We start from the raw sequence: 56,274 nt of genomic DNA, 5'->3' as shown, positions 1-56,274 counted from the left end.
CAGACGGCGGCGCTGGCGATCGCCAAGGCGGTGGCGGGGGAGCGGGCCCTCGACGAGGTCGAGGAGACCCTGGTGGACGCCTGCCGCCGGATGGCCGCCGTCCCGCCCGACTTGGCGCCGACCTGCGCGAAGTAGGGTGCACTGCACCACAGCCGGGCAGACATCCGGCGAAGCAGTCGCGACCGGCGAGGAGTTGAGCCGACCATGCAGTGTCCCAAGTGCCACGCACCGATGCACACGTACAACCGCAATGGCGTCCAGATCGAGCAGTGCAGCGGTTGCCGCGGGATATTCCTCGACTACGGCGAGCTCGAGGCGCTGACCCGGCTCGAGAGCCAGTGGAGCGGTCACCAGCCCCCGCAGGCCCCACCGGCGGCCCCGGCGTATCCCGCGGCGCCCGCGCCCGCGTGGGGCGCGCCGCACGGCAGTCACCACGGCCACCACGGTCACAAGCGGCACAAGAGCTTCGGGCACATGCTCTTCTCCTCCTGAGGACCTGCTTCTCCGGAGCGCACACGACGAAGCCCCCGGCCGTGGAGACGGCCGGGGGCTTCGTGGAGCTGGTGCGCGATACTGGGATTGAACCAGTGACCTCTTCCGTGTCAGGGAAGCGCTCTCCCGCTGAGCTAATCGCGCAGGTCAACCTGCAGATGCAGAAGCTGGTGGGGCGTACTGCGTGCGCGATACTGGGATTGAACCAGTGACCTCTTCCGTGTCAGGGAAGCGCTCTCCCGCTGAGCTAATCGCGCGGGGAAACCTCTGCATGATCAAAAGTCCATGATCAGAGATTCCAGTGGACGATACTGGGATTGAACCAGTGACCTCTTCCGTGTCAGGGAAGCGCTCTCCCGCTGAGCTAATCGTCCTTGGAGGTGGAGACGGGATTTGAACCCGTGTAGACGGCTTTGCAGGCCGTTGCCTCGCCTCTCGGCCACTCCACCAGGAGTTACGGGGGTTCGGGAAGATCCCCCGCGGTTCCTGCGAGCGGACGACCAGGTTCGAACTGGCGACCTCAACCTTGGCAAGGTTGCGCTCTACCAACTGAGCTACGTCCGCTTGTCTTTCCCGGTCCGCTTCCGCGTCCCGGCGACGTGTTGAACTCTAGCGGATTCCTGGGCCAGTACAAAAACGCGTTTGCGCAGCGTGCTGCGCTGGTCACCTCCTCGCCGGGGCCCGGGGCGCGCTCGGGACACCGGCCATAGACTCGCAGCCGTGCACGACCTGTCTCCTCTGGCGCGCTTCGGCGGCCTCGTCGCGACCGATCTCCGGGACGTGACCAGCGACCCTTCCGCCCTGGACAGCTCCGGCTTCTGGGCGGTGTCCGCGGACTTCGAGGGCCGTCTGGTGTGCGCGCGCTTCGGGCGGGTGCGCGAAGAACCCGTCCCCGCGCCGGTTCCTGGCGCCTGGCGCGGCCCGGCCGCCGGTGACTGGACGTCGTCGCTCGACCGCACCGCGTACACGGAAGGCGTGCGCCGTGTCCGCGAGCACATCGCGGCCGGGGATGTGTACCAGGCGAACCTCTGCCGCGTGCTGTCCGCGCCGGTCGCCGAGGGCGCCGACGTGGACGCCCTCACGGCGCTGCTCGCGCGCGGGAACCCCGCTCCGTACGCCGGAACGATCCGCCTGCCCGGTCACGGCGTGGAGATCGCGACCGCCTCGCCCGAGCTGTTCCTGCGCCGCGCGGGCCGCGTCGTCGAGTCGGGGCCCATCAAGGGCACCGGGCGCACGGAGGCGGACCTCCTGGAGAAGGACTACGCCGAGAACGTCATGATCGTCGACCTGGTCCGCAACGACCTGGGCCGGGTCTGCGAGACCGGCGCGGTGACCGTCCCGGAGCTGTGCGTCGTCGAGAAGCACCCGGGCCTCGTCCACCTCGTCTCCACTGTCCGCGGCGAACTGCGCCCCGACGTGGGCTGGCCCGGCCTGCTCGCGGCCACCTTCCCGCCCGGCTCCGTCACCGGCGCCCCCAAGTCCAGCGCCCTGCGCATCATCGACGCCCTGGAGACGGCGCCGCGCGGCCCCTACTGCGGCGGCATCGGCTGGGTCGACGCGGACCGGGGCACCGGTGAGCTGGCCGTCGGCATCCGGACGTTCTGGATCGACCGGAGCGAAGGCGTGCTGCGGTTCGGCACGGGGGCGGGGATCACCTGGGGCTCGGACCCCGAGGGCGAGTGGCGCGAGACGGAGCTGAAGGCCGAACGGCTCCTGAAGGTAGCCTCGGGCACGTACGCACTCAGTGACTCGGGCACGTACGCACCCGGTGAAGGGTCCCCCTCGTACTGTGCTTCTCCGGGGGGCGGCCCCCGGACCCCCGGCCGGGCAAGCGGGCAGGACGGGGCACACGGAACGACATCGCAAGGTGAGACGCAGTGAAGATTTGGCTCAACGGCGGCCTGCAGGACCTCGACTCCGCGCGGGTCTCCGTGCTCGACCACGGCCTGACCGTCGGCGACGGCGTCTTCGAGACCGTGAAGGCGGTCGCCGGGCGGCCGTTCGCGCTGACCCGCCACCTGGACCGGCTCGCCCGCTCCGCGCGCGGCCTCGGTCTGCCCGAGCCGGACCTGGACGAGGTGCGCCGCGCCTGCGCCGCCGTCCTCGACGCCAACCCGATGGCCCTCGGGCGGATGCGGATCACGTACACCGGAGGCCTCTCGCCGCTCGGCTCCGACCGCGGCGACCAGGGCCCCACGCTCGTCGTCGCCCTCGGCGAGGCCGCCCGCCGCCCCGACTCCACCGCCGTGATCACCGTCCCCTGGACCCGCAACGAACGCGGCGCCCTGACCGGCCTGAAGACCACCTCGTACGCGGAGAACGTCGTCGCCCTCGCCCGCGCCACCGAACAGGGCGCTACCGAGGCGCTGTTCGCCAACACGGTGGGGCAGCTGTGCGAGGGCACCGGGTCGAACGTCTTCGTCGTGCTCGACGGCGAGATCCACACGCCGCCGGTGTCCTCCGGGTGCCTCGCCGGGATCACGCGCGCGCTGGCCGTGGAGTGGACCGGCGCCCACGAGACCGATCTTCCGCTCGACGTCCTTGACCGCGCCGACGAGGTCTTCCTGACCTCGACGCTGCGCGACGTGCAGGGTGCGCACCGCGTCGACGACCGTCAACTCCCGGGTGCGCCGGGCCCGGTGACGGCCAAGGCGATGCGGGTCTTCGACGAGCGCGCGGGCGACGACCTCGACCCGTAGGGGACGAGTGGTCCCGGGCGGGGGCGGACGGCGCGGAGCGCGCGGGGCGTAAATCCGGATGACGCGGGGGCGCTCAGTGGGTACAACTCCCGTGATGACCACGACCCTGCGGCCGTCCGGGCCGCTCCACGAGAGCTCCGAGGGCGCCAAGTCACGCGACTACGACGTCTGCGTGAACAGCCGCCCCGTCGGCCGGATCAAGCTGGCCACGAGCGCCGCCTTCGGGGCGGACGTCGCCGAGATCCTGGACCTGCGCATCGACGCCCCGGACCGCGGGCGGGGCCGCGCCACGGTGGCGGCGCTCGCCGCCGAGGAGGTCGTGCGGGGCTGGGGCTGCACCCGGATCGAGGCGTCCGTGCCCGCGGGCGCCCACGGGGCCCTCGCCCTGGCGACGGCGCTCGGCTATGTGGAGCGCAGCCGCCAGATGGCCAAGACCCTGCCCCTGAGCCCGCCCGAGCTGCCCGGGGGTACGACGGCCCGCGCGATGACGGAGGAGGAGTACGCGGCCTGGATCGCGCACTCCAAGGAGGCCTACGCGCAGGACTGGATCGACCGGGGCGTACCGGCGGCGCAGGCGCGCGCCAAGGCCGCCGCCGACGTGGACAGCTCCCTGGCCGACGGCCTCGCGACCCCCGGGGCCCGGCTCAGCGTCCTGGTCCACGCGGACGAGGTCGTCGGCACCCTGTGGGTCGCGGAGCGCGGCAGCGAGATCTTCGTGTACGACGTCGAGGTCCGCGGCGAGCACCGCGGCCGGGGGTACGGCCGCGCCCTGATGCTCCTCGCCGAACGGCAGTGCCTTGAGGCCGGCAAGGACCGCGTCGGCCTGAACGTCTTCGCCGGGAACACCTCGGCCCTGCGCCTGTACGAATCGCTGGGTTACGAGGCGACGGCGTACTCCGTGTACAAGCCGTTGCTCTAGGGGGCGTGCGGCTGCTCGGGGACGGGCGGCCGCTATCCGGCGAGGAGGCGGTCGGCGATCTCCTCGACGCGCTCGCGCAGGCCGTCCTGGCTCTTGCCGCCGTCCAGACGCTCCCCGCCCACGACGTACGTCGGCGTCCCCGTGACCCCGATCGCCTTGCCCTCGGCCTGGTCGGCGTCGACGATCAGGATGTGCCGGCCGTCGACCAGCGCGGTGTCGAACTCCTCGGCGTCCAGACCGAGTTCCCGCGCCACCTCGACCAGGAGGGGTTCACCCTTGCGGTCCAGGTCCTCGACCCGGTCCAGGACCGCCTCGACGTACTCCCAGCCCTTGCCCTGCGCCAGGGCCTCCTCGGCGGCCTGCGCGGCGGCGAAGGAGTGCTTGTGCTTCTCCAGGGGGAAGTGGCGAAGCCGCAGCTCGGCACGGTCGCCGTAGCGGGCGCGCAGGGCGCTCACGTCGTCCAGGGCGGTGCGGCAGTCGGGGCACTGAAGCTCGCACCAGATGTCGATGACGAGGGGGCCGGCGGGGGCCGCGGGGGAGGAGTCGCTCATGCGCCCAGTGTCCCAGCCCCGGGGAAGGGGCCCCAACCGGGACCCGGGGCGCCGCCCACCGGCACCTGGGGAGGAGCCGTGACCCGGATATCTCCCTGATGTCCTCGGTGACCATGGCTTCCGGCGCCCCACCAGGTGCAGGATGGAGGGGACACCAGCGACACAGCACCGCGCCCGCACGCCTGGAGGACCGCGATGATTGCCGAGACCATCTGCTCCGCCGTAGCCGCGGCCGGCCTCGGCATCGCGGCCGTCACGGCCTACCGCAAGCGATTCCTCGCCGCCGCCCGCCTGGCCGCGTACTCGCTGGTCCCTCTCGGTCTGGTCATGACCGGGGCCGTGGAGTGGGCCGCCGAGACGGCCTTCAGCCCGGTCGCCTGGGCGGGCTTCGGCGTCCTCGGGGCGGCCTGGCTGCTGTTCCTGGCGACCCGCGCGGCGGAGCGCCGCTCCGGCGGCACCCGCAAGGAGCGCCGGGCGGCGGCGAAGGCCGCCCAGCGCGAGGCCGTCGCCCCCGCCGCGTCCGCGCCCTCCCTGGGCCCGTCCGGGGCGGCCGGACGCCCGCAGGTCGCCCCCGCCGCCAAGCAGAAGCAGAAGAAGGCCGCGGGCGGCGAGGACTTCAGCGACATCGAGGCCATCTTGAAGAAGCACGGCATCTGAGGCGCCGGAGAGGCACGGGGGAGCGCGGAACCAGCACGGCTCGCGGCGCGCTCTCCGCGCCGCGTCCCACATTCCGGGACCTCGTTCGAGCGTATCGACGGACACCGTTCGCAGGTGCGCCACGCCGGGCCCGCGAAGGTCACGGAATGCGGCGAACTCCCCAGCGACCCGCGCGTGTTGGTAAGCGGCACCCCCCGCGCTGCGTCATCATCACGGCGAGATGCTGGACACCACCACACAGAGCGATCCCGCCCCGCCCGACGAGCGGGAAACCGCCGCCGAGCGGCGCGAGGCCGCCGACGAACCGCGAGGATGCCTCTTCGCGCTCTCCCAGCCACCGCTGATGATCTTCCTGGCGGTGATCGGGGTCCTGTTCCTCATGGCCTCACTGCACGACCTGCTCCTGCTCTAGCCGCGACGGCGCCGCGGGCCCCGGGGAATCCTGCCCGTCCTGCGCGTCCTGTTCCAGGCCCGCGGCCTCCCTGCGGCGGGCCCGGTACGCGGCCACGTGCAGCCGGTTCCCGCAGGTGCGGCTGTCGCAGTAGCGGCGCGAACGGTTGCGGGAGAGGTCGATGAAGGCGCGGCGGCAGTCCGGCGCCTCGCACCGGCGAAGCCGCTCCTGCTCGCCCGCGACGACGAAGAAGGCAAGGGCCATCCCGCAGTCGGCCGCCAGGTGGTCGGCGACGGAGGCGCCCGGCGCGAAGTAGTGCACGTGCCAGTCGTAGCCGTCGTGGTCGGTCAGGCGCGGCGTGGTGCCCGCGGCCGCGATCAGCTCGTTGATGAGGGTCGCCGCCACATGCGGCTCGGTGGCCGCGAAGACCTCGGCGAAGCGGCCGCGGATGCGGTGCACGCCCGCGAGGTCCCGCTCCGTGAGCACACCGACGTCGCTGATCGCGTTGCGCTTCACGAACTCGTTCAGAGCCGCGACGTCCGCGAGCCCGTCGGCGGCGGCGCCGCTCCCGGCGCTCGCGGCGCCCTCGTCGTCCGGCGCGGAATTCACCAGATCGACCACGGCGTCGAGCGCGCACCGGGTGTCGTGGGTGATCAGCACGATTCGCTCCCTGGCCTGGGGGTCGGGCTGGGGCCCGCCCGATGCTGGCCGATGCTAGCGGCTCGCGCCGCGCACGCCACGGCGCCGGCGCCGCGGAAATCCGCGACACCGGCGCCGGTGCCTGCTGCCTGCCGATATGTCGTTGTCGTACCCGCGCCGTCGCCCCGAGTCGGACGGCGCCCTGCGCTCCCGGACCGTGGCCGGACTAGCTTTCGGCCAAAATGTGCGAGAGCTCCGTGTCGAGATCGAAGTGACGATGTTCGGTGCCGGGCGGCACGGCCGCGTCGGTACGCTTCAGAAACGATTCCAGGGCCCGCGCCGGGGCCTCGAGCAGAGCCTCACCCTCGGGGGAGCTCAGGGCGATGCAGACGACGCCCTGACCGTGGCTGCGGGACGGCCAGACGCGGACGTCGCCGGTGCCGGTGGGCCGGTGCAGGCCCTCGGCGAGGAGGTCGCGGGCGAACACCCATTCGACAGTCTCCTCGGCTCCGGTGTGGAAGGTGGCGTGCACGGCATAGGGATCGGCCGTGTCATACCGCAGTCCTGCGGGTACAGGCAGTGAGGACTCGCTCGACACAACGAGGCGCAGGTGCAGCTCGCAGCTGACCGTGGTGTTCATAAGCGCCAGGGCCTTTCGCTCAGTGTGCGCTCGGGGATTCGCACGTCGGCGAAATCGACATGCCACCTACGGTGCCGTTGTAAACCCCTCTGGGAGTTTTGGGTGTCTTTAGGTGGCTCGTATGGCGGACTGTCCGATTGGTTCGTACGGCCATTCCGGTGACGGGTTTCTGTCCGGTAAGGTCTGGCGGCATGAATACGGGGAGTGACGAGGCGAAGGTGGCCGAGGCCGTCGACGAGGTGGCCGAGCAGGTCAAGGCTGAGAAGCCCTTCGGGTCCAAGGCGCCTGAGTTCATCAAGGCACGCCGGACCCTGCACCTGAGCTGGCAGGTCGGCGTCTTCATCGTGGGCCTGGCGGTCGTCGTCGCCGGCATCATCATGCTGCCCCTGCCGGGACCGGGCTGGGTCGTGATCTTCGGCGGCATGGCGATCTGGGCGACCGAGTTCGTGTGGGCGCAGCTGGTGCTCCGCTGGACGAAGCGGAAGGTCACCGAGGCCGCGCAGCGCGCCCTCGACCCCCGTGTCCGCCGGCGCAACATCATCCTCACGAGCATCGCCCTGGTGATCGTCGGGGCTCTCGGCGGGATCTATCTGTGGAAGTTCGGCATCCAGATGCCCTGGAAGATCAACGATCAGTGAGGCAGGCTCCGTCGGGGTGCGCGGCGCCCCGGTCGGGGTGGTCGGAGGCACCCTCTGACATGGGGTAATGTTCTCTCTGCGCCCGGGCGATTAGCTCAGTGGGAGAGCGCTTCGTTCACACCGAAGAGGTCACTGGTTCGAACCCAGTATCGCCCACCCGGGATTGTGGCCCGGAGGCTGGAAACAGCCTCCGGGCCACTGTCGTATGCCCGGAAGTCCGCCGGATCGTATACGCGGCCGTATGTGACGGCCTTTCATGGAATTCACACCCCGTGCGGGGCTTCCGGAATAACTCGTTCCTATTTCTGCGAGTTGACGATCCGTCCGCTCTGTCGCGCGGAAATCGACCGGGCCGCAGACTGGTCCCATGGACTGGTGCCATTACCGCTTCCACAGCGTATGGAATCTGCCCGCCGCACCCGAGACGGTGTACGCCGTCCTGGAGCGGGCCGAGGACTACCCGCGCTGGTGGCCACAGGTGCGCGCCGTCACCGCCCTCGACGGGCGCACCGGCACCGCCCGCCTGCGCTCGCTGCTCCCCTACGACCTCGTCGTCACCGCCGAGGAGAGCCGCCGGGACCCCGGCCGCGGGGTCCTGGAGATCACCATGACCGGCGACCTGGACGGCTGGGCGCGCTGGACGCTCACCGCGGCCGACGGCGGCACCAGGGCGCGCTACGACCAGGAGGTCGACGTCCGCAAGGCGCTGATGCGACGCCTCGCCGTACCCGGCCGGCCCCTGTTCCTCGTCAACCACGCCCTGATGATGCGGTCGGGGCGGCGGGGGCTCGTCGCGTACCTGGAAGCGGTTTGAACCAACCGCGCCTGGACCTGTATTGTTCAGTGCGTTCCCGGGCGATTAGCTCAGTGGGAGAGCGCTTCGTTCACACCGAAGAGGTCACTGGTTCGAACCCAGTATCGCCCACCCGGAGAATCCCGGTCCGTCCCCGACGGACCGGTTTTTTCATGCCCGCACACCGGCGGGCGACACCCCGACGCTCAGGCGGCGGCGGGCAGTTCGGGCCGCAGCGGCCATGCGGGATCGACCGCCTCCGGCGTACCACTGCGTGCGAACCACGCCTGCAGCCCGCGCGCCTGAGCCGCGTGCCACACCGCCTGCAGCGTGTGCAGCTCGGCGGGGGACAACCGGTCGAGGCGGGCCGCGAAACGGCGTCCCACCGCGCGGACGACATCCAGCGCGGCCTGCGCGTCGGCCGCCGCGTCATGCGCGCCGGTCAGCTCCACCTCGTAGTGCTCGCACAGGTCCGACAGGGTGCGGCGGCCCTTGCGATAGCGGTCCAGCTGGCGGTCGAGCACCCGCGGATCGAGCACGCACAGCGGCCGGCTCTCCAGATACCGCGCGAGCGACGAGGCGCGATGCCTGCGCAACTCCCGGTCGAACAACGTCAGATCGAACGGAGCGTTCATCACCACGAGCGGCCGGCCCGCCGCGCCCTGCTCCGCCAGCTCGCGCCCTATCTCCTCCATCACCGGAGCCGGCCAGCGGCCGTTGCGCTCCAGATGCTCCTGGGTGAGCCCGTGCACCGCGGTCGCGGCGGCGGGCACCACAACGCCCGGGTTCACCAGCCAGCGGGTGACACGGGGCCGGGCCCCCGCGCCGTTCTGAACGACGACGGCGGCCGACACGATCCGGTCGGTCTCGACGTCGACACCCGTGGTCTCCGTGTCGAATGCGGCCAATGGGCCTTCGTACCAGCACGTCATCCTGACGCAACTCCTCGTTCAGCTCCGGCAGTTGACCTGCGTAACTGCCCACGCTGGTGATACCCGGGCCGTTTGCGCCGAACCCGGCCCGGAGACAACAGAGGTACAGGGCACGGACATCGACCGGCCCGAGCGGGGAAACGTCTGGTTCGGAAGGCTTGTTGAACATGGCGCTCGCGCAGCCCGAACAGGGTGGGCTGCTGCCCGAGCGGATCGCACCGCCGCGCGGCACACTCGCCACCACCGCCTGCATGGAGACCCTTCAGGTGGGCTACCTGCACGCCGTCGCCGCGGCGGCGGGGTGCTCGCTCTCCCAGCCCTTTCCGGACAACGGCATCGACTGGCACGTCAGCCACAGCGCCCCCGGGCACACGGTCGACGACGAGGTCACCATCAAGGTGCAGCTCAAGTGCACGTACCAGATACCGCCCCGACCGGCGGGGCCCGCCTTCTCCTTCACCCTGGACAACGCGCACCTGGAGAAGCTCGCCCGCACCCCCGTGTCGGTGCACAAGATCCTCGTCGTGATGATCGTGCCCCGCTCCCGCGACGACTGGCTGCGTGCCGGGCACGACCGGCTCGACCTGCGGCACTGCTGCTACTGGACCAACCTCGCCGGACACCCGGTGACGGGCAGGCGAAGGACCACCGTCCGCGTCCCGACCTCGCGGATCTTCGACGACCGCGCGCTCTGCGAGATCATGACGCGGGTCGGGACGGGAGGGAGACCCTGATGCACCGCCCGATCGACGACCCCGCGCCGCCACGCGGCCCCCGGCCCCACCCCGTCCACACCTCCGCCCTCTGGTCCGACCCGCCCGCACCCGGTCAGGTCGACCCCGCCGTGCTCGGCGCGCTGCTCGACCGGCACGGCTGGAACCGCCGCGGCGGCGCCGCCGGACGCTACTCCCGCTGGACCCCGCCGGGACCCGGCAACGGCGGCACCAGCCTGCTCGTCCCCGAGAGCCGCTCCTTCCCCGACTGCGAGGACCTGATCGGCGAGGCCCTGACCGCACTCGCCCGCAGCTCCTCGCCGTCCGCCCGCGACGTCCTTGTCTCCCTCACCGTGCCCAGCGACGAGATCCGCTGGTGGCGCGACGTTCCGAGCGGACCGGCGGACACCGCGTCCTGGACCGTCGAGGAACGCCTGCGCGCCGCCGCGCGCCAGATGCTGCTCGCCGGGGCGCTCGCCGCACGGGCCCGGGCCGGGTACTACGGCGCGCGCCACCGCCGCCCCGCGACCGCCCTCCTGGAGGACATCCTCGTCGGACCCGCCCCCGGCGGGCGGCGCCTGACCGCGTTCGTCCCGGTCGCCGCGGGCCGACCGCTCGCCGTGCGGCTGCACCAGGCGCTCTACGCCGCCCGCGAGGCCGTCGACTACCGGCGGGCCACCGGCGGCATGGACGCCTTCGACGGCGCCGTCGCCGCGGGCGTCAGCCACGAACTGGTCGAGGCCGTCGTCGCCCTCGTCCGCGGCACCGAGGGCGCCCGGGTCGAGGTGTCCTGGTCACCCGCCGCCGGGGTGCCCGAGGGCTGCGCCGCGGCCGCCGGGCCCGTCGAGTTCTCGCCCGGGGACCTGCCCGTCCTTCGCGAGGCCAGCGCCCGCTATCTGCGCGCCGAGCCTTCGGTGCCGGTGCGGATCACCGGGACCGTGGTGCGGATGCGGCGGTCGGGGCCGCGCGGGGCCGGGACGGTACGGGTGCGGGTGCTCGCGGGCGCGGAGGTTCCGCATGTGCGGATGGCCCTGGACGAGGAGGACTACCGCATCGCGGGGCACGCGCATCTGGTCGGGCTGCCGATCCGGGTGCAGGGGCGGCTCGAGAGCAGGGGCGGCTTCCGCAGGCTCACGGAGGCGGCCGAGGTGGTGCCGGTGCAGGTCGACGAGGCCGAGCGGGACCGCCTGATGAAGTCGCTCCAGGAGAATCTGGACTTCTTCGAGGAGGCGTGCAGCGGGGACTGAGGGGCGCGTGGTGGGACCGAGGGCCTGCGCGGCGGGGACCGGGCGGGGCTGAGTCGGCCGTCGCGGAGGGCGCTGCGGAGCCGGGGCGGTCCGGCGCCGGGCTTATCCGTTTCGCGATGCGCCCCGGGGGCTCGGTACGATTCGTTGCGCGCGCAGGGGCAGATCTGCGCGGCCCGCTTCCAGCAGGGCAGCCCCCTTCAGGCAGGAGAAACCGGTGTCAGACGTCCGTGTGATCATCCAACGCGATTCCGAGCGGGATGAACGCGTGGTGACCACGGGCACCACGGCCGCCGACCTGTTCGACGGCGAGCGCACCGTCGTCGCGGCCCGCGTGGGCGGTGAGCTGAAGGACCTGGCGTACGCGGTTGCCGACGGCGAGGTCGTCGAGCCCGTCGAGATCTCCTCCGAGGACGGCCTGAACATCCTGCGGCACTCCACCGCGCACGTGATGGCGCAGGCCGTGCAGGAGCTGTTCCCGGAGGCCAAGCTCGGCATCGGGCCGCCCATCCGCGACGGCTTCTACTACGACTTCGACGTCGCCGAGCCCTTCACCCCGGAGGACCTCAAGCGCGTCGAGAAGAAGATGCAGGAGATCCAGAAGCGCGGCCAGCGCTTCGCGCGCCGCGTCACCAACGACGACGACGCCCGCGTCGAGCTCGCCGACGAGCCGTACAAGCTGGAACTCATCGGCCTCAAGGGCAACGCCGCGAACGCCGCCGACGGCGCGGACGCCGAGGTGGGCGCCGGCGAGCTGACCATCTACGACAACATCGACGCCAAGACCGGCGAGCTGTGCTGGAAGGACCTCTGCCGCGGTCCGCACCTGCCCACCACCCGCAACATCCCGGCGTTCAAGCTGATGCGCTCCGCCGCCGCCTACTGGCGGGGCAGCGAGAAGAACCCCCAGCTCCAGCGCATCTACGGCACCGCGTGGCCGTCCAAGGACGAGCTGAAGGCGCACCTGGAGTTCCTCGCCGAGGCCGAGAAGCGCGACCACCGCAAGCTCGGCGCGGAGCTGGACCTGTTCTCCTTCCCCGAGGAGCTCGGCCCGGGCCTCGCCGTCTTCCACCCCAAGGGCGGCGTGGTCCGCAAGGTGATGGAGGACTACTCGCGGCGCCGCCACGAGGAGACCGGCTACGAGTTCGTGAACACCCCGCACATCTCGAAGGAGCACCTCTTCGAGACCTCGGGGCACCTGCCGCACTACGCCGAGGGCATGTTCCCGCCCATCGAGTTCGACGGGCAGAACTACCGCCTCAAGGCCATGAACTGCCCGATGCACAACCTGATCTTCAAGTCGCGCGGGCGTTCCTACCGTGAACTGCCGCTGCGGCTCTTCGAGTTCGGCACCGTGTACCGCTACGAGAAGTCGGGCGTCGTGCACGGCCTGACCCGCTCACGCGGCTTCACCCAGGACGACTCGCACATCTACTGCACCAAGGAGCAGATGGCGGACGAGCTGGACAAGCTCCTCACCTTCGTCCTGGACCTGCTGCGCGACTACGGCCTGAACGAGTTCGAGCTGGAGCTGTCCACCCGCGACCCCGAGTCGGACAAGTTCATCGGCTCCGACGAGGACTGGGCGGAGGCCACCGAGGCGCTGCGGCTGGCCGCCGAGAAGCAGGGGCTTCCGCTGGTGCCCGACCCGGGCGGCGCCGCGTACTACGGCCCGAAGATCTCCGTCCAGGCGAAGGACGCGATCGGCCGCTCCTGGCAGATGTCGACCCTCCAGGTCGACTTCAACCAGCCCAAGCGGTTCGGTCTGGAGTACACCGCGGCGGACGGCTCACGCCAGCAGCCCGTCATGCTGCACCGCGCCCTGTTCGGCTCCATCGAGCGGTTCTTCGGCGTGCTCCTGGAGCACTACGCGGGCGCCTTCCCGGCCTGGCTCGCCCCGGTGCAGGCGGTCGGCATCCCGATCGGCGACGCCCACATCCCCTACCTGCGCGAGTTCGCCGAGAAGGCGCGCGCCCAGGGGCTGCGGGTCGAGGTGGACGCCTCCTCGGACCGCATGCAGAAGAAGATCCGCAACCAGCAGAAGGCCAAGGTGCCCTTCATGGTCATCGCGGGCGACGAGGACATGGAGCACGGCGCCGTGTCCTTCCGCTACCGCGACGGCTCGCAGGAGAACGGCATCCCGGTCGACGAGGCCATCGCGAAGATCGTGAAGGTCGTCGAGGAGCGCGTGCAGGTCTGACGCCGGGCAGGACGCTTCAGGAGGACCCCGGGGACGAACCCCCGGGGTCCCGCCCCGGCGTCGACCCCGGGGTCCGCCCCGGCGGCACGCCGCCCACGGGCGAAGTCATATGCTGCACAGCATGACGATTGAGCCGGAGCAGCAGATCGGAGTGGGGACGCGGGACGCGTTCCAGCGCCTGTGGACGCCTCACCGGATGGCGTACATCCAGGGCGAGAACAAGCCCACCGGTCCAGGGGCGGACGACGGCTGCCCCTTCTGCTCGATCCCGGCGAAATCGGACGAGGACGGGCTGGTCATCGCCCGGGGTGAGCACGTCTACGCGGTGCTCAACCTCTACCCGTACAACGGCGGCCACCTGATGGTGGTGCCCTACCGCCACGTCGCGGACTACACGGAGCTGACAGGACTGGAGACCGTCGAGCTCGGCGAGCTGACCAAGCAGGCGATGACGGCGCTGCGCACCGCCTCCGGGGCGCACGGCTTCAACATCGGCATGAACCAGGGCACCGTCGCGGGCGCCGGGATCGCCGCCCATCTGCACCAGCACATCGTGCCGCGCTGGGGCGGCGACACCAACTTCATGCCGGTCGTCGGCCACACCAAGGTGCTGCCCCAGCTCCTCGCCGACACCCGCAAGATGCTCGCGGAGGCGTGGCCCGTGGGGTGACGCCCGACTGTTCGGCGAAGAGGGCGGCGCGGTCCGATCGCGCCGCCCTCTTCGCCGTGGCCGGGCCTAGGTGCCGTACACGTCCGCGTTGCGCGGCATGGGGTCCTGCACCGCCCCGCTGAGGAACGTGGCGCGGCCGCTGAAGCGGTCGGTGTTCACGCCGTTCTCCTCCAGGACCTTGATGGCCGCCGAGTGCACCACGCGCAGCACCGGTGTGGCCGCGCGCAGGGCGTCGTCGGCCATGAAGCGGTGCCGCCACGGCTTGTCGGCCCAGGTGTGCCGCAGGCCGAACGGCTCGGGCAGGACGAGCTTGCCGCCCAGGTAGTCCAGCATCGGCGGATACCAGGTGAAGGGGGCGCGCACGGCGAGGCGCACCACCTCCTGGGCGTCGACGAGCGGCAGCTGCTGGGTCTTGGTCTCCCAGAACTTCACGGTCTTGCTGACCGTCTTGGTCTTGGGGGAGGGCTTGCTGGTGAACAGCGAGTGCACGGGGCCGAGCGCGTGCCCGGTGACCTCGATGCGCAGGGTCTCGTGGAGCACGGTGACCGTGATCAGCATCGTGATCACCAACTGGCCGTCCCAGAGGGTGAACTGGACGCCCAGGTAGTGCCGGTCGCCGCTGCCGAACTGCTGCTCGTTGCAGATGCGCTGTATCTCGTGGCCCTTGATCTGGAAGGCGTCGACGTCGGTGCCCGAGGGGCGGGAGACCGATCCCGCGTTCTCGCCGATGGGGGTGACGACCCAGTGCTTTATCGACGGCTTGGGGAAGCCGCCGGTGTGCAGGGGGCCGCGCTCCAGCATGCGGAGCTGGTCGTGCACCGCGCGTATGACGTCCCAGCTGCGGAACGGGTTGATCTCCTTGCCCTCTTCGCGGGGGGTCAGCTCCTCGGCGAGCTGCCAGCTGCCCCAGCGGGTGCCCATGCCCAGTATTCCCTTGGGGCCCGCGTAGAAGACGGAGTTGGACTGCTGCTCGGCGGAGAGCCGGGCGAGGCCCTGGCGCAGCCGCTCGGCCGCGGTCTCGCCGGGGCTGCCAGGGACCGCTTCGGGGATCTTGGCGCCGATGCCGCCGCCCGCGAGCAGGCTGTCCCAGCGGTCCCGCAGGTCCTTGGCGGTGCCCTCGGCGACGTGCTTGGCCCAGAACCAGCCGAGCACGGGCGCGATGGGGCAGATCCGCAGATACCAGGCCCAGAAGCCGCCGAAGGGCAGCTTGATCAGGAGCAGCACGACGAGGACGCCGAGGGCGACGAGAACGGCCGTGGCGATGGCCTGGGTGCGCTTGTCCTTCTGCTTGGAGATCCACCTGCGGGCGGTGAACACCAGGAGCCAGGCGAGCAGGCCCGGCAGGAAGAGCAGCCCGCAGATCGCCATCACGGCCGTGAGCCAGCTGTCCCGCTGCCTGCGGATGCGGTTGGCCGCCAGGCAGTGCTCGACGACCGCCTGCGGCTCGGTGCCGAAGGACTGGATGAGCGCCGGGCGTGCGCCGCCGAGCATCCGCACCTGCACGGTGCGCGAGAAGGCCTCGCCCAGGCTGGGCTTGCACAGTGACCACAGTCCGGGCTTGACCACGGATTTGTGCCAGTCGCTGTTGGCCTTCAGGATGTCGTCGACCTCGCCGTCGCGATACGCCGCCGACGCCAGGGCATGGGTCGCCGCGGTCTGTCCTGCGGCGCCAGCCAGCGGGACCTGGGCCCCCGGCCTGAAGTCGAATACGTCGTCCGCCACCTGCCGCCCCCAACGCCGCACCGCCCCTGGCGCCGCGACTCTTCCCGACTGCGTTTCTTCCCGACTGCGTTGTTTCCCGAGATTCCCGACTGCTTTGCCAGGCACACCTGTTGAGCGGCCGGTACAGCTTTTGATCAGGTCATCAGCGTATAGGTGCGCACTGACATCCGGCAGGGGGCCGTGAAATGCCGCCCGCCGGACGGGCTCCGGGCGGGCGGCATCGGGGGCCTTCCGGGTCAACTAGACGCCGTGCTCGGCCTGTTCACGGATCTTCTGGGACAGCTGGGCGGGCATCGGCTCGTGCCGGGCGTAGGACCGGCTGAAGCGGGCGGTGCCCTGGGAGAGGGAGCGCAGGTCCACCGCGTACCGGCCGATCTCGATCTCGGGGACCTCGGCCCGGACCAGGGTGCGGCCGCCCGGGGCCTGCTCGGTGCCCACGACGCGGCCGCGCCGCCCGGACAGGTCGCTCATGACCGAGCCGACGTGTTCGTCGCTTACCAGCACCCGCACCTCGGCGACCGGTTCGAGCAGGTGGATGGTGGCGTCCGCGGCCGCCTCCCGCAGCGCGAGCGCGCCCGCCGTCTGGAACGCGGCGTCGGAGGAGTCCACCGAGTGCGCCTTGCCGTCGAGCAGCGTCACGCGCACGTCGATGAGCGGATAGCCGGCCGCGACCCCCTTGGCCGCCTGCGCCCGGATGCCCTTCTCCACGGACGGGATGAACTGCCGTGGCACCGCGCCGCCGACGACCTTGTCGACGAACTCGATGCCGCTCCCGCCGGGCAGCGGCTCCACCTCGATCTCGCAGATCGCGAACTGCCCGTGGCCGCCCGACTGCTTCACGTGCCGGCCACGCCCGGAGGCCCTGCCCCCGAACGTCTCCCGCAGCGAGACCTTGTGCGGCACGAGGTCGACCTGCACGCCGTAGCGGTGGCGCAGCCGCTCAAGGGCGACGTCCGCGTGGGCCTCGCCCAGGCACCACAGGACCACCTGGTGGGTGTCCTGGTTCTGTTCGAGCCGCATCGTCGGGTCCTCGGCGACGAGGCGGGCGAGGCCCTGGGAGAGCTTGTCCTCGTCGGGCTTGCTGTGCGCCTCGATGGCGAGCGGGAGCAGCGGGTCGGGCATGTCCCAGGGCTCCATCAGAAGCGGGTCGTCCTTGGCGGAGAGGGTGTCGCCGGTCTCGGCGCGGCCGAGCTTGGCGACGCAGGCCAGATCGCCCGCGATGGCCTGGCTGAGCGTGCGCTGCTGCTTGCCGAACGGCGAGGACAGGGCGCCCACGCGCTCGTCGACGTCGTGGTCCTCGTGGCCGCGGTCGGCGAGGCCGTGCCCCGACACGTGCACGGTCTCGTCGGGGCGCAGGGTCCCGGAGAAGACGCGGACCAGCGAGATCCGGCCGACGTAGGGGTCGGACGCGGTCTTGACCACCTCGGCGGCGAGGGGGCCTTCGGGGTCGCAGGTGAGGGGCGGGCGGGGCTTTCCCGCGGGCGTGGTGACGGCTGGGGCGGGGTGTTCCAGGGGGGTGGGGAAGCCGCCGGTGATCAGCTCCAGGAGCTCGACGGTGCCGATGCCCTGGCGGGCTCCCTCGGCGGCCGGGGCGGCGGCGAGGACCGGGTGGAAGATGCCGCGTGCGACGGCTCGCTCCAGGTCCTGGACGAGGGTCTCGTAGTCGATGTCCTCGCCGCCCAGGTAGCGGTCCATCAGGGACTCGTCCTCGCTCTCGGCGATGATCCCCTCGATGAGCTTGTTGCGCGCCTCCTCGATCACCGGCAACTGGTCGGCGCCCGGTTCGGACTCCTTGCGTTCGCCCGACGCGTAGTCGAAGATCCGCTGCGAGAGCAGTCCGACCAGGCCGGTGACGGGTGCGTGCCCGTCGGGCCCCTGCTCGCCGTGGAGCGGCAGGTACAGCGGAAGGACGGCGTCGGGGTCGTCCGCGCCGAAGGCCTCGGCGCAGCACCGCGTGATGTCCGTGAAGTCGGCGCGCGCCGCCTCCAGGTGCGTGACCACGATGGCCCGCGGCATGCCGACCGCGGCGCACTCCTCCCACACCATGCGGGTCGCGCCGGTGATGCCCTCGGCGCCCTCGGCCGCCGAGACGACGAAAAGGGCCGCGTCCGCGGCACGCAGACCGGCCCTCAGCTCACCGACGAAGTCGGCGTATCCCGGGGTGTCCAGGATATTGATCTTGTAGCCGCCCCATTCGACGGGGACGAGGGACAGCTGTACGGAGCGTTGCTGGCGGTGCTCTATGTCGTCGTAGTCCGAGACCGAGGTGCCGTCCTCCACCCGGCCCGCCCGGTTCACCGCCCCCGCGGTCAGCGCGAGGGCTTCCACCAGAGTCGTCTTGCCCGATCCGCTGTGGCCGACCAGCACCACATTCCGTACGGACGCGGGATGGTCGGCCGTCGCTGCCCTGCCGGCGGCTCCGGGGTGTGCGTTCGCCTTGTCGCCCATGCCTTGGCCTCCCGGTTACGCGCATGGCTGAGGAGGCTCAGCCCCCTCAGGGATGCTGGCTGTGCGCGGACACACGGGACCCGCGTGCGAAAGGCGGCTCCGGCGACGCCCGCGGTGCTTTCGAGCTTTGCACTCGTGTCACGGTGCGTCCATACGTCGTACGCGATCGTGAGGGGGCGAGCCGGTGTGTCGCGGGCGTGACTACGATGGGCCAGCCGGTGGCCAACGGGGCCGCCATGGGCACCGACCCTCGGGAAGGCCATGCTGAACAAGTACGCGCGTGCATTCTTCACGCGTGTCCTCACACCGTTCGCCGCGTTTCTCATCCGCCGCGGGGTCAGCCCCGACACGGTGACGTTCATCGGCACGGCCGGTGTCGTGGCGGGAGCGCTGGTCTTCTACCCCCGGGGCGAGTTCTTCTGGGGCACGGTCGTCATCACGCTGTTCGTGTTCTCGGACCTGGTCGACGGGAACATGGCGCGCCAGCTCGGCCGGTCCAGCCGGTGGGGGGCTTTCCTCGACTCCACGCTCGACCGGGTCGCGGACGGCGCGATCTTCGGTGGCTTCGCGCTCTGGTACGCGGGGTCCGGCGACGACAACATCTTGTGCGCGGTCTCCATCTTCTGCCTGGCCAGCGGCCAGGTCGTGTCGTACACGAAGGCGCGCGGCGAGGCCATCGGCCTGCCCGTCGCCGTCAACGGCCTGGTCGAGCGGGCCGAGCGCCTGGTGATCTCGCTGGTCGCCGCGGGCTTCGCCGGACTGCACAAGTTCGGGGTCCCCGGCATCGACGTGCTGCTTCCCGTCGCGCTGTGGATCGTCGCCGTCGGCAGCCTCGTGACGCTGGTGCAGCGCGTGGTGACCGTGCGCCGTGAGGCGGAGGAGGCGGACCAGGAGGCCGCCAGCGAGACGCCCCAGGAGAGCGAGACGGCTTCATGAGCCCCACTACGGAGAAGCTCACGGACGCGCTGTACGGCCTCGGCTGGAGCACCGTCAAGAAGCTTCCCGAGCCCGCCGCCGTGCGCCTCGGCCGCACCATCGCCGACCTCGCCTGGAAGCGGCGCGGCAAGGGCGTCCTCCGTCTGGAGGCGAACTACGCGCGCGTGGTGCCCGACGCGTCCCCCGCGCGCCTCGCCGAGCTGTCCAAGGCGGGCATGCGGTCGTACATGCGGTACTGGATGGAGTCCTTCAGACTGCCCGCCTGGAGCAAGGACCGCATCCGGAACGGCTTCGTCCCGGACGACCTGCACCACCTCACCGACGGCCTGGCCTCGGGCCGGGGCGTGATCCTCGCGCTGCCGCACCTGGGCAACTGGGACCTGGCGGGCGCCTGGGTCACCACGAAGCTCCAGACGCCGTTCACGACCGTCCAGGAGCGGCAGAAGCCCGAGTCCCTGTACGACCGCTTCGTGGCCTACCGCAGCGGCCTCGGCATGGAGGTCCTGCCGCACACCGGCGGCTCCGCCTTCGGCACGCTGGCGCGGCGGCTGCGCGCGGGCGGCCTCGTCTGCCTGGTCGCCGACCGTGATCTGTCGGCGTCCGGCGTCGAGGTGAAGTTCTTCGGCGAGAGCGCGCGGATGCCGGCCGGGCCCGCCGCGCTCGCCCAGCAGACCGGCGCGCTGCTGCTCCCGGTGACGCTCTGGTACGACGACTCGCCGGTCATGCGGGGCCGCGTCCACCCGCCGGTCGACGTGCCCGAGACGGGGACGCGCAGCGAGAAGACGGCCGCCATGACGCAGGCCCTCGCCGACGCCTTCGCCACCGGCATCGCCGACCACCCGCAGGACTGGCACATGCTCCAGCGCCTGTGGCTCGCCGACCTCGACCCGGCCAAGGCGCCGGACGGCCGCGCGGGCGAAGGGGCGCCCCGCCCGGCGGGCGAGGGGTCGCCGTGAAGATCGGCATCGTCTGCCCCTACTCGTGGGACGTGCCGGGCGGCGTCCAGTTCCACATCCGCGATCTGGCGGAGCACCTCATCCGCCTCGGGCATGAGGTCTCCGTCCTCGCTCCCGCCGATGACGAGACCCCCCTGCCGCCGTACGTGGTGTCGGCGGGCCGGGCCGTTCCGGTTCCCTACAACGGCTCCGTGGCGCGGCTGAACTTCGGATTCATCTCGGCCGCGCGGGTACGCCGCTGGCTCCATGACGGCACCTTCGACGTGATCCACATCCACGAGCCGACCTCGCCGTCGCTCGGGCTGCTCACGTGCTGGGCGGCGCAGGGGCCGATCGTCGCCACCTTCCACACCTCCAACCCGCGTTCGCGGGCCATGATCGCCGCGTATCCGATCCTCCAGCCCGCCCTGGAGAAGATCAGCGCGCGCATCGCCGTCAGCGAGTACGCGCGCCGCACGCTCGTGGAGCACCTGGGCGGCGACGCCGTGGTCATCCCCAACGGCGTCGACGTCGACTTCTTCGCCCGCGCCGAGCCCAAGCCCGAGTGGCAGGGCCAGACGATCGGCTTCATCGGACGCATCGACGAGCCCCGCAAGGGCCTGCCGGTGCTGATGAAGGCCCTCCCGCAGATCTTCGCGGCCCGCCCCGAGGCTCGCCTCCTGGTGGCAGGACGCGGCGACGAGGAGGAGGCCGTCGCCTCCCTGCCCGCCGAGCTGCGCTCCCGGGTGGAGTTCCTCGGCATGGTCAGCGACGAGGACAAGGCGCGGCTGCTGCGCAGCGTCGACGTGTACGTCGCCCCGAACACCGGCGGCGAGAGCTTCGGCATCATCCTCGTCGAGGCGATGTCGGCGGGCGCCCCCGTCCTCGCCAGCGACCTCGACGCCTTCGCCCAGGTCCTCGACCAGGGCGCGGCGGGCGACCTCTTCGCCAACGAGGACGCCTCCTCGCTCGCCGACGCCGCCATCCGTCTCCTGCGCGACCCCGAACGCCGCGAGGAACTCCGCGAACGCGGCACCAAGCACGTACGCCGCTTCGACTGGTCCACGGTCGGCGCCGACATCCTCTCGGTCTACGAGACGGTCACGGACGGCGCGGCAGCGGTGGCGACGGACGAACGCACGGGCTTGCGGGCACGCTTCGGCTTGGCAAAGGACAAGTTGTAGCCCTCGGGGCGCGTGGGGGAGAGGGGCCGCCCGTCCGGCGGGGCGCTTCAGCCTCCCACCGGCGGGCGGGGGCGATTCAGCCTGTGCGGCGTTTGAGGAGAAGGTCGGAGGCCGATAGTCCCCCACGGGCGGGCGGGGGCGATTCAGCCTGTCCGGCGTTTGAGGACGAGGCCGGAGGCCGATAACCCCCACCGGCGGGCGGGGACGATTCAGCCTGTCCGGCGTTTGAGGACGAGGCCGGAGGCCGATAACCCCCCACGGGCGGACGGGATCGATTCAGCCTGTCCGGCGTTTGAGGACGAGGCCGGAGGCCGATAACCCCCTACCGGCGGACGGGATCGATTCAGCCCGTCCGGCGCTTGAGGACAAGGCCGAAGGCCGATCGACGGCGCCCCCGGCGAACGGGCACCCGGGGCCACCCCGAGGCCGAGGCCGACCAGCCCCCGCCGTCCCCAGCGCCCCCGCCGGGTACCTTTGCGGCCGTGACCTCCACGTTGATCTGGATCGCAGTAGCCCTCTTCGCGATCGGCCTGTACCTGAGCTGGACCGCGGGCCGCCTCGACCGGCTGCACGCGCGCATCGACGCGGCCCGCGCCGCCCTCGACGCGCAACTGCTGCGCCGTGCCTCGGTGACCCAGGAGGTGGCGACCTCCGGAGTGCTCGACCCGGCGGCGTCCATCGTCCTGTACGAGGCGGCGCACGCCGCCCGGCAGGCGGAGGAGGAACACCGGGAGGTCGCCGAGAGCGAGCTGAGCCAGGCGTTGCGGGCGGTCTTCGAGGACGCGGCCCAGGTCGACGCGGTCCGCGAGGCCCCCGGCGGCGAGGGGGCCGCGGTCGAGCTGGCCCAGGCGGTCCGCCGGGTCCCCATGGCCCGCCGCTTCCACAACGACGCCGTGCGCGCCGCCCGCGCCCTGCGCCGCCACCGCAAGGTCCGCTGGTTCCGGCTCGCCGGACACGCCCCGTTCCCCATGGCCTTCGAGATGGACGACGTGGCCCCCGAGGCCCTGGCGGACCGGCCGGGCACCTGACACCTCCCGGGGCGGGCGCGGGCGGGACACCGTGGGCACGCCCTAGCCCCGGCGCGTCCCGCGCAACCGCCCGGCCACCACCTGCACCCACCGCACGAGGGCGAAGGCGGCGAGCAGCCCGAACGGCACCGTCCACCAGCGGAATCCGTACACCACGAGGGACCAGGGGACGAACACCGGCAGGATCAGCAGTGTGACCAGCTCGTGCCGGTCCCACCACTGGTCGAACCGTTCCCCCGACCTCCTGACGGGTGCTGCCACGGCCCGCACCCAAGCCCAGATTCTCCCCATCCCCCGAGGATGGGGCCTATCACCGCCCCCTGAGGAGGGGTCACCGAACGTAGCGGTACGGCTACGACCTCGTGCGACGTCACGTGCGGCAGCCCCTGGGGCGCCCGAAAACGATCCACAGCCTCACCATTGGCCCTTGCTGTGGCCTGGTCCGGGGACGTTTCCTCGGTACAGCCGTGGCTCCCTCAAGCCCCGGCTGCTCAAACCACAGCCTTCTGTCCCGAGTGAGGTCACCCGTGTCCAGCACGCTCCCCAGCACCAACCAGGCCGACGCCGCCCCCGCCACCGGCACCGCCCGCGTGAAGCGCGGCATGGCCGAGCAGCTCAAGGGCGGCGTGATCATGGACGTGGTCAACGCCGAGCAGGCGAAGATCGCCGAGGACGCGGGCGCGGTCGCCGTCATGGCCCTGGAGCGCGTCCCCGCCGACATCCGCAAGGACGGCGGCGTGGCCCGGATGTCCGACCCGAACATGATCGAAGAGATCATCGAGGCCGTCTCCATCCCCGTCATGGCCAAGTCCCGCATCGGCCACTTCGTCGAGGCCCAGGTGCTCCAGTCCCTCGGCGTCGACTACATCGACGAGTCCGAGGTCCTGACCCCGGCGGACGAGGTCAACCACAGCGACAAGTTCGCCTTCACGACCCCCTTCGTGTGCGGCGCCACCAACCTCGGTGAGGCCCTGCGCCGCATCGCCGAGGGCGCCGCCATGATCCGCTCCAAGGGCGAGGCCGGCACCGGCAACGTCGTCGAGGCCGTCCGCCACCTGCGCCAGATCAAGAACGAGATCGCCAAGCTGCGCGGCTTCGACAACAACGAGCTGTACGCCGCCGCCAAGGAGCTGCGCGCCCCGTACGAGCTCGTCAAGGAGGTCTCCGAGCTGGGCAAGCTGCCGGTGGTCCTCTTCTCCGCCGGTGGTGTCGCGACCCCCGCCGACGCCGCGCTGATGCGCCAGCTCGGCGCCGAGGGCGTCTTCGTGGGCTCCGGCATCTTCAAGTCCGGCGACCCGGCCAAGCGTGCCGCCGCCATCGTGAAGGCCACCACCTTCTTCGACGACCCGAAGATCGTCGCGGACGCGTCCCGCAACCTCGGCGAGGCCATGGTCGGCATCAACTGCGACACCCTGCCCGAGGCCGAGCGCTACGCCAACCGCGGCTGGTAACCCATGAACGACACCCCCGTGATCGGCGTCCTGGCCCTCCAGGGCGACGTACGGGAGCACCTCGTCGCCCTGGCCACGGCGGACGCCGTGGCCAGGCCGGTGCGGCGCCCCGAAGAACTCGCCGAGGTGGACGGCCTGGTCATCCCCGGCGGCGAGTCGACCACCATCTCCAAGCTGGCAGCCCTCTTCGGCCTGCTCGAACCGCTTCGCGCGCGCGTGCGTGACGGCATGCCGGTCTACGGCACCTGCGCGGGCATGATCATGCTCGCCGACAAGATCCTCGACCCGCGTTCGGGGCAGGAGACACTCGGTGGCATCGACATGATCGTGCGCCGCAACGCCTTCGGGCGGCAGAACGAGTCCTTCGAGGCGACCGTCGACATCAAGGGCGTCGCGGGGGACCCTGTGGAGGGCGTCTTCATCCGCGCCCCCTGGGTGGAGTCGGTCGGCGCCGACGTCGACGTGCTCGCCGAGCACGAGGGCCACATCGTCGCCGTACGCCAGGGAGACGCGCTCGCCACGTCCTTCCACCCCGAGCTGACGGGCGACCACAGGGTGCACGCCCTGTTCGTCGACATGGTGCGGGCGAAGCAGGCGCCGCGGTCCTTGTAGGATCTCTGGCGTTCGTACTGGTTGGTTACGCGAAGGAGACAGGCAGATGTCCGGCCACTCTAAATGGGCTACGACGAAGCACAAGAAGGCCGTGATCGACGCCAAGCGCGGCAAGCTCTTCGCGAAGATGATCAAGAACATCGAGGTCGCGGCCCGCACGGGCGGCGCCGACGTGTCCGGCAACCCGACTCTCTTCGACGCCATCCAGAAGGCCAAGAAGAGCTCGGTCCCGAACAAGAACATCGACTCCGCGGTCAAGCGCGGCGCCGGTCTCGAAGCCGGTGGCGCCGACTACGAGACGATCATGTACGAGGGCTACGGCCCGAACGGCGTCGCGGTGCTCATCGAGTGTCTGACCGACAACCGCAACCGCGCGGCCTCCGACGTGCGCGTGGCGATGACCCGCAACGGCGGCTCCATGGCCGACCCGGGCTCGGTGTCGTACCTCTTCAACCGCAAGGGCGTCGTGATCGTCCCCAAGGGCGAGCTGACCGAGGACGACGTCCTGACGGCCGTCCTGGACGCCGGTGCCGAAGAGGTCAACGACCTGGGTGAGTCCTTCGAGGTCCTCAGCGAGGCCACCGACCTGGTCGCGGTGCGCACCGCGCTCCAGGAGGCCGGCATCGACTACGACTCGGCCGACGCCAACTTCGTCCCGACCATGCAGGTCGAGCTGGACGAGGAGGGCGCCCGCAAGATCTTCAAGCTCATCGACGCCCTGGAGGACAGCGACGACGTGCAGAACGTCTTCGCCAACTTCGACGTCTCCGACGACGTCATGGCGAAGGTCGACGCCTGAGTCGCGCACCACGGCAACGGGCGAACGGGCCGACGGGACACACCCCGTCGGCCCGTCGCTTTGTCAGTGGCACCCGATAGCCTGCACAAACAGGCGATCGAAGAGGGGGAAGGGGGATTGGAGTGCGGGTACTTGGCGTTGACCCGGGGTTGACCCGGTGCGGCGTGGGGGTGGTCGACGGGGTCGCGGGACGCCCCCTGACCATGCGCGGCGTCGGCGTCGTGCGCACCCCCGCGGACGCCGATCTCGGCCACCGCCTCGTCGCCATCGAGCAGGGCATCGAGGAGTGGCTCGACCAGCACCAGCCCGAAGTCCTCGCCGTGGAGCGCGTGTTCAGCCAGCACAACGTACGCACGGTCATGGGCACCGCCCAGGCAAGCGCCGTCGCCATGCTGTGCGCCGCGCGCCGCGGCATCCCCGTCGCCCTGCACACCCCCAGCGAGGTCAAGGCCGCCGTCACCGGCAGCGGCCGCGCGGACAAGGCCCAGGTCGGCGCGATGGTGACCCGACTGCTCCGCCTGGACGCGCCGCCCAAGCCCGCCGACGCGGCCGACGCCCTCGCCCTCGCCATCTGCCACATCTGGCGCGCCCCCGCGCAGAACCGCCTCCAGCAGGCCGTGGCACAGAACCGCCTCCAGCAGGCGACCGCCCGGCACGCACAGCGGCTCCAGCGACCCGGGCCCGCCCAGCAGATCCAGCGAGCCCGGCCCACCCAGCAGACGCAGCGCGCCCAGCAAGCCCAGCAAGCACCGAAAGGCCGTACGCCATGATCGCCTTCGTGAGCGGCCCGGTGGCCGCCCTCGCCCCGGACGCCGCCGTGGTCGAAGTGGGGGGCGTCGGCATGGCCGTCCAGTGCACGCCGAACACCCTCTCCACGCTCCGCCTCGGCCAGCAGGCCAAGCTCGCCACGTCCCTGGTCGTGCGCGAGGACTCCCTCACGCTCTACGGCTTCGCGGACGACGACGAGCGCCAGACCTTCGAGCTGCTCCAGACCGCGAGCGGCGTCGGCCCCCGGCTCGCGCAGGCGATGCTCGCGGTGCACAGCCCGGACGCCTTGCGCCGCGCGGTCTCCACGGGCGACGAGAAGTCCCTCACCGCCGTACCCGGCATCGGCAAGAAGGGCGCCCAGAAGCTGCTGCTCGAGCTGAAGGACCGCCTCGGCGAGCCGCTCGGCACCGGCGGCCCCGCCATCGGCGCCCCCGTCACCCAGGGCTGGCGCGACCAGCTGCACGCCGCCCTGATCGGCCTCGGGTACGCGACGCGTGAGGCCGACGAGGCCGTCACCGCCGTCGCCCCGCAGGCGGAGGCCATGGAGTCGCCGCAGGTGGGCCCGCTTCTGAAGGCCGCGCTCCAGACCCTGAACCGCACCCGCTAGCCACCCGCACCTCCGTACCGGCCAGCCACCCGCACCTCCATACCCGCCCGCCACCCCCGAACCGCATCGCGAGGCACACCGCATGAACTGGGACGACACCACCGACGACGCCGCCGGGGCGGCCGAGCGGCTCGTCGGTGCGTCCGCCGACGGCGAGGACCAGGCCGTCGAGGCCGCCCTGCGCCCCAAGGACCTGGGCGAGTTCATCGGCCAGGAGAAGGTCAGGGAGCAGCTCGACCTGGTCCTGCGCGCCGCCCGCGCGCGCGGCGCCACCGCCGACCACGTGCTGCTCTCCGGCGCCCCCGGCCTCGGCAAGACCACGCTCTCGATGATCATCGCCGCCGAGATGGGCGCCCCGATCCGCATCACCAGCGGCCCGGCCATCCAGCACGCGGGCGACCTCGCGGCGATCCTGTCCTCCCTCCAGGAGGGCGAGGTCCTCTTCCTCGACGAGATCCACCGCATGTCGCGGCCCGCCGAGGAAATGCTGTACATGGCCATGGAGGACTTCCGCGTCGACGTGATCGTCGGCAAGGGCCCCGGCGCCACGGCCATCCCGCTGGAACTGCCGCCCTTCACGCTCGTCGGCGCCACCACGCGCGCCGGCCTGCTCCCGCCGCCCCTGCGCGACCGCTTCGGCTTCACGGCCCACATGGAGTTCTACGAACCCGCCGAGCTGGAGCGCGTGATCCACCGCTCCGCGAACCTGCTCGACGTGGCCATCGACACCGACGGCGCTGCCGAGATCGCCGGCCGCTCCCGCGGCACCCCCCGCATCGCCAACCGCCTCCTTCGCCGCGTCCGGGACTACGCCCAGGTCAAGGCCGACGGCGTGATCAACCGCGAGATCGCGGGCGCGGCCCTGAGCGTCTACGAGGTCGACGCCCGCGGCCTCGACCGCCTGGACCGCGCGGTCCTCGAAGCCCTCCTGAAGCTGTTCGGCGGCGGCCCCGTCGGCCTGTCCACCCTCGCCGTCGCCGTGGGGGAGGAGCGGGAGACCGTCGAAGAGGTGGCCGAGCCCTTCCTGGTCCGGGAGGGGCTGCTCGCCCGGACGCCCCGGGGCCGGGTGGGGACGCCCGCGGCATGGGCCCATCTGGGTCTCGTACCGCCCCGGCAGGGAGCGGGAACTGGACAACAGGACTTGTTCGGGTCGTGACCTGAAGAAGCGGCGGCGCGGAGAGTCGCACCATCCGGAACTGCGGTGCCATGCTGAGCGTTGTTCGTATGGTGCGGACTCGCTTAGACTCCGCCGATGCCGCCCTTGTGGGCGGCGCCGCCCACCCCCATCCATCAGGCCGCTCGAGAACGCGGTCGTGCGAAGGAAACTCCGTCCCGTGAATATCGTGACCCTCCTCCCCTTCATCGTGCTCATCGGGGCCATGTTCCTGATGACCCGGTCCGCCAAGCGGAAGCAGCAGGCGGCCGCCCAGATGCGCAACGACATGACGCCTGGCACCGGCATCCGCACGATCGGAGGCATGTACGCCACCGTCAAGGAGGTCCACGACGACGCGGTCCTCCTCGAGGTGGCCCCCGGCGTCCACGCGGTGTACGCGAAGAACTCCATCGGCGCCGTCCTCGACGACGACGAGTACAACCGCATCGTTCACGGCACCGAGGACGACCTGAAGTCCGACGACGCCCCTGTGGTGCCCGACGACGCCTCCTCCCTCACCGAGACCGACGAGGCCGCGGACGCTTCGGACGACTCGCGCATCGACCTCGGCAAGAAGGACACGGCCGACACGGTCGACGAGGCCCCCGAGGCCGCAGACGCAGAGCCGAAGAAGACCGACGGCGAGTCCGGCGCGAAGTAGTCACGGCCGGGGGCCCGCCGTGCGCCCGCTCGCGCACCGCGGCCCCCGCCCCAGGTGATTTCGCGCCGCGTCTCGACACAACTTCATGGCCGCCCGCCCGGGGCCCCCTCCCGAACAGGCCTCCGCTCAGCGCAGGTGACAGGGGAGGCACCCCGCAGGCCGGACGGTTGGACAGGGAGAACGAGAAGGTGGCAGCACCCAAGAAGGGCCGTAGGCAGGCCGCCCAGGGGAAACCGGGCCGCACCCTGGTCCTGATCATGATCGCCCTGGTGGCGCTCACCGGAGGGATGTTCCTCTCCGGGCACACCACCCCCCGCCTGGGCATCGACCTCGCCGGGGGCACGAGCATCACGCTCGAGGCGAAGAACGAGCCGGGCCAGAAGAACGCGATCAACAAGACCAACATGAACACGGCCGTTGACATCATCAACAACCGTGTCAACGGTCTGGGTGTCTCCGAAGCCGAGGTGCAGACCCAGGGCGACCGGAACATCATCGTCAACATCCCCAAGGGCACCAACGCCAAGCAGGCGCGGGAGCAGGTCGGCACGACCGCTCAGCTCTACTTCCGGCCCGTCCTCGCCCAGCAGCCCAGCACCGGCCCGGCCGAGAAGCCGAAGCCGAAGCCGTCGTCCTCCGACAAGGGCGACAAGGACACTGAGGGCGACAAGGGCGACAAGGGCGACAAGGGCGACAAGCCCAAGGAGAGCGAGAAGCCCCAGGACGAGGCGACCTCGCCGAGCGGGACGCCGACGACCCAGGGCCGTTCCGTCACCGACGGCCTGAAGGACGAGCCCACCCCGACCGGGACGCCCACCGGCGACGCCAAGGACAATGCCGCCAAGGACGACGCCGACAAGGGCAAGGGCGTGAAGGCCCCGACGCCGCCCGACCCCACCGCCGACCTCCAGGACCGGTTCACCAAGCTCGACTGCACCGACGAGAAGGCCCGCCTGAAGGTCAAGGAGGGCGTCAAGGCCACCGACCCGGTCGTGGCCTGCGGCAAGAGCGGCGACGGCAAGGGCTGGGACAAGTTCATCCTCGGACCCTCCGAGGTCAACGGCAAGGAGGTCGACGACGCGAAGGCCGTCTACGACACCCAGGGTGCCGCTGGCTGGAAGGTCACGATGGAGTTCTCCGGCAAGGGCACGAAGCAGTTCGGTGACATCACCGGCAAGCTCGCCAGCAAGCAGCCGCCGCAGAACGAGTTCGGCATCGTCATGGACGGCGAAGTCGTCTCCGCTCCGTACGTGAAGCAGGCGCTGACCACCGGCCAGGCCGAGATCTCCGGCAGCTTCTCCCAGGACGAGGCCAAGGACCTGGCCAACATCCTGTCGTACGGCGCGCTCCCGCTGACCTTCAAGGAGCAGAGCGTCCAGACCGTCAGCGCGGCCCTCGGTGGCGAGCAGCTGCGCGCCGGTCTCATCGCCGGTGCCATCGGCCTCGCGCTCGTCATCGTCTACATGGTCGCGTACTACCGCGGTCTGGCCCTCATCGCGATCGCGAGCCTCGGGGTCTCGGCGGCGCTGACGTACACGATCATGACGCTGCTCGGCCCGACGATTAAGTTCGCGCTGAACCTGCCGGCGGTCTGTGGTGCCATCGTCGCCATCGGTATCACCGCCGACTCCTTCATCGTCTACTTCGAACGCATAAGGGACGAGGTCCGCGAGGGCCGCACGCTGCGGCCCGCCGTCGAGCGCGCCTGGCCGCGGGCGCGGCGCACCATCCTGGTGTCCGACTTCGTGTCCTTCCTCGCCGCCGCGGTGCTCTTCGTCGTCACCGTGGGCAAGGTCCAGGGATTCGCGTTCACGCTGGGTCTGACCACGCTGCTCGACGTCGTCGTGGTGTTCTTCTTCACCAAGCCACTGATGACGATCATGGCCCGCAAGAAGTTCTTCGCGGGCGGCGGCAAGTGGTCCGGACTCGACCCGAAGCGTCTCGGTGCCAAGCCGCCGCTGCGCCGCTCGCGCGCCGCCGCGACCGCCGCCCCCGTCGACTCGACCCCGAAGGAGGCGTGAGATGTCGAAGCTCGGAGATCTCGGCGCCAAGCTCTACCGCGGCGAGGTCGGCTACGACTTCGTCGGCAAGCGCAAGATCTGGTACGGCATCTCGATCCTGATCACCATCACGGCCATCGTCGGCCTGGCGGTGCGCGGCCTGAACATGGGCATCGAGTTCGAGGGCGGCGCCGTCTTCAACACGCCGAAGACCAGCGTGTCGGTGGCCAAGGCGGAAGAGGTCGCGGAAGAGACCTCCGGCCACGACGCGCTCGTGCAGAAGCTCGGCAACGACACCCTGCGCATCCAGATCGCCGGCGTGGACACCGCCAAGTCCGACCACATCAAGGTCGAGCTCGCCAAGGAGCTCGACATGAAGGCCGACGACATCAACGCCGACCTCGTGGGCCCGAGCTGGGGCGAACAGATCGCCAACAAGGCCTGGCAAGGCCTGGCGATCTTCATGATCCTGGTCGTGATCTATCTGGCGATCGCCTTCGAGTGGCGCATGGCGCTCGCCGCCCTCATCGCGCTCATCCACGACATCACCATCACCGTGGGTGTGTACGCCCTCGTGGGCTTCGAGGTCACACCGGGCACGGTGATCGGTCTGCTGACCATCCTCGGTTATTCGCTGTACGACACGGTCGTGGTCTTCGACAGCCTCAAGGAACAGTCGAAGGACCTCGCCAAGCAGACCCGCTTCACCTACAGCGAGGTCGCCAACCGCTCGATCAACAGCACGCTGGTGCGCTCCATCAACACCACGGTGGTGGCGCTCCTGCCGGTCGCCGGTCTGCTGTTCATCGGTGGCGGCTTCCTCGGCGCGGGCATGCTGAACGACATCTCGCTGTCGCTGTTCGTCGGCCTCGCCGCGGGCGCGTACTCCTCGATCTTCATCGCGACCCCGCTGGTCGCCGATTTCAAGGAGACCGAGCCGCAGATGAAGGCGCTCAAGAAGCGGGTGCTCGCCAAGCGCAGGGCGGCCGCCGCCAAGGGCGAGTCCGCCGAGACCCCGGTGTCCGCGGACGAGAGCCCGCAGGACGCGGAGCCCGACGAGGACTCTGCCCCTGCCGTGGTCGGCCCGCGCTCGGGCCCCCGCGCGCAGCCCACCCGCAACCGCGGCCGCGGCCGCCCGTCGGGGAAGCGCCGATGACCGAGCTCGTCGACGTCAACGCGCTGCTCCTGAGCCGCATCCGTGACGTGCCGGACTACCCCGAGCCCGGCGTGCTGTTCAAGGACATCACGCCGCTGCTCGCGGACCCGGCCGCGTTCACCGCTCTGACCGGTGCCCTCGCCGACCTGAGCGTGCGGCACGGGGCCACCAAGGTCGTCGGGCTGGAGGCGCGCGGGTTCATCCTGGGCGCCCCCGTCGCGCTGAAGGCCGGGGTCGGCTTCATTCCCGTACGCAAGGCGGGCAAGCTCCCCGGAGCGACCCTCAGCCAGCGCTACGACCTGGAGTACGGCAGCGCGGAGATCGAGGTGCACGCCGAGGACCTCAGGCCCGACGACCGCGTCATGGTCATCGACGACGTCCTCGCCACCGGCGGCACCGCCGAGGCCTCGCTGCGGCTCATCCGCCGTGCCGGGGCCGAGGTGGCCGGTGTCGCGGTCCTGATGGAGCTGGGCTTCCTGAACGGCCGCGCGCGGCTGAATCCCGCTCTGGACGGCGCGCCCCTGGAGGCCCTGCTCACGGTCTGAGGACCCGGGAGAGGGCCCCGGAGGCCCGGAAGGGAGTGCCCGGCCGCGGCGGCCGGCGCGGGGCACTCCGGCAGCACCCCAGCGACACCAGAGGCGGGCCCGGTGGAATCCGGCGCCCGCCTCTGGTGTTTCTCCAGTACAGAGCCGTCTCACCGGCCGAGGGCGAGCCGTCGGCCCAGGATCGATACCATGGGCACTTCGGGACCTCACCGGGGGACCCGATCGCGCACAGGGAGCGCTCTTGCCAGACGAGTCCCAGCCACTTGCCGCCGCCAAGTCCGCCCAGCAGGCCGAGCGGGCCGCGGCGCCCGCTGTCGCGCCCGCGAAGAAGGCACCGAGCGCGCCCGGCGGGACGTCCGCACAGGGCGAGCAGGGTGCTCCGCGACCGGCCGAGACGCGGTCGGCCGAGCAGACCCGCCCCAAGCAGTCGGCCGAGCCGCAGCCCGCCCCGCCGGTGCCCGCCGCCCCGCCGGTCCGCCCGCCCTCGGGCCGGACGCCCGCCCCGAGCAAGCCCCCCGTCGGCGGCAAGACCGAGCGCTCCGGCTCCTCCAACCGCGTGCGTGCCCGCCTCGCCCGCCTCGGCGTCCAGCGCTCCAACCCGTACAACCCGGTCCTGGAACCCCTGCTCCGCATAGTGCGGAGCAACGACCCGAAGATCGAGACCGCGACGCTCCGCCAGATCGAGCGCGCCTACCAGGTCGCCGAGCGCTGGCACCGCGGCCAGAAGCGCAAGAGCGGCGACCCGTACATCACGCACCCGCTCGCCGTCACCACCATCCTCGCCGAGCTCGGCATGGACCCCGCGACCCTGATGGCGGGCCTCCTGCACGACACCGTCGAGGACACCGAGTACGGCCTCGACACCCTGCGCCGCGACTTCGGCGACCAGGTCGCCCTGCTCGTCGACGGCGTCACCAAGCTCGACAAGGTCAAGTTCGGCGAGGCCGCGCAGGCCGAGACCGTGCGCAAGATGGTCGTCGCCATGGCCAAGGACCCCCGTGTCCTGGTCATCAAGCTCGCCGACCGCCTGCACAACATGCGCACCATGCGCTATCTCAAGCGCGAGAAGCAGGAGAAGAAGGCCCGCGAGACCCTGGAGATCTACGCTCCGCTGGCGCACCGCCTGGGCATGAACACCATCAAATGGGAGCTGGAGGACCTCGCCTTCGCGATCCTCTACCCCAAGATGTACGACGAGATCGTGCGTCTGGTGGCCGAGCGCGCCCCCAAGCGCGACGAGTACCTGGCCATAGTGACCGACGAGGTCCAGGCCGACCTGCGTGCCGCCCGCATCAAGGCCACCGTCACCGGGCGGCCCAAGCACTACTACAGCGTCTACCAGAAGATGATCGTCCGCGGCCGTGACTTCGCGGAGATCTACGACCTGGTCGGCATCCGCGTCCTCGTGGACACCGTCCGCGACTGCTACGCGGCCCTCGGCACCGTCCACGCGCGCTGGAACCCGGTCCCCGGCCGGTTCAAGGACTACATCGCGATGCCGAAGTTCAACATGTACCAGTCGCTGCACACGACGGTCATCGGCCCCAACGGCAAGCCCGTCGAGCTGCAGATCCGCACGTTCGACATGCACCGCCGCGCCGAGTACGGCATCGCCGCGCACTGGAAGTACAAGCAGGAGGCCGTCGCCGGCGCCTCCAAGGTGCGCACGGACGTGCCGAAGAAGACCGGCAAGGACGACCATCTCAACGACATGGCGTGGCTGCGCCAGCTCCTCGACTGGCAGAAGGAGACCGAGGACCCCAGCGAGTTCCTGGAGTCCCTGCGCTTCGACCTGTCGCGCAACGAGGTCTTCGTCTTCACGCCGAAGGGCGACGTCATCGCGCTGCCCGCAGGCGCGACCCCGGTCGACTTCTCCTACGCGGTGCACACCGAGGTCGGCCACCGCACCATAGGTGCCCGGGTCAACGGACGGCTCGTGCCGCTCGAATCGACCCTGGACAACGGCGACCTGGTCGAGGTCTTCACCTCCAAGGCCGCGGGCGCGGGCCCGTCCCGCGACTGGCTCGGCTTCGTCAAGTCCCCGCGGGCCCGCAACAAGATCCGCGCCTGGTTCTCCAAGGAGCGCCGCGAGGAGGCCATCGAGCAGGGCAAGGACGCCATCGCGCGCGCCATGCGCAAGCAGAACCTGCCGATCCAGCGCATCCTCACCGGCGACTCCCTCGTCACCCTTGCGCACGAGATGCGCTACCCCGACATCTCCTCGCTGTACGCGGCGATCGGCGAGGGCCACGTCACCGCGCAGTCCGTCGTGCAGAAGCTCGTCCAGGCGCTCGGCGGCGAGGAGGCCGCCAACGAGGACATCGCCGAGAGCGCGCCGCCCTCGCGCAGCCGGTCCAAGCGCCGCTCCAACGCCGACCCCGGAGTCGTCGTCAAGGGCGTCGACGACGTGTGGGTCAAGCTGGCCCGCTGCTGCACGCCGGTCCCGGGCGACCCCATCATCGGCTTCGTCACGCGCGGCAGTGGCGTATCGGTTCACCGCAGCGACTGCGTGAACGTGGACTCGCTGTCCCGGGAGCCGGAGCGCATCCTCGAGGTCGAGTGGGCGCCCACGCAGTCGTCGGTCTTCCTGGTGGCCATCCAGGTGGAGGCCCTGGACCGCTCCCGGCTGCTCTCGGACGTCACGCGCATCCTCTCGGACCAGCACGTCAACATCCTGTCCGCGGCCGTGCAGACCTCCCGCGACCGCGTCGCCACCTCCCGCTTCACCTTCGAGATGGGCGACCCCAAGCACCTGGGCCACGTCCTGAAGGCCGTCAGGGGAGTGGAGGGCGTCTACGACGTGTACCGGGTGACGTCGGCACGCAGGCCGTAGACCGGGCCACGACAACGGAGAGGGGCTCCCACACGTTCTGTGTGGGAGCCCCTCTCCGTAGACAGCGAAAAACTCAGCCGCCGAACTCGTGCAGGCCCTTGAGCGCCTGGTCGAGCAGCGCCTGACGGCCGTCGAGCTCCTTCTGGAGCTTGTCGGCCTTCGCGGTGTTGCCCGCCGTGCGCGCGGCCTCGATCTGGCCCTGGAGCTTGTCCACGGCGGCCTGCAGCTGACCGGTGAGACCCTCGGCGCGCGCACGCGCCTCCGGGTTCGTCCGGCGCCACTCGGCCTCCTCGGACTCCTGCAGCGCCCGCTCGACCGCGTGCATCCGGCCCTCGACCTTCGGCCGGGCGTCACGCGGGACGTGGCCGATGGCCTCCCAGCGCTCGTTGATGGACCGGAACGCCGCGCGGGCCGCCTTCAGGTCCGTCACCGGGACGAGCTTCTCGGCCTCGTCCGCGAGCTCCTCCTTGAGCTTGAGGTTCTCGCCCTGCTCGGCGTCGCGCTCCGCGAAGACCGCGCTGCGCGCCGCGAAGAACACGTCCTGGGCGCCGCGGAAGCGGTTCCACAGGTCGTCCTCGTGCTCGCGCTGGGCGCGGCCCGCCGCCTTCCAGTCGGACATCAGCTCGCGGTAGCGCGCGGCCGTCGGGCCCCAGTCCGTGGAGCCCGAAAGCGCCTCGGCCTCCGCGACCAGCTTCTCCTTGGCCTTGCGGGCGTCCTCGCGCTGCGCGTCCAGGGACGCGAAGTGGGCCTTGCGGCGCTTGGAGAACGCCGAGCGGGCGTGCGAGAAGCGGTGCCACAGCTCGTCGTCGGACTTGCGGTCGAGGCGGGGCAGCCCCTTCCAGGTGTCCACCAGAGCCCGCAGGCGCTCACCGGCCGCACGCCACTGCTCGCTCTGGGCCAGCTCCTCGGCCTCCGCGACCAGCGCCTCCTTGGCGTGCCGCGCCTCGTCCGACTGCTTGGCCTTCTGGGCCTTGCGCTCCTCACGGCGCGCCTCGACGGTCTCGACCAGCTTGTCGAGCCGCTTGCCGAGCGCGTCCAGGTCGCCGACGGCGTGCGCCTCGTCGACCTGCTGGCGCAGGTGGTCGATGGCGGTCGTCGCGTCCTTGGCCGACAGGTCGGTCGTCTTCACCCGGCGCTCGAGAAGTCCGATCTCGACGACCAGACCGTCGTACTTGCGCTCGAAATAGGCCAGGGCCTCCTCAGGAGAACCTGCCTGCCACGATCCGACCACTCGCTCGCCGCCGTCGGCCGTACGCACGTACACGGTCCCCGTCTCGTCGACGCGGCCCCACGGGTCGCTGCTCACAGCGCCTCCTCCACATGATGCCTGCACAAGGCCACGGGCCCCCGGCATCGTCCACAGTTTCGTCACCGCCAACATAGGCGACCGGCGGGGCGGCTGTCCGCATCCAGCGCGAGCGAAATTCGCCCGCCGGTGGTCAGGATTTACGTACGGTGGCCTTGTCGATGACGACCGTCGCGTTCGGCGCGCCGTCTCCCTGGCCGCTGCTCTCACCGGCCGCGGCGATCTTCTTGAGGACCTTCATGCCGGCGTCGGAGACCGTCCCGAACGGTGTGTAGTCGGGCGGCAACTGGCTGTCCTGGTAGACGAGGAAGAACTGGCTGCCGCCGGTGTCGCGGCCCTTCTTCGTGTCCGGCTTGTACTTGTTCGCCATGGCGACCGTGCCCGCCGGGTACACCCCGCCCTTGAGCCGCTTGTCCTTCAGATTCTCGTCCGGAATGGTGTAGCCGGGATCGCCCTCGCCGGTGCCCTTGGGGTCGCCGCACTGCAGGACGTTGACGTTGCCCGCGGTGAGGCGGTGGCACCTCGTGTGGTCCAAGTACCCCTTGTCGGCCAGGAACTTGAACGAGTTCACGGTGTGCGGGGCCTTCGCCGCGTCCATGTCGACGCCTATGTCGCCGCACGTCGTGGCGAGCTTCATCTCGTACGAGGCCGACTTGTCGACAGTGAGCGCGGGCTCCTTCTTGAAGGACAGCGGCTTGATCTTGCCCGGCGCGGCCTTGCCGCAGGGGTCCTCGGGCTTGCTGGGCGTCGGCGTCGGGGCCGCGTCGTCCTTCGTCGAGCCACCGTCGTCGAAGGCGCCCGCCGCGTACGACACCGCGCCGCCCGCCACCACCAAGGCGACCGCACCGGCGATCACCGCGTTGCGCATCCGCCGCCGGCGTCGCGCGGCCTCCCGCCGCTGCTGCTGCCGCAAGAACTTCTCCCGCGCGAGCTGCTTGCGCCGCTGTTCCTGGCTGACCACCGGGTGCACTCCTTGTACGTCTCGGTCGGCGCGTCCGTCGTACGTCGCCTGGGTCGTCGTCGCGCGGCGTGACCGGCCGCGTGTGCCCCGTACCGTATATGGGTTAGCTGTGGAATCGGCAGCGCCGGTAGGCTCTGAACTGCCGCAATCTCCGCTGCCACCTCCGCCGGACGACGAAACGAAGGACGATCGTGCTCATTGCCGGGTTTCCCGCCGGGGCCTGGGGGACCAACTGCTACCTGGTCGCCCCCGCCGCCGGCGAGGAATGCGTGATCATCGACCCGGGGCACCAGGCCACCGAAGGAGTCGAGGAAGCGCTCCGGAAGCATCGGCTCAAGCCCGTCGCCGTCATCCTCACCCATGGCCACATCGACCATGTCGCGTCGGTCGTCCCGGTCTGCGGCGCGCACGACGTGCCCGCCTGGATCCACCCCGACGACCGGTACATGATGAGCGACCCGGAGAAGGCCATCGGCCGCTCCTTCGGCGCGCAGCTGCTCGGCGAGCTCACCGTGGGGGAGCCCTCCGACCTCAGGGAGCTGGCCGACGGCGAGAAGCTGAAGCTCGCCGGGCTCGACTTCTCCGTCGCGCACGCGCCGGGGCATACGAAGGGGTCGGTGACCTTCCAGCTGCCCGAGTCCGCCGAGGTCCCCTCGGTGTTCTTCTCGGGCGACCTGCTGTTCGCCGGCTCCATCGGACGCACCGACCTGCCCGGCGGATCGCACGCCGACATACTCGAGTCGCTGGCACGCGTGTGCCTGCCGCTCGACGACTCGACCGTGGTCCTGCCCGGCCACAACGAGCACACGACCATCGGCCGTGAGCGCGCCACCAACCCGTATCTGCGCCAGGTGGCCGCCGGCCTGGGAGCCGACGCTCCCCGACGAGGAATGTGACGAGAGAAAACCCGTGAGTACCTTCCAGGCCCCCAAGGGCACGTACGACCTGCTGCCGCCGGACTCCGCGACCTACCTCGCCGTCCGCGAGGCCATCGCCGCGCCGCTGCGCAACTCCGGGTACGGCTATGTGGAGACGCCCGGCTTCGAGAACGTCGAGCTGTTCGCGCGCGGTGTCGGCGAGTCGACCGACATCGTCACCAAGGAGATGTACGCCTTCGAGACGAAGGGGGGCGACAAGCTCGCGCTGCGCCCCGAAGGCACCGCCTCCGTGCTGCGCGCCGCCCTCGAGGGCAACCTGCACAAGGCGGGCAACCTCCCGGTCAAGCTCTGGTACTCGGGCTCGTACTACCGCTACGAGCGCCCGCAGAAGGGCCGCTACCGCCACTTCTCCCAGGTCGGCGCCGAGGCGATCGGCGCGGAGGACCCGGCGCTCGACGCCGAGCTGATCATCCTGGCCGACCAGGCCTACCGCTCGCTCGGCCTGAAGGAGTTCCGCATCCTGCTGAACTCCCTCGGCGACAAGGAGTGCCGTCCCGTCTACCGCGCCGCCCTCCAGGCCTTCCTGCGCGAGCTGGACCTGGACGAGGAGACACGTCGACGTATCGACATCAACCCGCTCCGCGTCCTGGACGACAAGCGCGCCGACGTGCAGAAGCAGCTCGTGGGCGCGCCGATGCTCGCCGACTACCTGTGCGACGCCTGCAAGGCGTACCACGAGCAGGTGCGGGAGCTCCTGACCGCGGCGGGCGTCGGCTACGAGGACGACCCGAAGCTGGTCCGCGGTCTCGACTACTACACGCGCACCACCTTCGAGTTCGTCCACGACGGCCTCGGCTCGCAGTCCGCGGTCGGCGGCGGCGGGCGCTACGACGGCCTGTCCGAGATGATCGGCGGCCCCGCGCTGCCGTCCGTGGGCTGGGCGCTCGGCGTGGACCGCACGGTGCTCGCCCTGGAGGCGGAGGGCATCACGCTCGACCTGCCCGCGGCCACCACCGTGTTCGCGGTGCCGCTCGGCGAGGAGGCGCGCCGGGTGCTTTTTGCCAAGGTGACGGAGCTGCGCCGGGCCGGGGTCGCCGCCGACTTCTCGTACGGCGGGAAGGGGCTCAAGGGCGCGATGAAGAACGCCAACCGCTCGGGTGCCCGCTTCACCGTCGTCGCCGGCGAGCGTGATCTCGCCGAGGGCGTCGTCCAGCTCAAGGACATGGAGTCCGGCGAGCAGGAGGCGGTCGCGGTGGACGAGGTCGTGGCCGTGGTGAAGAGCAAGCTGGGCTGATGCTGTGGGCTGGGCCCCGGGTGCGGATGCGCGCCCGGGGCCCAGCCATGTCCCTGGGGTGCGCGGGCCGAGGCTTTCCGGTCAGCGCTCCGGGCCTGGTCGGCGTCCGGGTCAGCCCTCCAGGAGCCCGTGCCGCATCGCGCTCGTCACTGCCGCTGTCCGGTCGGCCACCTCCAACTTGCCGAAGACGCGCAGCAGATGCGTCTTCACCGTCGACTCGCCGATGTGCAGCCGACGGCCGATCTCGGCGTTGGTGCAGCCCTCCGCGACGAGCCGCAGGACGGCCGTCTCACGTTCCGAAAGACGCGGCCGCTCCGGCCTGGCGCGCAACTGGTCCACGAGGCGGGCCGCCACGGACGGGGCGAGGACGGTCTCGCCGCGGGCCGCCGCCCGCACCGCGTCGGCGAGTTCACCGCGGGCCAGGTCCTTGAGGAGATAGCCCGCCGCGCCCGCCTCGACGGCACGCAGGATGTCCCGGTCGGTCTCGTACGTGGTCAGGACGATGACCCGGCACGGAAGGCCCGCCTCCGTCATCCGTACGATCGCGTCCGCGCCGTCGCCGCCTGGCATCCGCAGGTCCATCAGGACGATGTCGGGGCGCAGCCGGGCGGCGAGCGCCTCGGCCTGTGGTCCGTTGGCCGCCTCGGCGACGACGTCCAGGTCGGGCTCGGCGCTGAGCATGGCGCGCAGGCCTTCGCGGACGACGGGGTGGTCGTCGGCGAGCAGGACACGGATCACGGCGCGGTCCTTTCCGAGGGGGCTGCGGGGGTGGCGGTGGGGTGCGGCGGTTCGTGGGCGTCAGGTGTGCCGTCGGGCTCGGGGAGCGGCAGCCGGACCGTGACCGTCGTGCCCCCGCCGGGAGCGCTGACCACCTCGGCCGTGCCGCTGACCTCGGCGGCCCGCGTGCGCAGCCCGCGCAGCCCGAAGCCCTCGTGGGGGGCGCCGGTGTTGAAGCCGCACCCCGAGTCGCTGACCGCCAGCGTGAGCTCGCCCGGCCGGTAGCCGAGGGCGACCCGCACCTCGGCGTCGGGGCCCGCGTGCTTCGCCGCGTTGGCCAGCGCCTCCTGACAGGAGCGCAGCGCGACGACCTCCAGGCCCGGAGGCAGCGGCCGGGCGGCGCCGGTGACCGTAACTGCGGCGCCGTGGCGGGCGGCGACCCGGCGCAGGGCGTCCGGCAGAGAGCCGCCGCGCAGGTCGTCCGGGGCGCGTCCGGCCACGAGGGACCGGGCCTCCGCGAGGTTCTGCCGGGCCGTGGCCTGCATCAGCTCCAGATGGCGACGGGCCGCCGCCACGTCGTGGTCCAGCTCCGCGTCGACGGCCTGGACCAGCATCAGGAGGCTGGTGAACCCCTGGGCGAGGGTGTCGTGGATCTCGCGGGACATGCGCTCGCGCTCGGCCAGGGCGCCGCGCTCGGCGGACAGACGGGCCACCTCCCCGCGGCTCGCCTCCAACTCCGCGATGAGGTCGGCGCGCTCCTGGCTCTGGGCGATGATGCGAATGATCCAGGTGCCGAGCGCCGCGCCGAACACCAGGGACACCACGGCGCCCACCGAGTTGAGGAAGACGTCCTGCGCGTCCGGCCGCCACACCAGTGCCCAGCCCGCCACCGGCACCACATTGATCACGGCGAGGGTGACCATGGCGCGGCGGACCCGCAGCGCGATGAAGCACTGCGGCACCAGGGCGAAGGTCAGCAGGCGGGTCTCGGTGACGAGGACGCCGGACGCCACGAACAGCACCGTGGCCACCGCGAGATAGCGCACCGCCCGACGCTGGTCGGCGCCCTCGGTGAGCAGCACCGGCCGACCGCTGACCACGTACCAGACGAGGAGCAGGACGACCAGCACGGCCGACGCCGGGCGGGCGGCGCCGCCGGGGACCTCGACGCCGAACGCCAGGACCAGCGTGCCGACCCACACGACGGCGAAGTAGCAGTCCCAGAGCAGGAAGCCGCGGTCCCACTGGTTGCTGCCCCGGGGACCGGGCTCCGCGCTCACCCGTCCCGGCGGCTCTTCCAACGGAAGGTCAACAGACACAGCGCCAATCCTCCGACGCACCAGGCCGTGAGCACCAGCGCGATGCGCCCGTACTCCCAACTCCCCGCCTGCTCAAGGACCTGGGCCGACTCCGGCAGGAACACCCCGCGGAAGCCCTGGCACATCCACTTGAGCGGGAACAGGGCGCCGAGCGTGAGCATCCAGTCCGGGACCGTGTCGATGGCTATATAGACACCGGAGATGAACTGCAGCACCAGGAACGGCAGGACGACCACGGACGAGGCGCTGCGGCCGGACCGCGGGACGCTGCTGACGGCGACGCCGAGCAGCGCGCAGCCCGTCAGGCCGAGCACGAAGATCCAGGCGAAGGTGAGCCACTTCTCCGGGGACGTCGGCAGGTCCAGGTCGAACATCGTCGCGCCGACGACGAGCAGCACCAGGGTCTCCAGGAGGCCGGTGATCAGGACGAGCCAGACCTTGCCGAGGAAGTACGAGACCGGTGGCATCGGGGTGCCGCGCAGGCGTCGCAGCACCTGCTCGTCGCGCTCCATGGCGATGGCGATGCCGAGCGACTGGAAGCTGATGGACATGATGCCCGCGCCGATCATCGCGGCGACGTACAGCTGGGACGCCGTGATGCCCGCGTCCTCCACGTCGTCCTTGAAGATCGACGCGAACAGGAAGAGCAGCACCACGGGGAACGCGAACGTGAACACGCCCTGTTCGCGCTGGCGGAAGAACTGCTTCAGCTCCAGCGCGCCCTGGTGCAGTCCCAGCCACCAGGCGCTGGGAAGCCGCTCGGCACCGGACGCGGCCCGGGTGCGACCGGACAGACGCGGGGTCCGCGGAGTCTCGGGTGTGCCGTGTGAGGTCGTCGTGGTCATCGCTCGTCCTCCTCGGACTTCGGCCCGTCGTCCTGTCCGGTCAGACGCAGATACACGTCCTCCAGGCTGGGGCGGCTGATGCGCAGGCCGGGGATCTCGCCGTCGAAGCGGCTCATCAGCTCGGCGACGGTCCGGGTCGGTGTGGTGGTGCGCAGCTTGCGGGGGCCGCTGCCGGGCTCGGTCCACTCGACGACGGCTTCGCTGCCGTACTCCCGGCGCAGGGCCGCGGGCTCGCCCTCGGCCACGACCCGGCCCCGGGCGATCACCGCGAGGCGGTCGGCGAGGGCCTCGGCCTCCTGGAGGTAGTGCGTGGTGAGGACGACGGTGGTGCCCTCGTCGGCCAGGGCCCGGATGACGTCCCAGAACTGGCGGCGGGCAGCCGGGTCGAAGCCCGTCGTCGGCTCGTCGAGCAGCAGCAGGCTCGGGTCGCCGATGATGCCGAGGGCCACGTCGAGCCGGCGGCGCTGCCCGCCCGAGAGCGCCTTGATGCGGCTGTCCGCCTTCTCCTGGAGGCCGACCAGATCCAGCACGTCCTGCGGCCGGCGAGGTCGTGGGTAGTACCGCGCGAAGTGGCTCACCGTCTCGCGCACCGTCAGTTCGGCGGGCGCCGACTCGTCCTGCCAGACGATGCCGACGCGGGCCCGCCAGGCGCGGTCCGCCGTCGCCGGGTCGGCGCCCAGGACGGACACCTCGCCCCCGTCGCGCGTGCGGTGGCCCTGGAGGATCTCGACGGTCGTGGACTTGCCCGCGCCGTTCGGCCCGAGGATGCCGAACACCTCGCCGTGCGTCACCGTCAGATCGATGCCGTCCACGGCCGTCACGGGGCCGTACCTCTTGCACAGCCCACGGACGTCGACAGCTGGTTGATGCGTCGTCATGACATCGAGCCTCCCGCCGGAGCGAACACGACGGGACCCCCATACGTATCTGATTGTGTCCACCGATCGGTGGACACACAGCTACGTACGGCACAATGTCCCTGCCCGCAGGCCCCCACGAGCGACGGAACGGCGTGATGAGCAAATCCACCTCGGTGAAGCAGCCAGTGCAGGACGGCGCCGCGGCCGGTCAGGACCACGAGGACGCGCCGGGAGCCGTCGGTGGCAGCAGGGCGCTCGCACTGCTCCTGGTGATCACCGGAGCCGCCGGGCTGCTCGCCTCCTGGATCATCACGCTCGACAAGTTCGAGCTCCTGAAGGACCCGAACTTCCAGCCGGGCTGCAGCATCAACCCGGTCGTGGCCTGCGGCAGCATCATGAAGAGCGACCAGGCCGAGGCGTTCGGCTTCCCGAACCCGATGCTGGGCCTCGCCACGTACGCGGTCGTGATCGGTGTCGGCATGAGCCTGCTCGGCCGCGCGCGTTTCCCGCGCTGGTACTGGCTCACGTTCAACGCGGGCACGCTCTTCGGCGTCGGCTTCTGCACCTGGCTGATGTTCCAGTCGCTGTACCGCATCAACGCGCTGTGCCTGTGGTGCTGCCTGGCCTGGGCGGCCACCATCATCATGTTCTGGTACGTCACGGCCTTCAACGTCCGCAACGGCTTCCTGCCCGCGCCGCGCTGGCTGAAGACGTTCTTCGAGGACTTCTCGTGGGCCCTGCCCGTCATGCACCTCGGGGTCGTCGCCATGCTGATCCTCACGCGGTGGGGCGCCGACCTCTGGGCCTGACCGGTCCTGCCGGGCACCCCGGCCCGATTGTCAGTGGGGTGGCATAGGGTTTTCGACGTGGAGCCCGACCTGTTCACCGCCGCAGCCGAAGACCGCCAGGAGAAGGACCCGTCCAGCAGTCCCCTGGCCGTCCGGATGCGCCCGCGCACCCTCGATGAAGTCGTCGGACAGCAGCATCTGCTCCGGCCCGGATCGCCGCTGCGCAGACTCGTGGAGGGCGGCAGCGGGCCCGCGGGCCCGTCGTCGGTGTTCCTCTGGGGCCCGCCCGGCATCGGCAAGACGACCCTGGCGTACGTGGTCTCCAAGGCGACGAACAAGCGCTTCGTGGAGCTGTCCGCGATCACCGCGGGCGTCAAGGAGGTCCGCGCGGTCATCGACGGCGCCCGCCGCGCGATGGGCGGCCACGGCAAGGAGACCGTCCTCTTCCTCGACGAGATCCACCGCTTCAGCAAGGCCCAGCAGGACTCCCTGCTGCCCGCCGTCGAGAACCGCTGGGTGACACTGATCGCCGCGACGACGGAGAACCCGTACTTCTCCGTGATCTCCCCGCTCCTGTCCCGCTCCCTGCTGCTCACCCTCGAGCCGCTCACGGACGATGACCTGCGCGGACTCCTGAAGCGGGCCCTCACCGACGAGCGCGGCCTCGGCGGCACCGTCACCCTGCCCGATGACGCCGAGGAGCACCTCCTGCGGATCGCGGGCGGCGACGCCCGGCGTGCGCTCACCGCTCTCGAAGCGGGCGCGGGCTCGGCCCTCTCCAAGGGCGAGAAGGAGATCACGCTCCAGTCGCTCGAGGAGTCCGTCGACCGGGCGGCGGTCAAGTACGACCGCGCCGGAGACCAGCACTACGACGTCGCGAGCGCCCTGATCAAGTCCATCCGCGGCTCGGACGTGGACGCGGCCCTGCACTATCTGGCCCGCATGATCGAGGCGGGCGAGGACCCCCGCTTCATCGCCCGCCGCCTGATGATCTCGGCCAGCGAGGACATCGGCCTCGCCGACCCGACGGCCCTGCCCACCGCCGTCGCCGCCGCCCAGGCCGTCGCCATGATCGGCTTCCCGGAGGCGGCCCTCACCCTCAGCCACGCCACCATCGCCCTCGCCCTGGCCCCGAAGTCGAATGCCGCGACGACGGCCATAGGCGCCGCCCTCGAAGACGTCCGCAAGGGCCACGCGGGCCCCGTCCCGCCGCACCTGCGCGACGGCCACTACAAGGGCGCGGCCAAGCTGGGGCACGCCCAGGGCTATGTCTATCCGCACGACCTGCCCGAGGGCATCGCCGCCCAGGAGTACGCCCCGGAGGCGCTGCGCGACCGCGAGTACTACACCCCCACCCGCCACGGCGCCGAGGCCCGCTACGCCGACGCCGTGGAGTGGACCAGGAAGCACCTCGGCCGCAAGCGGCCCTGACGGCCCTGCGCCGCGACCTGTGTCGCAAGCGGTCCCGACCGCCCTGTAGAATCCCTCGGAGTGCTGCGTCCCGTGTCCGGTCTCGTACCGGCACCACCAGAACGGGACATCCAGCCGGAGCCCCCGCCCTCGGGCAGGGAGGTTCCAGGAGCGTCGCGCACCGTCGAAGGTGTCGCGGGCAGCCCACCACCCTCCCGGATCCCGGGACACGGTCGGTGGGCCACTCGCGTGCTGCACATAGTGCCCAGACCAGGGAACGGCTGCCAGGTGAGTCCGACCGACCGGACCCATCGGGTTTCCCAGGCTGCGGATGCGACCTCCCCTAACCCTGGTGAAGCCGATTTCGTACAGAAAACAGAGGTGTTTGGTTCATGCCGAACCAGTCCCGCCCCAAGGTCAAGAAGTCGCGTGCCCTCGGCATCGCGCTGACCCCGAAGGCCGTCAAGTACTTCGAGGCCCGCCCCTACCCGCCGGGCGAGCACGGCCGTGGCCGCAAGCAGAACTCGGACTACAAGGTCCGTCTGCTCGAGAAGCAGCGGCTGCGCGCGCAGTACGACGTGTCCGAGCGTCAGCTCGTCCGCGCCTACGAGCGTGCCGCGAAGACCCAGGGCAAGACCGGTGAGGCCCTGGTCATCGAGCTGGAGCGTCGTCTCGACGCCCTGGTTCTGCGTTCGGGCATCGCCCGCACCATCTACCAGGCCCGCCAGATGGTCGTCCACGGCCACATCGAGGTCAACGGCCAGAAGGTCGACAAGCCGTCCTTCCGCGTGAAGCCGGACGACGTCGTCATGGTCCGCGAGCGCAGCCGCCAGAAGCCGCTGTTCGAGGTCGCGCGCGAGGGTGGCTTCGCCGCCGACGGCGAGACCCCGCGCTACCTCCAGGTGAACCTGAAGGCCCTGGCCTTCCGCCTGGACCGCGAGCCGAACCGCAAGGAGATCCCCGTGATCTGCGACGAGCAGCTCGTCGTCGAGTACTACGCCCGCTGACCCGGACGTAGCCTCACCTGCTTCAGCCCGCCGTCTCCCCGCCCCGCGTGGTCGGGGAGACGGCGGGTTCGCGCGTTTCCGGGGCCCCCGGCGGGCCCGGCACCTCACCGTGGCCCGGGCGGCACGCCCCGGCCACGTCCGCGCGCCGACGCAGCGCCCGCGAGACCGCCACATCGGGGCTCAGCGCGGCGCCCGCCCGCACACACGCCTCGTACCGCTCGTCGCCGAGCTGCTCCCGGGCCTGCGTCTCGCACAGGACGTGCGGCCCGCCGAAGTGCTCCGAGCCGAACAGCGGCAGCCCCACCGACGGCCAGATCCGCGCCGCGGCACCCTGAAGCACCGCCGCCTCCGCCGCGTCGCCCTCCGCGACCGTGAAGAGCGCGAGCAGCTCGACGGCGAGCACCGTGCCCAGCAGGTCGTGGAAGGCGTGGTCCAGGTCAAGGCACCGGGTCACCAGGTCCCGCGCCTGCCCGTGCTCGCCGTGCGTCCAGGCCGCGTAGCCGAGGACGTACAGGGCGTACGCGAGTGCCCAGCGCTCCCCGTGGTCCTCGCAGACCTGGCGCGCGTCCTCGCACAGCTCCACCGCGTCCCCGAGCGCCCCCTGGAAGGCCAGCGCCATCGCCAGCTCGACCTGGCCCATCAGGACGTTGCTGTTCAGCTCCCCGATCCGGCGGTACTGCTCCAGCGCCGTGCGCAGCAGCTGCTCCGCGCGCGGCATGTCGTCCGTGACGAGGGCCAGACAGCCCATGCGGTGCACCGCGTACGCCGCCGCGACGTCGCTGCCGGTGCGCTCCGCCGTGTCCTTGCACTCCTGGAGCGCGCACAGCGCAGGCACCGTGTCGCCCTGGAGGATCGCCACGTACCCGAGCACCCACAGCGCCTTCAGCCGCGACTCCTCGTGCGCGCCCTCCAGCTCGACGGCCCGCTCCAGCCAGTGCCTGCCCTCCGCGAGGCGCCCGCAGCCCACCCAGCAGAACCACAGCGTGCCCGCCAGGTACTGGCCGAGGTGCGTCTCGTCCGGCTCGGTCAGACAGAACTCCAGGGCGGTGCGCAGATTGGGCAGCTCGCACTCGACGAGCGTGGCCACCTCCCGCTGCCGGGGCGAGAACCAGTCCAGCTCGCACCAGGTGGCGAGCCCCATGTACCAGTCGCGGTGCCTGCGCCGCATCCGTGCCGCGTCGCCCGCCGCCTCCAGCCACTCCGAGCCGTACGCCCGGACCGTGTCGAGCATCCGGTAGCGCACCCCCGTCGGACTCTCCTCGCGGGAGACCACCGACTGCGCGAGCAGCTCGTCGAGCACGTCCAGGACATCGTCCGCGTGCAGCCCGGCACCGCTGCACACGTACTCGACCGACTCCAGGTCGAACGGCCCGGAGAAGACGGAGAGCCGCGCCCACAGCAGCCGCTCCCGCGCCGTGCACAGCTCATGGCTCCAGCCGATCGCCGTCCGCAGCGTCTGATGGCGCGGCGGCACGTCGCGGCGCGTACCGGCGAGCAGCCGGAACCGGTCGTCGAGGCGGGCCAGGAGCTGCCCAGGGGACAGCACCCGCAGCCGCCCCGCCGCCAGCTCCAGGGCGAGCGGGATGCCGTCGAGACGGCGGCACAGCTCCCGCACGTCGGCGAGGTCGCGCTCGTCCGGCGCGAAGCCCGGCAGGCAGGCCGCCGCCCGGTCGGTGAACAGCGCGGCCGCGTCCGACTCCGGCATCGGCGCGAGCGGAAGCACCCGCTCACCGGCCGTGCCGAGCGGCCTGCGGCCCGCCGCGAGCACCCGCAGGCCCGGGCAGCGCAGCAGCAGGTCCCGCACCAGCGACGCCGTCGCGTCCACCAGGTGCTCGAACCCGTCCACGACGAGAAGCAGTTCACGCCCCGTGAGCCGGTCGAGCAGCACCTGCCGCGGCGAGCGGCTCGTGTGGTCCGTCAGCTCCAGGGCACCGGCCACGGCGTGCTCCACGAGATGCGGGTCACGCACCCCCGCCAGCTCCACCAGCCAGGCCCCGTCCCGCGGCCCGACCGCCGCAGCCACCCGCACCGCGAGCCGTGACTTGCCCACGCCGCCGACGCCCGTCACGGTCACCAGACGGGCCGAGGCCAGGGCCGCGGGCAGTGCCGCCAGTTCGGCGGTGCGCCCGACGAAGGCGGTCAGCTCGGCCGGGAGGTTGCCCGCGGCGGGCGGGCAGCCGTGGGAGCGGGCGGAGTCGTTCCGACGGTCGTCGGGGCGCTGAGAGCGTCGCATGGGGTACGGAGCGTACTCAGGCGTAAGCATTCCGTACAATCAGTTCGCCCGGGCTTGCGTGTCCTGCCGCGCTCAAGTGCCGCGTGCGGTAATGCGGTACGGAGCCGGGGCCCCGGCGCGATAGGGTCGGAGGACGACTTTTCGACGTTCGACGACCTTGGGATCCCCAGCGGATCCGGGGCGATGTCTCAGGGAGCGGTGAGCGGTGTCCGGTGGCGAGGTGGCCGGGATCCTGGTGGCCGTCTTCTGGGCGATTCTGGTGTCCTTCCTGGCCGTGGCGCTGGCGAGGCTCGCGCAGACGCTCAGGGCGACCACCAAGCTCGTCGCGGACGTGACCGAGCAGGCGGTGCCGCTGCTCGCCGACGCCTCCACGGCCGTGCGCTCCGCGCAGACCCAGATCGACCGCGTGGACGCCATCGCCACGGACGTCCAGGAGGTCACGTCGAACGCGTCGGCGCTTTCCACGACCGTGGCCTCCACCTTCGGCGGCCCGCTGGTCAAGGTGGCGGCGTTCGGCTACGGAGTGCGCCGGGCCCTCAGTCGTAAGGAAGTGCCCGCCAAGCCGTCACGTCGTACGGTGATCGTGGGCCGCACCCTCCCGTCCGCACGGCGGGGCAAGCGGAAGAAGGACTGACGCAGCGATGTTCCGACGTACGTTCTGGTTCACCGCGGGCGCGGCCGCCGGCGTCTGGGCCACCACCAAGGTCAACCGCAAGCTGAAGCAGCTGACGCCGGAGAGCCTCGCCGCCCGGGCCGCCGACAAGGCGCTCGAAGCGGGCCACCGGCTCAAGGACTTCGCGCTCGACGTCCGCGACGGCATGGCCGAGCGCGAGGCCGAGCTGGGCGACGCCCTCGGCGTGAACGCCCCGGTCGACCCCGAACTGCCCGCACAGCGTCGCTTCGCGCTCGTCGAGCCCGCGACGAAGAAGAACCCCAAGTCCCTCGCCAAGTCGACGGACACGACGTACTCGTACAACCGGAATGAGGACCACTGATGGAGTCGGCTGAAATCCGCCGCCGCTGGCTGAGCTTCTTCGAGGAGCGTGGGCACAAGGTCGTGCCGTCGGCGTCGCTGATCGCAGACGACCCGACGCTGCTCCTCGTCCCCGCGGGCATGGTCCCCTTCAAGCCCTACTTCCTCGGCGAGGCCAAGCCGCCCGCCCCCCGTGTCACCAGCGTGCAGAAGTGCGTGCGCACGCCCGACATCGAAGAGGTCGGCAAGACCACCCGGCACGGCACGTTCTTCCAGATGTGCGGCAACTTCTCCTTCGGCGACTACTTCAAGGAAGGCGCCATCCAGCTCGCCTGGGAGCTGCTGACCTCGCCCCAGGACAAGGGCGGCTACGGCCTGGACCCGGAGAAGCTCTGGATCACGGTCTACAAGGAGGACGACGAGGCCGAGCGCATCTGGCGCGACGTCATCGGCGTCCCCGCCGAGCGCATCCAGCGCCTGGGCATGGGCCCCAACTTCTGGTCCATGGGCGTCCCCGGACCCTGCGGCCCGTGCTCGGAGATCAACTACGACCGCGGCCCCGAGTTCGGCGAGGAGGGCGGCCCGGCCGTCAACGACGAGCGCTACGTGGAGATCTGGAACCTGGTCTTCATGCAGTTCGAGCGCGGCGCCGGCACGGGCAAGGAGGACTTCCCGATCCTCGGCGACCTGCCGTCGAAGAACATCGACACGGGCCTCGGCCTGGAGCGCCTGGCCATGATCCTGCAGGGCGTACAGAACATGTACGAGACCGACACCCTGCGCGTCGTCATGGACAAGGCCACCGAGCTGACCGGCGTGCGCTACGGCGCCGAGCACGGCACGGACGTCTCGCTGCGCGTGGTCGCCGACCACATGCGCACGTCCGTGATGCTCATCGGTGACGGCGTCACGCCCGGCAACGAAGGCCGCGGCTACGTCCTGCGCCGCATCATGCGCCGCGCCGTCCGCAACATGCGCCTGCTCGGCGCCACCGGTCCCGTCGTCGCCGAGCTCGTCGACACGGTCATCAAGACCATGGGCGAGCAGTACCCGGAGCTGCTCACCGAGCGCAAGCGCATCGAGACCGTCGCCCTCGCCGAAGAGGCCGCCTTCCTGAAGGCACTCAAGGGCGGCACGAACATCCTCGACACCGCCGTCACCGACACCAAGGCCGCCGGTTCCACCGTGCTGCCCGGCGACAAGGCGTTCCTGCTCCACGACACCTGGGGCTTCCCGATCGACCTCACCCTGGAGATGGCCGCCGAGCAGGGCCTGACCGTGGACGAGGACGGCTTCAGGCGCCTGATGAAGGAGCAGCGGGAGCGCGCCAAGGCCGACGCCCAGGCCAAGAAGACCGGCCACGCCGACCTCGGCGCCTACCGCGCGATCGCCGACGACGCCGGTGCCACGGACTTCACTGGCTACACCGCCACCGAGAACGAGGCCGTGATCGTCGGCCTCCTCGTCGACGGCGTCTCCTCGCCCGCGGCCACCGAGGGCGACGAGGTCGAGGTCGTCCTCGACCGCACCCCGTTCTACGCCGAGGGCGGCGGCCAGATCGGCGACACCGGCCGCATCCGCCTGGACAGCGGCGCCGTCGTCGAGGTCCGCGACGTCCAGAAGCCGGTGCCGGGCGTGCACGTCCACAAGGGCGTCGTGCAGGTCGGCGAGATCACCGTCGGCGCCCCGGTGTGGGCCTCGATCGACTCCCACCGCCGCCGCGCCATCGCCCGCGCCCACTCCGCCACGCACCTCACCCACCAGGCGCTGCGCGACGCGCTCGGCCCGACGGCCGCCCAGGCCGGCTCCGAGAACCAGCCCGGCCGCTTCCGCTTCGACTTCGGCTCGCCGTCCGCCGTGCCCACGACCGTGATGACGGACGTCGAGCAGCGCATCAACGACGTGCTCTCGCGGGAGCTGGACGTGCAGGCCGAGGTCATGTCGATCGACGAGGCCAAGAAGCAGGGCGCCATCGCCGAGTTCGGCGAGAAGTACGGCGAGCGCGTGCGCGTCGTCACCATCGGCGACTTCTCCAAGGAGCTGTGCGGCGGCACCCACGTGCACAACACCGCCCAGCTCGGCCTGGTCAAGCTGCTCGGTGAGTCCTCCATCGGCTCGGGCGTGCGGCGCATCGAGGCCCTGGTCGGCGTCGACGCGTACAACTTCCTGGCCAAGGAGCACACGGTCGTCGCCCAGCTCCAGGAGCTGGTCAAGGGCCGCACCGAGGAGCTGCCCGAGAAGATCTCCGGCATGCTCGCCAAGCTGAAGGACGCCGAGAAGGAGATCGAGAAGTTCCGCGCGGAGAAGGTCCTCGCGGCCGCCGCCGGTCTCGCCCAGGGCGCCAAGGACGTCCACGGCGTCGCCCTGGTCACCGGCCAGGTCCCGGACGGCACCGGCGCCGACGACCTGCGCAAGCTGGTCCTCGACGTGCGCGGCCGGCTGAATCAAATGTCGGGGGCCAGCGACCGCCCGGCAGTCGTCGCCCTGTTCACCTCGGCCAACGGCAAGCCCCTCACGGTCATCGCCACCAACGAGGCCGCGCGCGAGCGCGGGCTCAAGGCCGGTGACCTGGTGCGCACCGCCGCCAAGACCCTCGGCGGCGGAGGCGGCGGCAAGCCGGACGTCGCCCAGGGCGGCGGCCAGAACGTGGCCGCCATCGGCGACGCGGTCGCCGCCGTCGAGCGCCTCGTCACCGAGACGGTCTGAGGCCCGCCCCGATGACCGAAGGCATCCGTCGCGGGCGCAGGCTCGCGATCGACGTCGGGGACGCCCGGATCGGGGTCGCCTCGTGCGACCCCGACGGGATCCTCGCCACACCGGTGGAGACCGTGCCGGGACGCGACGTCCCGGCCGCCCAGCGCCGCTTGCGGCAACTCGTCGAGGAGTACGAGCCGATCGAGGTCGTCGTCGGGCTCCCTCGCTCCCTCAAGGGGGGCGAGGGCCCGGCCGCCGTGAAGGTCCGCGGCTTCGCCCAGGAGCTCGCCGCCGGGATTGCGCCCGTTCCGGTGAGACTCGTGGACGAGAGGATGACCACAGTGACGGCCAGTCAGAGCCTGCGCGCCTCCGGCGTGAAGTCCAAAAAGGGCAGGTCTGTCATCGATCAGGCGGCGGCTGTCGTGATCCTGCAGCAGGCCCTGGAGTCCGAACGGGCGTCAGGAAGGGCCCCCGGCGAGGGCGTCGAAGTGGTCATCTGATCGCGATACGGTAACGTTCCGCGCGATGCGGCGGCGTTCGAACAGCTGCCGCACAGCATCAAGAGGCGGAACGGTTGCCCTGACATCCAGCCGGCGGCCCCCGCCTCGCGGCTCGTAGGGGATCGATGACTGAGTATGGCCGGGGCCCAGGCTCCGAACCGTGGCATCCCGAGGACCCGTTGTACGGGGACGGCGGATGGGGAGGACAGCAGGCCGACGGCTCGTCCCCCTACGGCGGCCAGGAGCAGTACCACTCCCAGCAGCCGCACCAGTCTCACCAGCAGCAGCCGCACCAGCAGCACCCCCAGCAGTCGCACCACCAGCACCACCCGCAGCAAGGGCAGTACCCGCACCAGCAGCCGCACCCTCAGGGGGCCCAGCAGCCCCAGCACTCCCAGCAGCAGGCTCCCCACGGCGACTGGAACTCGGGCCAGCAGCAGGCCTACGGCTCCCAGGGGTACGACCAGCAGGGCTATGACCAGCAGGGATACGCACCCGCCCAGGCGCAGTACGGCGGCGGGGGCGGTCGGCCCGGCGACGGCGGCTGGGACAGCGGACAGCACGGCCAGGTCCCGTACGGCGGCGACCCCGTGGACCCCTACGGCGGGCAGCCCGGGTCCTACGCCGAGGAGCGCCCCGACTACTACGGCACGCCGGAGGCCTACCCGCCGCCCGAGCCGCCGGGACGTCGGCGCCCCGCTCCCGACCCTGAGCCCGAGACCGACTGGGACCCCGGGCCCGACCAGGGCGAGCACGCCTTCTTCGCGGACGGCGACGACGAGGACGACGACGAACCGGGGCGCGGCGCCGGTCGCGGCGACCGGCGCGGCCGTGGTGGCAAGAAACCCAAGAAACGCCGCAGCGGCTGCGCCTGCCTGGTCGTGACCGTGGTCTTCGCGGGTGGCCTCGGCGGCGTCGGCTACTTCGGCTATCAGTTCTACCAGGATCGTTTCGGCACGGCCCCCGACTATTCCGGCGACGGCACCGCGTCGAATGTCACCGTGACCATCGAAAAGGGTTCCGGCGGCTATGACATCGGCAATCGCCTCAAGGCCGCCGGGGTGGTCAAGAGCGTCGACGCATTCGTCTCCGCACAGGGCAAGAACCCGGACGGACAGAAGATCCAGGCGGGCGTCTACACCCTCAAGAAACAGATGTCGGCCGCGTCCGCCGTCGAATTGATGCTCAGCCCGAAGAGCCGTAACAACCTCATCATTCCGGAAGGCACGCGAAATGTCCGCGTGTACAGCCAGATCGATGAGCGACTGCAGCTGAAGAAGGGCACCACGAAGGACGTCGCCCACAAGGAATGGAAGAATCTCGGCCTGCCCGAGTGGGCCACGGCCAACATGGCCGGTGAGGCCAAGGACCCGCTGGAAGGCTTCCTCTTCCCCGCCAGCTATCCCGTCGCCAAGGGGCAGAAGCCCGCGGACGTCCTGCGGAAGATGGTGGCCGAAGCCACCGCCAAGTACGACGCGATGGGCGTCGAGGAACAGGCCTCGCAGCTCGGCCTGAAGAACCCGCTCCAGGTCGTCACGGTGGCGAGCCTCGTGCAGGCCGAGGGCAAGTACAAGCACGACTTCGAGAAGGTCGCGACGGTCGTCTACAACCGACTGAAGCCCGGTAACACCGAGACCTACGGCCTCCTCGACTTCGACTCGACGGTGAATTACCTGAAGGGTCAGTCCAAGCTCGCCATCGGCTCCGTCGACGAGCTCCGCAAGCTGAAGGACCCGTACAACACCTACAAGATCAAGGGCCTGCCGCCCGGGCCGATCGGAAACCCGGGCGAGGTCGCGATCAAGTCCGCGCTGAATCCGGCGAAGGGCAACTGGTACTACTTCGTCTCCGTCAGCGCTGACAAGACGCTCTTCGCGGAGACGAACGAGGAACAGAACCGGAACCGCGAGAAATACCTGAAGGAGCAGAACGGACAGTGAGCGTCAACGGCCGGCGGGCCGCGGTACTCGGCTCGCCCATCGCTCATTCCCTTTCCCCGGTGCTGCACCGCGCCGCCTACGCCGAACTCGGCCTCGGTGACTGGTCGTACGACCGATTCGAGGTCGACGAGGAGGCGCTGCCCGGGTTCTTCGAACAGCTCGGGCCCGAGTGGGCGGGGCTCTCCCTCACGATGCCGCTGAAGCGCGCCGTGATCCCGCTGCTCGACTCGGTCAGCGGCACCGCCGCGTCCGTGGAGGCCGTCAACACGGTCGTGCGGACCGGCGACGGGCGCCTCACCGGCGACAACACGGACATCCCCGGCATGATCGCCGCCCTGCGGGAGCGCGGCATCGAGCAGGTCGAGTCCGCCGCGATCCTCGGCGCGGGCGCCACCGCGTCCTCCGCCCTGGCCGCGCTCGCCCGGATCTGCACCGGCGAGGTCGTCGCGTACGTACGCAGCGAGGCCCGCGCCGCCGAGATGCGGCAGTGGGGCGAGCGGCTCGACGTCGAGGTGCGCACCGCCGACTGGGCGGACGCAGAGCGGGCCCTGCACGCGCCGCTGGTCATCGCCACCACCCCGGCGGGCACCACGGACGCGCTGTCCCACGCCGTGCCGGAGCGGCCCACCACGCTCTTCGACGTGCTGTACGACCCCTGGCCGACGACACTCGCGGCGCGCTGGTCGGCGTACGGCGGCGCCGTCGTCAGCGGGCTCGACCTGCTGGTGCACCAGGCGGTGCTTCAGGTCGAGCAGATGACGGGGCGGACGCCGGGACCGCTCGACGTGATGCGCAAGGCGGGGGAGCGGGCGCTCGCGGAGCGCTGACGCCCGCTGGACGGGGCGCGGGCTGCCCCGGCGTCCGTCAGCTGGACCGGGCGCCGGGTCACGCCGCCGGACGTGGGAGGATCGGGGGTGGCGGGCCAGGGCCACGCACCCGGTCGCGCCGCAAGCCGTTCCAGGCGCGAGGATGAGGAGCACCGTTGAGCAGGTTGCGCTGGCTGACCGCGGGGGAGTCCCACGGACCCGCACTGGTGGCGACGCTGGAGGGCCTTCCGGCCGGCGTCCCGATCACCACGGACATGGTGGCGGACCACCTCGCCCGGCGGCGCCTCGGCTATGGGCGCGGCGCACGGATGAAGTTCGAGCGTGACGAGGTCACGTTCATCGGCGGCGTCCGGCACGGCCTGACCATGGGCTCGCCCGTCGCGGTCATGGTGGGCAACACCGAGTGGCCCAAGTGGGAGCAGGTCATGTCGGCCGACCCGGTCGACCCCGCCGAGCTCGCCGAGCTGGCCCGCAACGCCCCGCTGACCCGCCCCCGGCCCGGCCACGCCGACCTCGCGGGCATGCAGAAGTACGGCTTCGACGAGGCCCGGCCGATCCTGGAGCGCGCCTCCGCCCGCGAGACCGCGGCCCGCGTGGCCCTCGGCGCGGTCGCCCGCTCCTACCTGAAGGAGACGGCCGGGATCGAGGTCGTCAGCCACGTCGTGGAGCTGGCCGCGGCCAGGGCCCCGTACGGCGTGTACCC

At 71.2% G+C, this 56,274-nt stretch carries 53 protein-coding genes, 7 tRNA genes and 1 pseudogene (2 of these 61 only partly in view); 42 read left to right on the top strand and 19 right to left on the bottom strand.

All coding sequences use genetic code 11. From position 1 onward, the window contains the following. Positions 1-135: the end of an aminoglycoside phosphotransferase family protein gene (locus tag OO63_RS19075; RefSeq protein WP_030360534.1), read on the top strand. 810 nt of this gene lie to the left of the window's left edge; 135 of the gene's 945 nt are visible here — the last part of the coding sequence; the start codon falls outside the window, past its left edge; its stop codon occupies positions 133-135. A 69-nt stretch (positions 136-204) separates the two neighbouring features. Continuing rightward, positions 205-492 carry a TFIIB-type zinc ribbon-containing protein gene (locus tag OO63_RS19070; protein ID WP_030360533.1) on the top strand — a complete coding sequence of 96 codons (288 nt, stop codon included), beginning with the start codon at positions 205-207 and terminating at the stop codon, positions 490-492. A 69-nt stretch (positions 493-561) separates the two neighbouring features. On the opposite strand, the gene OO63_RS19065 is transcribed toward OO63_RS19070, so the two are convergent. The 5 genes from OO63_RS19065 to OO63_RS19045 form a co-directional block, all read right to left on the bottom strand. Further along, positions 562-636: transfer RNA gene (locus tag OO63_RS19065), tRNA-Val, on the bottom strand. A 41-nt stretch (positions 637-677) separates the two neighbouring features. Next, positions 678-749: transfer RNA gene (locus tag OO63_RS19060), tRNA-Val, on the bottom strand. A gap of 45 nt (positions 750-794) precedes the next feature. Further along, a tRNA-Val gene (locus OO63_RS19055) sits at positions 795-866 on the bottom strand. A 1-nt stretch (position 867) separates the two neighbouring features. Next, a tRNA-Cys gene (locus OO63_RS19050) sits at positions 868-941 on the bottom strand. A 42-nt stretch (positions 942-983) separates the two neighbouring features. Then, positions 984-1,056, bottom strand: a tRNA-Gly gene (locus tag OO63_RS19045). A 156-nt stretch (positions 1,057-1,212) separates the two neighbouring features. On the opposite strand from OO63_RS19045, the gene OO63_RS19040 reads away from it, so the two are divergent. From OO63_RS19040 to OO63_RS19030, 3 genes are all read left to right on the top strand, one after another. Continuing rightward, positions 1,213-2,373 (top strand): chorismate-binding protein, encoded by a 1,161-nt coding sequence (locus OO63_RS19040; protein WP_078619220.1) that lies wholly within the window; start codon positions 1,213-1,215, stop codon positions 2,371-2,373. Further along, positions 2,370-3,191 carry an aminotransferase class IV gene (locus OO63_RS19035; protein ID WP_030360531.1) on the top strand — a complete coding sequence of 274 codons (822 nt, stop codon included), beginning with the start codon at positions 2,370-2,372 and terminating at the stop codon, positions 3,189-3,191. The genes OO63_RS19040 and OO63_RS19035 overlap by 4 nt, the downstream gene beginning before the upstream one ends. Before the next feature lie 94 nt (positions 3,192-3,285). Beyond that, complete coding sequence (locus OO63_RS19030) at positions 3,286-4,110, top strand: GNAT family N-acetyltransferase (RefSeq protein WP_030360530.1); 825 nt, start codon at positions 3,286-3,288, stop codon at positions 4,108-4,110. Between the two features lie 32 nt (positions 4,111-4,142). On the opposite strand, the gene OO63_RS19025 is transcribed toward OO63_RS19030, so the two are convergent. Then, complete coding sequence (locus OO63_RS19025; protein WP_030360529.1) at positions 4,143-4,661, bottom strand: DsbA family protein; 519 nt, start codon at positions 4,659-4,661, stop codon at positions 4,143-4,145. 195 nt (positions 4,662-4,856) lie between these two features. On the opposite strand from OO63_RS19025, the gene OO63_RS19020 reads away from it, so the two are divergent. Both OO63_RS19020 and OO63_RS19015 read left to right on the top strand, forming a co-directional pair. Next, positions 4,857-5,318: a hypothetical protein gene (locus OO63_RS19020; RefSeq protein WP_030360528.1), complete on the top strand. Its 462-nt coding sequence runs from the start codon at positions 4,857-4,859 to the stop codon at positions 5,316-5,318. 220 nt (positions 5,319-5,538) lie between these two features. Then, positions 5,539-5,730 carry a hypothetical protein gene (locus tag OO63_RS19015; RefSeq protein ID WP_030360527.1) on the top strand — a complete coding sequence of 64 codons (192 nt, stop codon included), beginning with the start codon at positions 5,539-5,541 and terminating at the stop codon, positions 5,728-5,730. On the opposite strand, the gene OO63_RS19010 is transcribed toward OO63_RS19015, so the two are convergent. Both OO63_RS19010 and OO63_RS19005 read right to left on the bottom strand, forming a co-directional pair. Further along, the gene (locus OO63_RS19010) at positions 5,704-6,369 is read right to left on the bottom strand and encodes a CGNR zinc finger domain-containing protein (protein WP_051810982.1); all 666 of its coding nucleotides are present in this window, start codon (positions 6,367-6,369) and stop codon (positions 5,704-5,706) included. The genes OO63_RS19015 and OO63_RS19010 overlap by 27 nt on opposite strands. A gap of 205 nt (positions 6,370-6,574) precedes the next feature. Further along, complete coding sequence (locus OO63_RS19005) at positions 6,575-6,988, bottom strand: SsgA family sporulation/cell division regulator (RefSeq protein ID WP_003959770.1); 414 nt, start codon at positions 6,986-6,988, stop codon at positions 6,575-6,577. A 191-nt stretch (positions 6,989-7,179) separates the two neighbouring features. Here OO63_RS19005 and OO63_RS19000 point away from each other — a divergent pair, with 191 nt between their 5' ends. The 4 genes from OO63_RS19000 (at position 7,180) to OO63_RS18985 (ending at position 8,551) form a co-directional block, all read left to right on the top strand. Next, complete coding sequence (locus OO63_RS19000; protein WP_030360525.1) at positions 7,180-7,626, top strand: TIGR02611 family protein; 447 nt, start codon at positions 7,180-7,182, stop codon at positions 7,624-7,626. An 84-nt stretch (positions 7,627-7,710) separates the two neighbouring features. Continuing rightward, a tRNA-Val gene (locus tag OO63_RS18995) sits at positions 7,711-7,782 on the top strand. Positions 7,783-7,993: 211 nt separating this feature from the next. Beyond that, positions 7,994-8,440 (top strand): SRPBCC family protein, encoded by a 447-nt coding sequence (locus OO63_RS18990; protein ID WP_030360524.1) that lies wholly within the window; start codon positions 7,994-7,996, stop codon positions 8,438-8,440. Positions 8,441-8,479: 39 nt separating this feature from the next. Next, positions 8,480-8,551, top strand: a tRNA-Val gene (locus OO63_RS18985). Positions 8,552-8,625: 74 nt separating this feature from the next. On the opposite strand, the gene OO63_RS18980 is transcribed toward OO63_RS18985, so the two are convergent. Beyond that, the gene (locus OO63_RS18980; protein WP_030360523.1) at positions 8,626-9,351 is read right to left on the bottom strand and encodes an exonuclease domain-containing protein; all 726 of its coding nucleotides are present in this window, start codon (positions 9,349-9,351) and stop codon (positions 8,626-8,628) included. A gap of 167 nt (positions 9,352-9,518) precedes the next feature. Between OO63_RS18980 and OO63_RS18975 the strand changes: the two genes are divergently transcribed. From OO63_RS18975 to OO63_RS18960, 4 genes are all read left to right on the top strand, one after another. Further along, entirely contained in the window at positions 9,519-10,085 is a 567-nt protein-coding gene (locus OO63_RS18975) for a DUF4365 domain-containing protein (protein WP_030360522.1), read from the top strand. Further along, positions 10,082-11,311, top strand: coding sequence for a hypothetical protein (locus OO63_RS18970; protein WP_030360521.1), 1,230 nt, complete (start codon positions 10,082-10,084; stop codon positions 11,309-11,311). Before OO63_RS18975 ends, OO63_RS18970 begins: the two co-directional genes overlap by 4 nt. Positions 11,312-11,525: 214 nt before the next feature. Next, a complete protein-coding gene (gene thrS, locus OO63_RS18965) occupies positions 11,526-13,508 on the top strand; it encodes a threonine--tRNA ligase (RefSeq protein WP_030360520.1) in 1,983 nt (660 codons plus the stop codon). A 109-nt stretch (positions 13,509-13,617) separates the two neighbouring features. Next, the gene (locus tag OO63_RS18960) at positions 13,618-14,178 is read left to right on the top strand and encodes an HIT family protein (protein WP_030360519.1); all 561 of its coding nucleotides are present in this window, start codon (positions 13,618-13,620) and stop codon (positions 14,176-14,178) included. Between the two features lie 66 nt (positions 14,179-14,244). Here the strand turns inward: OO63_RS18960 and OO63_RS18955 are convergent, their stop codons facing one another. Together OO63_RS18955 and OO63_RS18950 are read right to left on the bottom strand one after the other, a co-directional pair. After that, positions 14,245-15,900: a hypothetical protein gene (locus OO63_RS18955; protein WP_030360518.1), complete on the bottom strand. Its 1,656-nt coding sequence runs from the start codon at positions 15,898-15,900 to the stop codon at positions 14,245-14,247. 240 nt (positions 15,901-16,140) lie between these two features. After that, positions 16,141-18,348: an elongation factor G-like protein EF-G2 gene (locus OO63_RS18950; protein WP_030360517.1), complete on the bottom strand. Its 2,208-nt coding sequence runs from the start codon at positions 18,346-18,348 to the stop codon at positions 16,141-16,143. Between the two features lie 206 nt (positions 18,349-18,554). On the opposite strand from OO63_RS18950, the pseudogene pgsA reads away from it, so the two are divergent. The 4 genes and pseudogenes from pgsA to OO63_RS18930 all read left to right on the top strand — a co-directional run bounded on the left by pgsA (position 18,555) and on the right by OO63_RS18930 (position 22,431). Then, positions 18,555-19,284 (top strand): annotated as a pseudogene (gene pgsA / locus OO63_RS18945) (phosphatidylinositol phosphate synthase). Further along, complete coding sequence (locus OO63_RS18940; protein WP_030360515.1) at positions 19,281-20,240, top strand: phosphatidylinositol mannoside acyltransferase; 960 nt, start codon at positions 19,281-19,283, stop codon at positions 20,238-20,240. The pseudogene pgsA and the gene OO63_RS18940 overlap by 4 nt, the downstream one beginning before the upstream one ends. Next, a complete protein-coding gene (locus OO63_RS18935) occupies positions 20,237-21,403 on the top strand; it encodes a glycosyltransferase family 4 protein (RefSeq protein ID WP_030360514.1) in 1,167 nt (388 codons plus the stop codon). Before OO63_RS18940 ends, OO63_RS18935 begins: the two co-directional genes overlap by 4 nt. A 482-nt stretch (positions 21,404-21,885) precedes the next feature. Next, positions 21,886-22,431, top strand: coding sequence for a hypothetical protein (locus OO63_RS18930; protein ID WP_030360513.1), 546 nt, complete (start codon positions 21,886-21,888; stop codon positions 22,429-22,431). Between the two features lie 42 nt (positions 22,432-22,473). Here OO63_RS18930 and OO63_RS18925 read toward each other — a convergent pair whose 3' ends face one another. Then, positions 22,474-22,692, bottom strand: coding sequence for a hypothetical protein (locus tag OO63_RS18925; RefSeq protein ID WP_030360512.1), 219 nt, complete (start codon positions 22,690-22,692; stop codon positions 22,474-22,476). A 266-nt stretch (positions 22,693-22,958) separates the two neighbouring features. Here OO63_RS18925 and pdxS point away from each other — a divergent pair, with 266 nt between their 5' ends. From pdxS to OO63_RS18870, 11 genes are all read left to right on the top strand, one after another. Beyond that, complete coding sequence (gene pdxS / locus OO63_RS18920; protein WP_030360511.1) at positions 22,959-23,882, top strand: pyridoxal 5'-phosphate synthase lyase subunit PdxS; 924 nt, start codon at positions 22,959-22,961, stop codon at positions 23,880-23,882. A 3-nt stretch (positions 23,883-23,885) separates the two neighbouring features. Then, the gene (gene pdxT, locus OO63_RS18915; protein ID WP_030360510.1) at positions 23,886-24,494 is read left to right on the top strand and encodes a pyridoxal 5'-phosphate synthase glutaminase subunit PdxT; all 609 of its coding nucleotides are present in this window, start codon (positions 23,886-23,888) and stop codon (positions 24,492-24,494) included. A gap of 46 nt (positions 24,495-24,540) precedes the next feature. Then, on the top strand, positions 24,541-25,293 hold the full coding sequence (locus OO63_RS18910) for a YebC/PmpR family DNA-binding transcriptional regulator (protein WP_030360509.1): 753 nt from the start codon (positions 24,541-24,543) through the stop codon (positions 25,291-25,293). A 122-nt stretch (positions 25,294-25,415) separates the two neighbouring features. Then, positions 25,416-26,063, top strand: a complete 648-nt coding sequence (gene ruvC, locus OO63_RS18905) for a crossover junction endodeoxyribonuclease RuvC (RefSeq protein WP_078619219.1) — start codon at positions 25,416-25,418, stop codon at positions 26,061-26,063. Continuing rightward, a complete protein-coding gene (gene ruvA / locus OO63_RS18900; protein WP_030360507.1) occupies positions 26,060-26,668 on the top strand; it encodes a Holliday junction branch migration protein RuvA in 609 nt (202 codons plus the stop codon). The genes ruvC and ruvA overlap by 4 nt, the downstream gene beginning before the upstream one ends. 82 nt (positions 26,669-26,750) lie before the next feature. Further along, positions 26,751-27,824 (top strand): Holliday junction branch migration DNA helicase RuvB, encoded by a 1,074-nt coding sequence (ruvB, locus tag OO63_RS18895; RefSeq protein ID WP_030360506.1) that lies wholly within the window; start codon positions 26,751-26,753, stop codon positions 27,822-27,824. A 178-nt stretch (positions 27,825-28,002) separates the two neighbouring features. Next, the gene (yajC, locus tag OO63_RS18890; protein ID WP_030360505.1) at positions 28,003-28,485 is read left to right on the top strand and encodes a preprotein translocase subunit YajC; all 483 of its coding nucleotides are present in this window, start codon (positions 28,003-28,005) and stop codon (positions 28,483-28,485) included. A gap of 188 nt (positions 28,486-28,673) precedes the next feature. Next, positions 28,674-30,506, top strand: coding sequence for a protein translocase subunit SecD (secD, locus tag OO63_RS18885; RefSeq protein ID WP_030360504.1), 1,833 nt, complete (start codon positions 28,674-28,676; stop codon positions 30,504-30,506). A gap of 1 nt (position 30,507) precedes the next feature. Next, a complete protein-coding gene (gene secF, locus OO63_RS18880) occupies positions 30,508-31,641 on the top strand; it encodes a protein translocase subunit SecF (protein ID WP_030360503.1) in 1,134 nt (377 codons plus the stop codon). Further along, positions 31,638-32,186 (top strand): adenine phosphoribosyltransferase, encoded by a 549-nt coding sequence (locus OO63_RS18875; RefSeq protein ID WP_030360502.1) that lies wholly within the window; start codon positions 31,638-31,640, stop codon positions 32,184-32,186. The genes secF and OO63_RS18875 overlap by 4 nt, the downstream gene beginning before the upstream one ends. A 241-nt stretch (positions 32,187-32,427) precedes the next feature. Then, positions 32,428-35,019 carry a RelA/SpoT family protein gene (locus OO63_RS18870; RefSeq protein WP_030360501.1) on the top strand — a complete coding sequence of 864 codons (2,592 nt, stop codon included), beginning with the start codon at positions 32,428-32,430 and terminating at the stop codon, positions 35,017-35,019. Positions 35,020-35,092: 73 nt separating this feature from the next. Here the strand turns inward: OO63_RS18870 and OO63_RS18865 are convergent, their stop codons facing one another. Both OO63_RS18865 and OO63_RS18860 read right to left on the bottom strand, forming a co-directional pair. Next, complete coding sequence (locus OO63_RS18865; RefSeq protein WP_030360500.1) at positions 35,093-36,325, bottom strand: DUF349 domain-containing protein; 1,233 nt, start codon at positions 36,323-36,325, stop codon at positions 35,093-35,095. Between the two features lie 133 nt (positions 36,326-36,458). After that, a complete protein-coding gene (locus tag OO63_RS18860) occupies positions 36,459-37,286 on the bottom strand; it encodes a peptidylprolyl isomerase (RefSeq protein WP_030360499.1) in 828 nt (275 codons plus the stop codon). A 191-nt stretch (positions 37,287-37,477) separates the two neighbouring features. Between OO63_RS18860 and OO63_RS18855 the strand changes: the two genes are divergently transcribed. Together OO63_RS18855 and hisS are read left to right on the top strand one after the other, a co-directional pair. Continuing rightward, on the top strand, positions 37,478-38,182 hold the full coding sequence (locus tag OO63_RS18855) for an MBL fold metallo-hydrolase (RefSeq protein ID WP_030360498.1): 705 nt from the start codon (positions 37,478-37,480) through the stop codon (positions 38,180-38,182). A 13-nt stretch (positions 38,183-38,195) separates the two neighbouring features. Continuing rightward, positions 38,196-39,458 (top strand): histidine--tRNA ligase, encoded by a 1,263-nt coding sequence (hisS, locus tag OO63_RS18850; protein WP_030360497.1) that lies wholly within the window; start codon positions 38,196-38,198, stop codon positions 39,456-39,458. 111 nt (positions 39,459-39,569) lie between these two features. On the opposite strand, the gene OO63_RS18845 is transcribed toward hisS, so the two are convergent. Genes OO63_RS18845 through OO63_RS18830 form a run of 4 tightly spaced genes read right to left on the bottom strand, consistent with a single transcriptional unit; the run spans position 39,570 to position 43,217 of the window. Continuing rightward, positions 39,570-40,196, bottom strand: a complete 627-nt coding sequence (locus OO63_RS18845; RefSeq protein ID WP_030360496.1) for a response regulator — start codon at positions 40,194-40,196, stop codon at positions 39,570-39,572. Beyond that, positions 40,193-41,455 (bottom strand): sensor histidine kinase, encoded by a 1,263-nt coding sequence (locus OO63_RS18840; protein ID WP_033264242.1) that lies wholly within the window; start codon positions 41,453-41,455, stop codon positions 40,193-40,195. The genes OO63_RS18845 and OO63_RS18840 overlap by 4 nt, the downstream gene beginning before the upstream one ends. Next, the gene (locus tag OO63_RS18835) at positions 41,452-42,339 is read right to left on the bottom strand and encodes an ABC transporter permease (protein ID WP_078619218.1); all 888 of its coding nucleotides are present in this window, start codon (positions 42,337-42,339) and stop codon (positions 41,452-41,454) included. The genes OO63_RS18840 and OO63_RS18835 overlap by 4 nt, the downstream gene beginning before the upstream one ends. Next, positions 42,336-43,217 (bottom strand): ABC transporter ATP-binding protein, encoded by an 882-nt coding sequence (locus OO63_RS18830; RefSeq protein WP_030360494.1) that lies wholly within the window; start codon positions 43,215-43,217, stop codon positions 42,336-42,338. Before OO63_RS18830 ends, OO63_RS18835 begins: the two co-directional genes overlap by 4 nt. Before the next feature lie 137 nt (positions 43,218-43,354). On the opposite strand from OO63_RS18830, the gene OO63_RS18825 reads away from it, so the two are divergent. From OO63_RS18825 to rpsD, 3 genes are all read left to right on the top strand, one after another. Continuing rightward, positions 43,355-44,008: a vitamin K epoxide reductase family protein gene (locus tag OO63_RS18825; RefSeq protein WP_030360493.1), complete on the top strand. Its 654-nt coding sequence runs from the start codon at positions 43,355-43,357 to the stop codon at positions 44,006-44,008. A gap of 57 nt (positions 44,009-44,065) precedes the next feature. Continuing rightward, on the top strand, positions 44,066-45,418 hold the full coding sequence (locus OO63_RS18820; RefSeq protein WP_030360492.1) for a replication-associated recombination protein A: 1,353 nt from the start codon (positions 44,066-44,068) through the stop codon (positions 45,416-45,418). A 371-nt stretch (positions 45,419-45,789) separates the two neighbouring features. Then, on the top strand, positions 45,790-46,404 hold the full coding sequence (rpsD, locus tag OO63_RS18815; protein ID WP_030360491.1) for a 30S ribosomal protein S4: 615 nt from the start codon (positions 45,790-45,792) through the stop codon (positions 46,402-46,404). Positions 46,405-46,426: 22 nt separating this feature from the next. On the opposite strand, the gene OO63_RS18810 is transcribed toward rpsD, so the two are convergent. Next, positions 46,427-48,637 carry an ATP-binding protein gene (locus tag OO63_RS18810; protein WP_033264241.1) on the bottom strand — a complete coding sequence of 737 codons (2,211 nt, stop codon included), beginning with the start codon at positions 48,635-48,637 and terminating at the stop codon, positions 46,427-46,429. Between the two features lie 205 nt (positions 48,638-48,842). Here OO63_RS18810 and OO63_RS18805 point away from each other — a divergent pair, with 205 nt between their 5' ends. The 7 genes from OO63_RS18805 to aroC all read left to right on the top strand — a co-directional run. Continuing rightward, the gene (locus tag OO63_RS18805) at positions 48,843-49,271 is read left to right on the top strand and encodes a DUF948 domain-containing protein (protein ID WP_030360489.1); all 429 of its coding nucleotides are present in this window, start codon (positions 48,843-48,845) and stop codon (positions 49,269-49,271) included. A 7-nt stretch (positions 49,272-49,278) separates the two neighbouring features. Further along, the gene (locus OO63_RS18800) at positions 49,279-49,632 is read left to right on the top strand and encodes a DUF6167 family protein (RefSeq protein WP_030360488.1); all 354 of its coding nucleotides are present in this window, start codon (positions 49,279-49,281) and stop codon (positions 49,630-49,632) included. Next, positions 49,632-52,316, top strand: coding sequence for an alanine--tRNA ligase (gene alaS, locus OO63_RS18795; RefSeq protein ID WP_030360487.1), 2,685 nt, complete (start codon positions 49,632-49,634; stop codon positions 52,314-52,316). Before OO63_RS18800 ends, alaS begins: the two co-directional genes overlap by 1 nt. A 23-nt stretch (positions 52,317-52,339) precedes the next feature. Beyond that, a complete protein-coding gene (gene ruvX / locus OO63_RS18790; RefSeq protein ID WP_030360486.1) occupies positions 52,340-52,804 on the top strand; it encodes a Holliday junction resolvase RuvX in 465 nt (154 codons plus the stop codon). A 125-nt stretch (positions 52,805-52,929) separates the two neighbouring features. Continuing rightward, positions 52,930-54,744 carry an endolytic transglycosylase MltG gene (mltG, locus tag OO63_RS18785; protein ID WP_063750424.1) on the top strand — a complete coding sequence of 605 codons (1,815 nt, stop codon included), beginning with the start codon at positions 52,930-52,932 and terminating at the stop codon, positions 54,742-54,744. After that, positions 54,741-55,571, top strand: a complete 831-nt coding sequence (locus OO63_RS18780; RefSeq protein ID WP_030360484.1) for a shikimate dehydrogenase — start codon at positions 54,741-54,743, stop codon at positions 55,569-55,571. The genes mltG and OO63_RS18780 overlap by 4 nt, the downstream gene beginning before the upstream one ends. A gap of 155 nt (positions 55,572-55,726) precedes the next feature. Beyond that, positions 55,727-56,274, top strand: the start of a protein-coding gene (gene aroC, locus OO63_RS18775; protein WP_030360483.1) for a chorismate synthase. 637 nt of this gene lie beyond the right edge of the window; the window shows 548 of its 1,185 coding nt (coding positions 1-548); the start codon lies at positions 55,727-55,729; its stop codon lies off the right edge, out of view.

This window comes from Streptomyces alboflavus (assembly GCF_000716675.1).
Classification (GTDB): domain Bacteria; phylum Actinomycetota; class Actinomycetes; order Streptomycetales; family Streptomycetaceae; genus Streptomyces; species Streptomyces alboflavus.
This window is presented reverse-complemented; position numbering and strand designations above follow the sequence as displayed.

What these genes read in the sequence shown, in the direction of transcription:
- OO63_RS18800 (WP_030360488.1), top strand. Translation starts at nt 49,279, where the DNA reads ATGTTCCGACGTACGTTCTGGTTCACCGCGGGCGCGGCCGCCGGCGTC.
- pdxT (WP_030360510.1), top strand. Translation starts at nt 23,886, where the DNA reads ATGAACGACACCCCCGTGATCGGCGTCCTGGCCCTCCAGGGCGACGTA.
- OO63_RS18980 (WP_030360523.1), bottom strand. Translation starts at nt 9,351, where the DNA reads ATGACGTGCTGGTACGAAGGCCCATTGGCCGCATTCGACACGGAGACC.
- OO63_RS19005 (WP_003959770.1), bottom strand. Translation starts at nt 6,988, where the DNA reads ATGAACACCACGGTCAGCTGCGAGCTGCACCTGCGCCTCGTTGTGTCG.
- rpsD (WP_030360491.1), top strand. Translation starts at nt 45,790, where the DNA reads ATGCCGAACCAGTCCCGCCCCAAGGTCAAGAAGTCGCGTGCCCTCGGC.
- ruvB (WP_030360506.1), top strand. Translation starts at nt 26,751, where the DNA reads ATGAACTGGGACGACACCACCGACGACGCCGCCGGGGCGGCCGAGCGG.
- OO63_RS18975 (WP_030360522.1), top strand. Translation starts at nt 9,519, where the DNA reads ATGGCGCTCGCGCAGCCCGAACAGGGTGGGCTGCTGCCCGAGCGGATC.
- OO63_RS19070 (WP_030360533.1), top strand. Translation starts at nt 205, where the DNA reads ATGCAGTGTCCCAAGTGCCACGCACCGATGCACACGTACAACCGCAAT.
- OO63_RS19025 (WP_030360529.1), bottom strand. Translation starts at nt 4,661, where the DNA reads ATGAGCGACTCCTCCCCCGCGGCCCCCGCCGGCCCCCTCGTCATCGAC.
- OO63_RS18940 (WP_030360515.1), top strand. Translation starts at nt 19,281, where the DNA reads ATGAGCCCCACTACGGAGAAGCTCACGGACGCGCTGTACGGCCTCGGC.
- OO63_RS19000 (WP_030360525.1), top strand. Translation starts at nt 7,180, where the DNA reads ATGAATACGGGGAGTGACGAGGCGAAGGTGGCCGAGGCCGTCGACGAG.
- OO63_RS18950 (WP_030360517.1), bottom strand. Translation starts at nt 18,348, where the DNA reads ATGGGCGACAAGGCGAACGCACACCCCGGAGCCGCCGGCAGGGCAGCG.
- OO63_RS18960 (WP_030360519.1), top strand. Translation starts at nt 13,618, where the DNA reads ATGCTGCACAGCATGACGATTGAGCCGGAGCAGCAGATCGGAGTGGGG.
- OO63_RS19015 (WP_030360527.1), top strand. Translation starts at nt 5,539, where the DNA reads ATGCTGGACACCACCACACAGAGCGATCCCGCCCCGCCCGACGAGCGG.
- ruvA (WP_030360507.1), top strand. Translation starts at nt 26,060, where the DNA reads ATGATCGCCTTCGTGAGCGGCCCGGTGGCCGCCCTCGCCCCGGACGCC.
- OO63_RS18825 (WP_030360493.1), top strand. Translation starts at nt 43,355, where the DNA reads ATGAGCAAATCCACCTCGGTGAAGCAGCCAGTGCAGGACGGCGCCGCG.
- alaS (WP_030360487.1), top strand. Translation starts at nt 49,632, where the DNA reads ATGGAGTCGGCTGAAATCCGCCGCCGCTGGCTGAGCTTCTTCGAGGAG.
- OO63_RS19020 (WP_030360528.1), top strand. Translation starts at nt 4,857, where the DNA reads ATGATTGCCGAGACCATCTGCTCCGCCGTAGCCGCGGCCGGCCTCGGC.
- OO63_RS18990 (WP_030360524.1), top strand. Translation starts at nt 7,994, where the DNA reads ATGGACTGGTGCCATTACCGCTTCCACAGCGTATGGAATCTGCCCGCC.
- OO63_RS19030 (WP_030360530.1), top strand. Translation starts at nt 3,286, where the DNA reads ATGACCACGACCCTGCGGCCGTCCGGGCCGCTCCACGAGAGCTCCGAG.
- OO63_RS18910 (WP_030360509.1), top strand. Translation starts at nt 24,541, where the DNA reads ATGTCCGGCCACTCTAAATGGGCTACGACGAAGCACAAGAAGGCCGTG.
- mltG (WP_063750424.1), top strand. Translation starts at nt 52,930, where the DNA reads ATGACTGAGTATGGCCGGGGCCCAGGCTCCGAACCGTGGCATCCCGAG.
- OO63_RS18810 (WP_033264241.1), bottom strand. Translation starts at nt 48,637, where the DNA reads ATGCGACGCTCTCAGCGCCCCGACGACCGTCGGAACGACTCCGCCCGC.
- OO63_RS18830 (WP_030360494.1), bottom strand. Translation starts at nt 43,217, where the DNA reads ATGACGACGCATCAACCAGCTGTCGACGTCCGTGGGCTGTGCAAGAGG.
- OO63_RS18835 (WP_078619218.1), bottom strand. Translation starts at nt 42,339, where the DNA reads ATGACCACGACGACCTCACACGGCACACCCGAGACTCCGCGGACCCCG.
- secF (WP_030360503.1), top strand. Translation starts at nt 30,508, where the DNA reads ATGTCGAAGCTCGGAGATCTCGGCGCCAAGCTCTACCGCGGCGAGGTC.
- OO63_RS18875 (WP_030360502.1), top strand. Translation starts at nt 31,638, where the DNA reads ATGACCGAGCTCGTCGACGTCAACGCGCTGCTCCTGAGCCGCATCCGT.